The following is a 51,003-nucleotide window of genomic DNA, read 5'->3' as shown; positions in this document are numbered from 1 at the left end:
ACATGGTCTTCAACAGTTTGAAGCTATCTTCATTGGTTGGAAAACCGCTCTAGCTGGACTTGTGTGTACACGGTAGCTCCTTGGAGGGGGCAAAACTGATTTAGAGGTTTGGGAGTTTTATTTGATGGGTCGATCAAACAACCCGAAAAAAAAGCAGCATTCGCACCTGCCGTCAACTACCAAAACTCAAATTTTCAGTGTCAAAGCTTAGTAGCGTCGTGAAGAGCGATCTTTGTCGCCCCAGCCACCGCCACCGCCCGACGAGCGTTTGTTGTCTTCGCGAGGTTTGGCTTTGTTGACTTTCAAGTCGCGGCCCATCCATTCAGCACCGTCTAGAGCTGCGATGGCTGCTGCTTCTTCTGCCTCGCTTGCCATTTCCACAAAAGCAAAACCCCGCATCTTCCCTGTTTCCCGATCCATTGGCACTTGGACGCGGCTTACAGTACCGTACTCGGCAAATACTTGGCTGAGGTCATCTGACGATACCTCATAAGAAAGATTACCCACGTAAATCGACATAAAATCTCCAGAATCCTTAAGGTGCAGAGAGTTAGATTCGGAGAGACGCTTGTAAATAAACACCAACAAACTACGCCACCGAATTTAATTCTTGAAAAATCACTATAACATGAAGCCAGCAGAATCAGCAATAATTGGCTATCATAATTTTCAATTATGGGTGCCGAGCGGGCAATCGGCAACAGAAAATATTCGTGATAACTGACATCTTACACTCTTGGCGTCATCCGCTTGGTTTCTTGCTGCGCGATCGACCTGAGATCTGAGATTTTTCGTCGCTGTTACCGGGTTGATTGGGTCTGATTGAGAACAGTGCCTGAGATTCAGTTATAACTGACATCAGGCATTTTTATGGAACTGGCAGGCACCCTGCCAGTTCCACCAGATATCAATGTTTTTAGTCACAGATTCATCTTCTGATTAGTTAATGTTTACCGACCATTCATATTATTTACTCTCGAAAAACCTCCCTACAAACCTGCTCAGGCTTAGGATCGCGAATTAAATAATTTACACAAGGAAAGTGGGGTGTCCCGCCCGCCGTTTCTGGACGGGTGTCCCGCCCGCCGTTTCTGGACGGGTGTCCCGCCCATCCCACAACTATCACGCATTGTAAGTTATTTAATTCTCATTCCTTATTTTACCGGACAGGATATTATGACTTCGTGGATTTAATTTCATCGGATATAGCAATACTATTTAATTTGTGAATTAGATTTTTTTGTGCACCGCAGAGGGCGCAGAGAACGCAGAGGAAGAGAAAGAGGGAAAGTTTTATGAGTGTTCGCTGTGAGATCACAGCACAGCTTATATCTCACAGCGAGTTTCCCCCTAGCGATTCAGTTGACAGTTGACAGCTTGCCCTGAGCGAAGTCGAAGGGTTGACAGTTGACCGCAAGATAGCGAGCTCTACCTGGAAGGAAGAGGATTGGAGTAATGAATAGTCTTCTTTTAATTTCTCCCTACAAGGCTTGGGGCTTTAAACCAATTCTTTCTGGTAAGATAGATCTCGCTTCGTGATCTCACAGCGATCACTACTTTGAAAGCTATGATTGGGATGCTCTCATTACCACTTTCCTGACATCGCGCCCTTGAGTCTCAATTCTTCTCGACTGACTAGAGCTTCGTAGTAATCGGGTTTGATTTCGAGGGCGACTCCGTAAGAGCTAATAGCATCTTGAGTTCGCTGCAATTTTTGCAAAACGTCGCCCCGCTGCGCCCAAGCTTCCCAGTTGTCTGGCTTGAGTTGAATCACTTGGTCAAAAGCGACGAGTGCTTGGGAATAATTCTGCATTTCCCCTAGGATCAAACCTCGCTGTACCCAGCCTTGATAGTTGTCCGGCCAGACAGTAATTGCTCGATCGTATGATGCTAGAGCTTGTTCGTACTGCTGCAATTTTGACAAAGCGTTGCCGCGTTTCAACCAAGCTTCAAAATTGTCTGGCACGATTTTTAGTACGCGGTTGTAAGCTGCGACGGCTTCTTCGTAACGCTGCAATTTTTCCAGCGCTGCGCCTTGCTGCAACCCTACTTTTGATGTAATTTCTGCTTCCGAAGTCAGAGAGATTACTTTATCAAAACAGGCGATCGCTTCTTCGTATTGCTGTAATTTTTCCAGAGCTTCGCCTCGCAAGTTCCAAGCTTCTAGAAAATTACCTTCAATTTGTAGGGCATTGCTGTAAGCGATAATTGCCTCTTTGTAGCGTTCCAATTCGGCTAGGGCGATGCCTCTACCCAGCCAAGCTTCGGGAAAATTCGGATTAATTTGAATGGCTTGGTCAAAAGCAGCGATCGCCCCTTCAAAATCTCTCGATTCTGACAGTGTTTGACCGCGCCCGATCCATGCTTCGGGATAAAAAGAATTAATTTGAATTGCCCGATCGAAACAAGCAATTGCCGCATCCGCCCAGTGGTGTTTGAGGGCCATTCCTTTATAAAACCAAGCTTCGCAGTCGTTGGGCTGCATTTGCAGTACGCGATCGTATGCTGTCACCGCTTCTGCATATTTGTGCAATTTTGCTGAAGCAATGCCCCGATTGAACCAAGCCAGACTATTTTGTGGTTGCAGTTGAATGGCGCGATCATAAGAAGTGACAGCTTCAGCGTAGCGTTCGGCTTTCATCAAAGCCAAACCTCGGTTCAGCCAAGCTTCCCAATTAGTCGGGACGAGTTTCAGCGCGCGCTCGAAAGCCGCCACGGCTTCAGGGTAGCGCTCCGCTTGAACCAACACGTTGCCTTGCCTGTACCACATGGCGGGCAAATTTGGATGAAGTTGGGTTGCTCTTTTGTAACAGCTTGCTGCTGCATCCCACTGCTGCAATTCCTCTAAAACTCGGCCTCGCTGATACCAAGCTTCGTGCTTTTCTGAATTGACTTGAATTGCGGTGTCGAAAGCCACGATCGCTTCTGAGTGATTTTGCAAACTTAACAGCCCTGTCCCGCGCAGCATCCAAGCCCAGTATTCTTCGGGATTAATTGCTGTAGCTCGATCGGCGCAGGCTACGGTTTCTGCGTAGGAATGCAGTTGCTTGTAAGCTTTGCCCAGATTCAGCCACGCCCTGGCCCAGTCCGGCTTAATTTGAACCGCTTTTCCGTAGCAAAGGACTGCCGCTTCGTACCTTCCCGATGCGTACAATCTATTGCCCCGATCGTAATCTGGAAATGCTGCAAAAATTCTTAAAATCGGCGGCAGCAGTGATGGTTGGGGGTTTGAGGAGTTTTCAGGAGCCGAAGTCGAGAGGTCTGGCATACGCCTTGCACATAAAAAATTTAGTGGGATAACAAGCTTGCGGTCTTATATATTAACTTATGCTTTTCTTAATCTCGCTGCTGTTTTGAAACAAATTTAGCATATCAGGCCTCCTGCCACAAATTATGTTTACTTAACTGCAATGTATAAAATTATGCACCGCTTCCATTTTGCGTATACCGCTATAAAATACGGTCTTGACACAAACAAATATTTCCTAATTCAGGTTTCAAACCAAATTTAATATGCTAATTGTACACAGGCTTTTAGATTTCACGGACTGCTTTACCAATTGTGATTCGGGGTCGATCGACTCGCGCCCGAATTATTGGTACGAAGGCCTTTGTCCTGAGAGTGGCGAGCTGCTGAGACTGCCACGTACTCGAATGTCCGAGGATCTCGCGCGGGGTTTGATGCAGTACCTGACGGCTGACGATTTCTACGATCGCGAGGGCAAGATGTACGGCATATTGCTGGTGGAGATGGCTTCGGGGGAACAGGGGATACTCAAAGCATTTTCCGGGCTGCTGAATGGTTGCAGCATTGTTGAAGGCTGGGTGCCGCCGATTCCGGGACGAGATCGAGTTGCTTTCGATGAAGCCCGCACGTTAACTCAATTGGAGGAGATGAAACAGGAACTTATTGCACTGAAGCAACTGCCGCAGCGACAAGAGTATGAAGCCTTATTTCGGGAGTTTGAATTGCAATTGCAAGTTTTGAGCGATCGCCACCGCAATTGCAAGCAGCAGCGAGACGAAAAACGTCAGTTAGTGTGTCAAACTCTCGCAGCAGAAACACTAGAAATTGCCCTGGAACAACTGAATCAAGAAAGTCGTTTGGAGAAAATTGAACGCAGACAATTGAAACGACAGCGGGATGAAACATTGCAGCCGCTAAAACAATTAATTGAAGCTGCAGATCGGCGGATGCGGGCGCTGAAACAGCGGCGAAAAGAACTTTCCCGTGAACTTCAGACGCAAATGCACGCGGCTTACTCTCTGGTGAATTTTTTGGGAAAATCGCGATCGATCTCCTCATTGATGCCCGCTAATTCTATTCCCACTGGCACCGGCGACTGCTGCGCGCCAAAATTGCTCCACTACGCGGCAGTACACAATCTGAAACCGCTGGCAATGGCCGAGTTTTGGTGGGGGCCGCCATCGGGGGATAAGATGCAGGGAGAATTTTATGGTGCTTGTGGCGATCGGTGTCAGCCGTTGATGGGTTTTTTACTGTCAGGATTGGCTCAAAATCCGACTGTTTCTAATATGGATAAGGGTTTGACGGGCGGGCTAGAAGCCCCCCGCACAAGGAATAATTTTTCTTGTGGAACGGGCATCTTGCCCGTTACCCAAATGCTACCGATTATCTATGAAGACAAATGGTTGATTGCGGTCAATAAACCTTCGGGCTTACTGTCAGTTCCCGGTCGTTATCTGGAAAATCAAGATAGTGTTTTCAGTCGTTTGCGTAACTTGTTACCGGATAGTTTGGATTTGAATGCGGTGCATCGTTTAGATTGGGAAACATCGGGTATTTTGCTATTGGCGCGGGACAACGAAACTAGCAGTCAACTCAGACAGCAATTTGCAAAAAAGCAGGTTCACAAAGTTTATGAAGCGGTGCTTTCGGGTACTGTAAAAATTGAGGCGGGGACGATCGACCTCCCACTTTGGGGCGATCCAGAAAATCGCCCTTACCAGCAAGTCAATTGGGAGTGCGGAAAACCCAGTGTTACTCGCTTTCAGGTAATGGTGAAAGAGGGAAATTGCGATCGCGTCGAGTTTTTGCCGCTAACGGGACGCACGCATCAATTGAGGGTTCATGCAGCGGATGTTCGAGGGTTGGGGATACCGATTTTGGGCGATCGGCTTTACGGATGTCGGGCTGCTGCGAACCGGCTACACTTGCACGCGCGGGAACTTTCATTTGAGCATCCGCACTTAGGAGAAAGGCTATACCTAAAGGCAGAAACACCATTTTGAGCTAAGGGCGGCAACGAGAGATAGTCTAGCAGTAGGAATTACATAGAGAGGCAGCAAATATTTATTTTTGAGTAATACAAAGCAACCTGAATTATGAGCAAATTTACAGGTTAGCAGCCACATTAAAACAATCAGAATGCTTGAGAGTTGCGTATTAGATGAAGAAAGAATTTCGAGAAATATATGAAATTCATATAGCAATCCTTGCAGAAGTCGTAAACTTTTTATTTATTTTATATCGCATTACTCGGAAATCTCTGCTTCAAAACAGGCATTACCGGACAAGGTTTTTGCTCCTGCAAATTCTCCGGTTTGTTCCAAGTAAAAGGCCCTTTCTTCTCCGCCGCCATCCAAAGCAAGCTTTTTGCTCGCGTCATCGCCACATACAGCAGTCGAAACTCTTCTGCTGTTTTCAAATAACCTGCTTGTTCCCAGGCTTCGCCTAGATTTGGTAAAGGATATTTTTCGTGCAAACTTGCTCGAATTTGTGCTCTCGCTACCTCTGCTAAAGTGAAATCTCCTAAAAATCGGGCTTGCGGCAAAACTCGCAAATTTCCGGGGATGGTTTGTTCGTGCAGAAACGGCAAAAATACGCAATCCCAATCCAATCCTTTAGCTTTGTGCATGGTAATAATTGTTAGTTGACCTTTGCTTGTATAGCGTTCTTCTATTTTGTCGTCTGCATCCACAGGTTCAAATCTTTCGGAACTGACAATTTCGCTCAGTACGTCCAAAATATTACGCATTGAATTGTTGCCGGCTGTTTGGATTGCTACTCGTTCTGCTAATTTGTCGGCGGTGGCTAATTCTGTTTGGTCGTATTGCAGCGCTAAGGCTAAGAAGGAAATGATTTGGTAGGGTGGCAGTTCTAAGCTAGCTTGCAGCAAACCGCAGCAAAAATAGCGACATTTGCGAACCGGATCTGCCTGCTGGGGGTCTAGCGGGCCTGGGTAAAGAAATTGTTCGGGGCTAGTCGCAAAAGCATTGTAGTCTTGTTTGGGAATCAGTTGTCGATCGCTCAAAATCTTTAATGCTGCTTTCAGGTAGTCTGGAGAGTGCGGGCGATCGAGGAATTGCAGCAGTGTTAAGATTTCCCAAGGTACTTGAGAATGTCTGTCGCGTTCTCCCACATCCTCAATTTTAATCCCGTATTTCCGCAAATCAAAGCTTAATCCGTGTTTTTGAGGATTTTCCAGCACTTCTTTGATAAATTTACCTTGTTTGTTTTCCCGCACCAAAATAGCCATCGATTTCAGATTTTCTAACGGCAATTTGGCACTATTTTCCCCCTCGCTAGCTTCTCCCCTTGAATCGATATCTTTGCCATCCCTGCCAAATTCAAAATCGGCGGGTAAAAATTCCTCTACTAACTCAATTACCCGCTTGCCAATTAACTCAACTGTATGGTAAATATCGCGGGGAGTATGCAATTCTAAACCTCGACCAATCGGAGCCGGATTTGCATTCTGCTGCGGGTCATTGCTCGGTACTGGCTTAATAGTTTGGTCGCGAAAAGGCTTTTCATTTTTCGCTAATTCCGAACCATTTACCCATTGCAGCATAAAGTTAGCCGCATCGATAATTACTTGGGTACTGCGGCCTGCACCATCCATTGTCGCTAACTTATTCTCCACTTCGCACTCATCGCAAAATTGGTTAAAATAAATCGGATCTGCGGGAGTAAAAGTAGAATTAATCGCTTGATTTGGGTCGCCAACTCTGATAAAATTTTCAAGTGAGTTAGGACTGTCGGTTTCGCTAGCTAATATTTTTAAAAGCTTAGTCTGCAAAGGTGTCGAATCTTGGGCTTCGTCCTCAAAAACGGCAAATACTTGCTTTTGCTCGATCGCCCTCGCCCTCGGATTGTCCAACACCCGCAAAGCTGCTAAAATCATTTCGTCGTAATCGATGAATTCCCGACTCCTCAACAAAGCCTGATATTTTTGATATAAACCCCCAGCTACTGCTAAAATCTCATAACCGTCCCCAGTATCAAAAGCGCTCATTTCTAACAACTGTTCGGGAAATAAACCCGAAGATTTCGCCTCGTGAATCACAGTTTTAGCTACCTGCGGCAAAATTTCCGTCCGCAAAACTGATTGTCGCCGCAGCCTCTCCGTTTCCTCTCCGTCGAATTGCTGTCCTTCCAGCAAAACTTGATATCGGCGGGGATTTTCCGCAATCCACATTTCTACACAGGTGCGAATTAGTCGGTGACTTTGAGTGGGAGTAACTAAGGTTGAATTTTCTAAATTTAAACCTGACAAATCAGGATGGCGCATCGCAATATTCAAAGCTAAACCGTGCAAAGTGTGTACGGCAAAACCGCCTTGATATAAAGACAATTGCTGTAGTCTTTCCCGAATTTTAGCTTTAATATTAGCAGCAGCCGATCGCGTAAATGTCACGACAATTAACTGGCGGCGGTTGTGAAGCTGGTTGCGGGCGATCGCAATTGCCGACGCAGCAGCCATTCCCGTAGACTTCCCGGCCCCTGGAACGGCGGAAACGGCAAGGGGGCCGCCTGTCCAATCCGCCATGTCCTGCTGCCCCGCACGCAAGCTTTCGCGAATTTTAAGGCAAGCTTGTTCTCGCAAAACGACGGCAGAGTCTAACCCAGAGGAAATGTTGCCAGGGTGATCGATCTCGGTTGTCGATCGGCTAAAATCAGAATCAAATTCATCAGTCATTATTGCATCCGCGTTTATCTGCGTTCATCTGCGGTTAAAAATAAAAAAATCTGCAACCTCTACCGTTTCCATTTCGGTATCGGCTAAACTAACGCTATCTATTCGAGCTTAAATTAAAACCAGCATAAAATTCAATACCCAAGCCTTTTTTATAGGAATCATCCAAATGAAAACTCACCTCAAAACCAATTCCCCGCCACACAAGCCAAACCCAAACCCAGCTAACAGCAGCACAACTCGCTTTGCTATTGTGGCATTAGTAACTTTATCCTCCGCTATTGCTTTACCCAGTTGCGGATCTCAACCACCGAGCGCTGACAGCTTCGCTTCACGCAGCAGCAGCCGTGAAAACCAAGTGGCCGCATCGGCTCCACCACCCCCACCCGCACCCGAGTCAGCAGCCCAAAGGGCAAAAACTCCTGGTGCATCAAAAAAAGCAGCAGAAACTCCAGCAACCCGTCCCCAACTGATTAAAAAAGCCCAACTCAGTGTAGTTGTCCAATCTATTGACGCTAGCACTAAATCTGTTACCAACATTGTCGAAAAACAGCAAGGCGATATCTTGGGTTTCCAAAATCAAAAGCCGCCGGATTCCAGTGTCCGCCAAACGGCGTCTGTTGAGATTCGCGTGCCTCAAGAACGGTTAGAAACTACTTTACAGGCTTTGGCAAAACTGGGAAATGTAGAGAACCGTTCTCTGACGGCTGAGGATGTTACGGATCAATTAGTTGACAGCGAGGCTAGGCTGCGGAACCTTCGCAAATCCGAGGAAATGGTGTTAAAAATTATGGAGCGATCGGGTTCTGTCGGCGACGTGCTCAAAGCTGCTCAAGAGTTGAGCAATATTCGGGAGTCGATCGAACGCATTGACGCTCAGTTAAAAAGTTTGCGAAATCAAGTAGCCTATTCGACTATTAGCTTAACTCTAGAAGCAGCAGTATCGGCTCAACAAACTCCCGAACCTTCTCTAGGTTTGCGGGTACAGGAAACTTGGGGGAAAGCGACTCATTCTATGGGCGAATTGACTTTAGGTTTGTTTGCTTTGGGTATTTGGATGTTGGCTTACAGTCCTTATTTGCTGTTAATTGGGGCTGCGGTTTACGGCTTTAATCGATTTAAGAAACAGCCTTCTGTTCCGACAATTCAAGAACCGAAACCGCCTCAGTAGTCAGTAGTCATTAGTCAGTAGTCATTAGTTATTAGTCATTAGTCATTAGTCATTAGTCATTCCACCCACGTAAAATTTATGTATTGTGGAACGGCCGGAGAACCCGTTCTTAAAACCAACAACAACTGACAAGTAACAACTGACAAGTAACAACAGTCAACAGTCAACAGTCAACAGTCAACTGCCAACTGACTAATCATCAATTTGCCATCCATCTTTGGTATAGTCTTCATCCACAATCTTTTTCGGACGCATCACCAGAACAACTCGCCCCAAAAGAGGAATATCTGGGGATTGTTCAAACCAGTATAATTCTAAATTGCCAGCGTTATCTGCGAGGAAATAACTCTCAGCATCCCACTGTCTTTTGGCTCGATCGGCAATAATCAAAACTTCTTCAACTTTGCCTTGCAGCGGTACCGGCAATCGATCGCTCATTTCCAAAACAGCCACCGGATCTTCAGCGTTCAAAATTACCTGCCATCCGGGAATCGCCACCCAAGCTCCGGCTCCAGAAAATTTTACCATTCGGAACGGCTCGATTTCCTCCGGCAAAGGCACTGCCAGCAAATCTGTCGTAGAAAGCGGCAATTTGCCCACAACCGGGACAACGCGCGGCAATTGTTCTTCGGTATCCAGCCGGTAGACGGGCAAGCGGGGCGCTTCCTTTCTCGAAACTACGGTAAAATCAACGAGCAACTGCTCGATTTGCGCCCTAGCGGTTTGGCTGCTAGCTAATTTTAAACCGCGAGCAATTAAGCGCGATCGCTCTTGCAAATCGCTTTTCTGTCTTGCTAATTGCCAGCATTGGTAAGCCATAGCATCGCCAGGAGTGTCTGTGAACCCTTGGGGGAGACTCCCGAAGTGCGAAAACTCCTTGATCGCTTTAGCAACTTCGCGAGCATCGTCAACATCCAAGTTGTGGGTTAGCATCAAAGCCGCCGCCCCGGCCCGCTCTACTTGAGAGAGAATCCGAAACTCGTATAAGATATCACTACCTTTGCCCAAAAAGTGCGATCGAACTTCCTCTGAAGCCCCAGCATTTACCATGCTGGTGTAAACTTGGGCTGCGACGCTTACTTGATTTTGCTGAATTGGCTCAAAACCAGTTTCTTCAAAAATCCTTTGAGAGTTGTAGCCAGCTTTTAGCAGTGTAGTGCAGGCCTGTCCCCACTCTACCCAAGTGCCTTCTTTTCGGCGGAGCGATCGAATTAACTTTTCGGCATCCACAGCATTGGTGGAGGATGCAGATGCAGGAGGGGATGAATCTTGCGGTTTATCAGTCATAATTGAATCAAAAACTAGCGCTAAGTTATGTGTGATTGGATACCGGCAAGGCTCGTGTCGCGGCAGAGCGATAGATTAATAGTAAGTGAGTTATGAGACTATTGTTACAGAATAGTTGCTCGCCTAAATTTACAAAGGGGAGTTTATCGTATTGTTATGGATAATGCCATTTCAGAGCTTGATCAAATTAAACGCCAGCTCATGACCCTACACAGACCGAAAAAGCCCAAAATGCTGGTAGTAGACGACGAACCAGACAATCTGGATTTACTCTACCGCACTTTCCGACGAGATTTTAACGTGCTCAAAGCTGAGAGCGGAATTCGCGCCTTGGAAGTCCTCGGCATCGAAGGCGAGGTCGCCGTCATCATTTCCGACCAGCGGATGCCCGAAATGAAGGGAACGGAGTTTCTGAGCAAAACCGTGCCCCAGTTTCCGAATACTGTCAGAATTATCTTGACTGGTTTTACGGACATTGAAGACTTGGTGGATGCGATTAACTCAGGACAGGTTTACAAGTATATCACTAAGCCTTGGGACCCGAACGAATTGAAAATGGTGGTGCAAAAGGCTGCCGAGACTTATGAAATTCTTAAGCAGCGGACTGAGGAATTGGATCGCGCCCAAAATCAAATACAACTGTTAGCAACAATCATGCAAACGGCTGTGGATTATCCGAGTTTGGAAGCAAGTTTAGACCCAATTGCTACTGCTATAAGTGATAACTTTTTGGCGGACTATTGCATTTTGCAACTGGTGGAAGGAAATGTTTTAATGCCAATCCAAGGCAGTCACACCACAGGTTCAACTGTGGAAAATTGGCTGGCAGATGATCCTCTGGTTCGAGAAGCAATCGCCTCTCAAACTATTCAGGGTGCTGTGAATATTGCGAACGACACAGCCCTAGCGAGCCTCCCGCACTATCAGAAATCCGGCATTCAAGCTCACCTGACCATCCCGGTGATTCACAAAGGTCGATCGATAGCCCTGATTTCCATTCAGTGGAAGCAACCTTGTTCCCTGCGCCCCGACGAACTCACAACAGTTCACCTCGCCGCTCAAGAAGTTGCTTTGGTATTGACGAGTTTTCAGGGTCATTAGTCATCAGTCATGAGTCATCAGTCATTAGTCCTTAGTCATCAGTCGGCTCTAAGTCTTGAGTTTAAAATGATAGCCAACCAATGATTCTCGACAAAAGCTCACCGCTCGCTAACAAATAAAAAAGCCTTAATGACTGGCGACAGCATGACATGAATAGACGGATTAATTATTTTTTCCGGCTGACCAATTACAAATTATCAATCACCAATGACAAATGATCAATGACTAATAACGCCGAACAAATTAAAACTATATTTAATCGAATTGCACCAGTTTACAATCAATTGAACGACTGGTTAAGCTTTGGGCAACACCGGATTTGGAAGCAAATGGCGGTGAAATGGAGCAGTGCAGGCCCGGGAAATACTTGTTTAGACTTGTGCTGCGGTAGCGGGGATCTAGCTTTGCTGCTGGCAAAACAAGCAGGGCCTACCGGTTGCGTATTTGGAGTAGATTTTTCCGCCGAACAATTGGCCGTGGCGGCTTTGCGCGATCGACCTTTTCTTACCCCTGCCAGTCCCATTTCCTGGGTAGAAGCTGACGCCCTAGACTTGCCTTTTGCCGACAATTACTTCGACTGCGCCACAATGGGTTACGGCCTACGTAACGTGACAGACATCCCCCGCAGTCTTCAGGAATTGCACCGCGTGCTCAAACCCGGTGCCAAAGCAGCTATTCTCGACCTCCACCGCCCCAGCAATTCCCTAATGCGGAGCTTTCAGCAGTTTTATCTAGACACTCTCGTAGTGCCGATTGCTCAGCAATTTGGCATGACTCAAGAATATGCTTACATTAATCCTAGTTTAGAAAAATTCCCGATCGGCAAGCAGCAAGTCGCGATCGCCCGCGAAGCCGGATTTGCCACCGCCACCCACTACCCGATTGCCGGAGCTATGATGGGAGTATTGGTATTAGTCAGTTGACTGTTGTCAGTTGTCAGTTGACTGTTGTCAACAGTTAACAGTTAACAGTCAACAATTCCCAATTCCCAATTCCCAATTCCCAATTATTGATGAATCCGTCTGACATTTGGCTGTTGTTTGCCCCACCTGTAGTGGGAGGAATTATTGGCTATTTCACTAACGATATAGCTATCAAAATGCTGTTCCGCCCCTATCGAGCTATTTACATCAAAGGGCGGAAGTTGCCTTTCACTCCAGGCTTGATCCCACGCAACCAAGAGCGTTTAGCAAAGCGAATTTCCGACACAATTATGGGTTCGCTGCTGACGCCACAGGAACTGCAAAACTTAGCGCGCCGCCTCCTGCAAACCGAGCGGATGCAGGAGGTAATTCTCTGGCTGTTGCAGTTGGCGCTGGATCAGGTAAAAGCAGACGCAGAACAAAAAACAGCTAAAATTCTAGCTAACATTCTGCGAGATTTGCTGGGAGAATCTGTGCCGCGAATTCTCAAAGTTTTGGCGCGCCGGGAAGATTTTTTAGAAGCTCAGCTAAATCAAATTTTTGACCAAGTTTTGCTGGAAATTCAGCTAACGGAAGCTCAGGCGGCTCAGCTTGCTGAGTGGTTGTTGCAGGTAGTAATACCCCCGGAAGTGCTGCGGCAGGCTTTAATTGACTTTTTGACCGATCGCAATATTTCGATTATCGATGAAGGGTTTCGAGAAAAAACCAGCGGCACTTATTGGGTTGTCGCCAATTTGTTTGGTTTGCGGAACACTTTAACTCGGCTGCGGACTTTTTGTTTGGATGACAGAGAAGCAACAAATAAGCGGTTAGCAGAGTTAACAGTTTCTTTGGGAATTCGCGGGCGACTTCAGGAATGGCTGCAAAACTTGTCAATGCAAAACTTACCGGTTTCGACTGTGAGACAGTTGCGAAAAACTATGCGCGACAGTGTTCGTAGCTATGTCCAACAGCGGGGTACAGAGGTACTTGAGGGGCTGAGTAAATCTATTGACTGGGAAAATATTTCGCGGTTGATTCTCAATCGATTGCAAACTTCAGCGGTAATGAGCGCTTCCCTGGAAATTGTCAGCAAAGAACTAGCTTTGGTTTTAGATCGTTATTTAGAGCGGGATTTAGAAAATATTGTAGCTCAGGCTATCCCAATTTTGAATATCGACCAGGTGATTGTCGATCGAGTAAAAGGCACTTCTCCCGAAGAATTAGAGCTAGCAATTCAGGGAATTGTCAAAAGCGAGTTGCAGGGAATTGTAAATTTAGGAGGCATTTTGGGTGTTTTTGTCGGCTGTTTGCAGACTGTCATACTTTTGCTGCAGCGATGATTTATCTCCGCAGTTGTGAAATATTTGTTGTAGTATGATATCGATCGCAGAATTTGCACGCACAGTAGACTTGCATTGCATTCATACGCAAGCTCTCTTGAAATTATCTGCGTTTATCTGTGTTTATCTGCCTTTCATCTGCGGTTGCTCGATCGGTTATTTTTTGCCCAATCCTAATTTACTTATTTTCTAAATCTATGCCAGCCCCAAATTCGGACGATCGCACAAACATCCCAAAAAACCCGCGCAACCTCAGCCGCCAACAATACGAGCGTTTAACCGCAGAAATTGCCACTCCCTACCGGCCTCTGCGACAGTTTGTTTACGTAGCTTGTGGCGCTTCGGGCTTGATCGGCGGCGTGGTTTTCCTCGCTAAAATTGCCTCTGGCCGGGAAATTGGCTCTGCTTTGCCTAATTTTGCCCTCCAAGTCGGAGTGGTGGCCCTGATGGTGTTCCTGTTTCGCCTTGAGCAGCGCGCCGACGGCCGAGCCCCGAAGTCGAAGTAACAAAATTTTACATATCAATACAAAAAGATATCTGAGGCAAGGAAAAGTTAAAAATATCAAGAAATCATTACGAAACCCTGGGAAAGCGATCGATCCCTGTCATTATCAGAAAGAATTGGTTTAAAGCCGGAACCCAGATCGGGAGAAATTAAAATCAGACTATTCATTACTCCAATCCTCGGACTTCTTTTGTCAAGTGCTGTCAACTGTCAACTGTCAACTGTCAACTGAATGAAAAAGACCCTCAATATATAAAACAAATTTAAGCCCAGCGCCAGCCTTCACCGATAGAAGAGTTGGCGTTTGGCATTTTGCTAGGAGCGGAAGATTGGTAGATGTGTCACAGTCGAATTAGAAAAGACGTTGGGAGATTTTACTATGATCCAGTCATTTTTCCAAGGGCGGTGGACGTTATTTTTAGGAGCAGGCGCAGGAATTGTATTTTACAGCAGTGCTGCGGCGGCTGCCGAAAAGGTAGTGCTCAAATACAGTGCGATCCGAATGACTTTACCAGTCAGCGAATTAGAAATTTTTGCTGAAACTGGGAAAATGTCGCCCGCTTTAGAAATGCTGCTCGGAAACGCAAAAAAAGACCCGGAAGCGGTTCGCAGAAATCTGACGAGACCGGTAAAAGTCAGTCAAAGGTTTTTGGATCAGACGCTCAACAGTAGTGTTGGGAAAATAATTCTCGATGAAGTGGGTCAGGTAATTCGCACTCCTTCTGGGAATGCAAATCGAGAAGCTTTGCGCGAGGCATTGGTGCTGTCTGCAACTAATGATAACGAGATTACGCTGCTGGAAGCGGTGAAGAATTATCCGGCTCCAGAGGTTAATGTTGAGGGCGATCGTTTAGTTGAAGCTTACGGTAAACTTGTAGCTTTGTCAGAACAATTGGGCGGCGTTTCAGAAAGGCTGCAAGACATTTTGAACAAGATTCGCCTGCCTAGATTGTAGCGGATTTTGTTAACAGGGGTTGATTTGGGCGATCGATTGCACAATTTTTCTGAACCTGCATAAATTACAGCAGAGTCACATTTTATTGTTGCAAAATTTGCCTGATTTTAACACCAGTTAAAAAAATGCAACGGTATACAAGCTCCCAACCCGACGGGAATCAGTCAGTCCCAAATCTCACATCAAAAAATAGTGAATCTCACATGGTATGAATTTACCCTCAAATCTATCCAGGGATAGATGTTCGACAGTTGATAAAAAGTTTACGGGGAGTAACCATATTTTTTTTTAGGAAAGTTTTTTGAGCAAAAAATGCGGGAAAGAGCTTCTGTAGCCGCGATAAACAGAAATACGATCGGCTCGACATTGCAGATTATGTATTTTAAGATAGAGAAACGTTGTCAGAGTCAGGCACTTGCAGAAAAACGACCAGTCATTAGTAAGCTCGTGCTATAACAGATAACATTACGCAACGCATTCCCCAAAACTTTTGACTAAAAAAAGTTAAAAACGGAAAGGGTGAGGGACTGGATTAATTAACAGCACCTCACATCCAAATAAAATCGTACTTGTCAGGGTAGTACACTTTCACTCGCTCGGATCTATTTACTAGCTAATACTAGCAACATGAACAACAATCCTATTCGTTCAAAAGACCGTTTCTTGGTTTTCGGCGCTCCGGCGATCGAAGATGCTGAAATTCAAGAAGTGGTGGCAACCATGAAAACAGGTTGGTTGGGTACGGGCCCGAAAGTCAGGCTTTTTCAAGACGAATTCAATGCTTACAAGGGTTCCCAGTACGCGGTTGCGGTTAATTCCTGTACGGCGGGACTGCACTTGAGCGTCCTCGCTGCTGGCTTGAAACCAGGGGATGAAGTCATTACTACTCCAATGACTTTTTGCGCTACAGTTAATGCGATTATTCACGCCGGAGCAACACCGATACTGGCGGATGTAGACCCGGTGACAATGAATATTGACCCGGCTCAAGTCGAAGCTAAAATAACTCCCAGAACTAAAGCAATTTTGCCGGTTCACTTCGCCGGTCGTCCCTGCGATATGGATGCGCTTTGTTCCATTGCTAGCCATCACAATTTGAAGTTGATTGAAGACTGCGCTCACGCGATCGAAACAGAGTACAAGGGGCGGAAAGCAGGCACCTTTGGCGACTTCGGATGTTTCAGCTTTTATGTCACCAAAAACATCACGACGGGCGAAGGAGGAATGATTCTCGTCAAGCGTCAAGAAGATACCGACAGGCTCAACATTTTAGCCCTGCACGGTATGAGCAAAGATGCTTGGAAGCGCTTCAGCGACTCGGGTTACAAGCACTACGAAGTGGTGGAAGTCGGCTTTAAATACAATATGATGGATCTGCAAGCTGCGATCGGCATTCATCAAATGAAACGAGTCACCCCTTATTGGCAGCGGCGGGAGCAGATTTGGCAGCGCTACAACGAAGCATTTGCGGATCTGTCGATTACTTTGCCCGCGAACCCCGAACCGGATACAATTCATGCTTATCACCTGTACACGATTCTGGTAGATGAAGCCAAAGCAGGAATCAGCCGCGACGAGTTTCTCAACGCTATCAATGCTGAAAATATCGGTGTCGGCGTACATTACATGAGTATGCCGGAACATCCTATCTATCAACAAATGTTTGGATGGCAGACCGAAGACTATCCTAATGCTGCGTACATCGGGCGGCATACAGTTAGCTTGCCGATTTCAGCAAAATTAACAGATGCAGATGTTGAAGATGTAATTGCTGGTGTTAAAAAATGTTTGGCTTTGGGCAAAACTCAGAATTATATTCTGGCAACAGCAGGCTAAATTCCTGAAATAGGATGATTGCTTCGACCCTTCAGAGTTAATCATCCTACTCCTGATTCTTGACTCCTAATCTAAAATCAGGTTGCATCGAAATGATTAGCTTTCTTGGTAATTGGTAATTGGTATCTAAACCTACCTAATACCATTTTTTTAAAGTTATGCAAGACTTATGTAAAAACTCAAAGACATAATTATCAATGTCTGGCGGTATTTTATCTCTATCACATCTTTAAAAAAATGGTATAAAACAACCGAATACCCATATCCCCCCAGCACTTAAAAAAGTCGGGGATAAGACAGCGGGCTCTCCTGGACTTTTGGTAAAAAATGGGGGTTACTGATACCTTTGTCCCAAAAAATGATAGGAAAGTCTTATAGGACAATGACTTTAATATTAATAAGGCTGATTTATCACCTTGAAATCAGGAGAGTAAAACAGCGATATCGCTTTTTACGTTTAATTAGGTTGACCTACTTAATTATCCTGACGCCGTTGAGTAATTTTGAAGATTCATGTTATAGCCCAATACAGTTCAGATCTGAACAATCTACCTTCTAAAAGATGCCTGTATCTCCCGTAAATTCGTGAGATTAAATTCGTCTTAGAGCGTTAACCCAACCGTATTGTGTTATAGCCTTTCTCAACAACATGAGGTACGCCGAAACCCTGTGTTGTCAAGCTTTTCTGATCTAATTACATACCTCCGGAAACCCAAAAACCGCTATATGTTAAAATTGATTGCCTTATTCCCTATACATTCCACTAACCGAGGAATCAGCGACGTATTTTTTTCAGTGTGCAAAGAATGGCAAGGCCCAGAGCTGAAGGCTCGCATGGTTGTCCCGAGTTGCGATCGCTCGTGTCGCGGTCCCAATGTAGTTGAAGCAATTCCGTCATTTCTGACAAGACTATATTACTTCAGCCCTAGTCTTCCCAAAATCACGGCAGAGAAGCGTTTTCTCAAAGATATCAAAGATTTTGATGTAGCCTACTTGTGGCCCGGTATCTCAGTTGATGCTGTAAAGAGCGTTAACAAGCACAGCAAGCCGATTTTTATGGAGGGAGTTAATAGTTGTGAAAGCCAAGCTAAGAGAATCCTTGACGATGCTTACTCTCGCTTGGGATTGGAACCTCAACACGGCATTACCCCAGAAAGTATTCAGGATGAAAAGGAAAAACTCAAGGTAATTGATTTTCTGTTTTGTCCTAGTCCGGTAGTAGCAAAATCGTTTCAAGAAGCCGGAGTTCCTGAAGAGAAACTGCTTTTAACGACTGAAGGTTGGTCGCCTAAGCGTTTCCCCAATTATCAATCCCACAAACCGCCCTCAGAGGAAGTTAACGTCCTTTTCCTGGGTTGGGCCTGCGTCCGCAAAGGAGTTCATTTGCTTTTGAAGGCTTGGGAGCTAGCTGGGATTAAGGGAACGCTGACAATTTTTGGCTCGATGGAGCCTGCGATCGCTCAAACTTGCAGTCATTGGCTGAAACGTCCTGATGTAGTTCAATTTAATCATGCTTTCGACTACAGTTCTGCCTATCGCGAAGCTGACTTTTTTGCCTTTCCCAGTCTTGAGGAAGGTAGCCCACTCGTCATCTATGAGGCAATGGGTCATGGTTTGCCCATTCTTGCTTCGCCGATGGGAGGAGGCGGTATTGTGCGTGATGGCATTGACGGCATAATTCTTCCTCCCTACGATACTGACGCCTGGGTGGAAGGACTTCGCCAACTATCTAATTCTCCTGATTTGCGGGCTAAAATGGGAGCCGCCGCCCGCCAGCGAGCTTTGGAGTTGACTTGGCCACAAGTTGCTGCTAGGCGCGGAGAGCAGATTCTGCAGAAATTGAACACAAAATGAAAACTAAATAAGACTTACGGTGCAAAAGGTTTGTAATCAGGTTGATGTGGACGGTTTGATTTACTGCCACTCTAGCACTGTTAATTTTATTTTTGTTCAGCATTCTTATCAAGAATTTCGGCACAGCCAAGTCAATAGATAGCGGCTGCAGTCGCTTTGTCTGGGGGGTTTCAGGCTAATTTTCTCTTGAATTGTCTGAGAGTGTGTTGCCAGTAGGCTGCCGAAATTAATCCACACTCCGTAAGCAGAAATACTGCCCCCTGCAATTTGATGCCCGAAGTTACGATCGACACTCACTCTCGACACTCACCTGTCGGCACTCACATAGCATATTGGAGGGGATGCCAGCAGAATTGGTCTGTAAAATTCACAAACCGTGACAATATTTGGTTTTAGGGCACTCAGTAAGCCAAGGTTTCTAAAGTTTCCCGCAGATAGGAACGAACCTGCTGATCGATGGTGGCATTTTGCTGCTGACGCTCAAAATTGAGTTCTAGTTGCCAGCGTTGAAATCCTGAACTTGCGCCGATCGCGGATTTGAGACTGCCCCAGATTTCAGAATCTTCGCACAGCTCTATCGGATCTGCGGCTTGAGGTTCTTGTGCGATCGGTAGATAATTCGCCATATTGTTATACCTCTGTTTTAATCCCCTGTAAGGATTGAAAGCTGACCTTGACACTCTCTATTATAGATTCTTCTCTCCAGATAGCCAATATAAAATATCCACAACCTGCAATTAAAAATTAAATATTAAGACTATTAATAATCTCTATCCGAAGAGGGGCCTTACCTATTTTTTTTCACAGCATACATCTGTACAAATTAAAGTAGCTTAAACTACAATTGTCCCCCTCTTAATTTTTTATTTCACTTTTTTTCGCTCGACTGTTCGGGTAGAGATGTAACGCCGTTGGTGTCAGCAGGTTTTGGGTTGACAATACTGCCGACTGACGAATTCCCTATGCCGGATGCTGGCCCAATTGACTCTACGGGTGCAGCCACAGCGGCAGTTGTCTCGGCTGCCAAAGCCGGCAAAAGTCGATCGACTTGCCAAGGCGCGATCGTAAAATCCTGCCGAATTTTTTCTAAAACATGAGGCTTTGTCGCTGCAAATTCTGATTCCGGCGTCAGCAAAACCGCCATGACACTAGCAGACACCTGCAAAAACAAATTGCTAGCTAAAAAACCAGAAGCTGCCAACAACAATCCAGCCCACCGCCAGGAAGGAGGAAAGGGAGCCACCGAAGCTGCCAGAGGAGCCAATCGGTAGAGTTGCCACAAAATTACTGCCAGCAAAACAGCCACAAAAAGAGCGATTCCTTGATTTAACTTAGTTTTAAACCGAGTCATAATCTGCTGCTGCACAGAAGTTAAATTCTGCGGTTTTACCGCCACAACTAAAATACTAAAAATGTAAAAAGGGCGGAACCACTGCATCCACAGCACAGGAACAATACCTGCTACAGCCACTAAAAACACTTCTAACCACACAGGAATCGCGGGAGAACCCACTGCGAGTCCCAGCAAACACAGTCCCAGGAATATCGGCAGTGCAGCCGCCCCAGAAAGGTGAATCCACAAGAAAGGCTCTGACCAAAAAGAACGCACTTTAATTAATTATTAGTTATGAATTAGGAGTTTTGAATCTTGGATTTTGAGATTTTGGGATGCACTCTTGACTCTGAAATCCGATGCGAGGAGTAAATATTTAGCTATCAAACCGAGGACTTACAAGCAGAAATCTGGTTTATTTCGGTAATTCTTATTGGAGTGAGCAAATTTTCAATTTTAAGCAAGGATAAAGACGATTAGGAAGTTCTTAATTCCTTCTTCCTTTTTCCGACTTCCCTTTTCCTTCGGTCAACCCAACGACTGCGCTCGGGGGCAAGCTGTCAACTCTTCCTTATTCTTTCTGTCAACTGTCAACTGTCAACTGTCAACCCTTCGACAAGCTCAGGGCAAGCTGTCAACTGTCAACTGTCAACTGTCAACTCTTCGACTTCGCTCAGGGCAAGCTGTCAACTGTCAACTGAGTTTTGGAGTATTGAGTTGAAGAGAATAGTTTCGAGCGATCGGCAATTTGGTTGCTGCGATCGCTCAAAAATTCTCTTCCCACTCAACACTCACAACTCAAAACTATTGAGAGAGAGTCCGGCGTTTAGTAACCATCCGGTAGGCTTCAATAATATCGCCATCCGCCCAGTCGCTAAACCCGCTCAAGGAAATGCCGCATTCAAAGCCAGCATTGACTTCCTTGGCATCTTCCTTCATCCGTTTGAGGGAGTCGAGGACACCTTCGTAAACGACATTGTTGCCCCGGCGCACCCGCACCTTACAGTTACGGATGACTTTGCCAGAGAGTACCATACATCCAGCCACAGCCCCGCGACCGATCGCAAAGACAGCGCGGACTTCGACTTGACCCAAAGGTTCTTCCACCAATTCGGGTTCCAGCAGGCCTTCCATCGCCCCTTGAATATCATCCAAGAGGTTGTAGATGATGCTGTATTCCCGCACGTCTACGCCCGCTTGGTCAGCCGCGAGGCGAGCGCCGGTGGCGAGAGTAGTATTGAACCCGACAATCACAGCATTACTGGCGGCTGCGAGGTCAATGTCGGTTTCTGTGACTTCCCCAGGAGCAGATAGCAGCAGTCGGAGTTGAACTTCTTTTTGAGGAAGTTGAGTCAGAGCACCGACAATTGCTTCGAGGGAGCCTTGGACATCTGCCTTCAAGATTAAGTTGAGTTCCTTAAGAACACCTTCCTTAGCTTGTTGAGAGAAGCCACTGAGGCTGATCCTACCACCTTGCAATATACGTGAATCTCGTTGGGATGTAGCTCTGGCATCGGCGATCGCCGCAGCTTCTTTTTCGTTCGCGAAGACATCGAATTCGTCTCCTGCACGAGGAACTTCTCGCAGCCCCAGCACTTCCACCGCAAAGGATGGAGTTGCTTGTTTTACGTGTTCGCCGCGATCGTCGATCATAGCCCGCACCTTACCCAAAGCCGAGCCTGCGACCACAATATCGCCCACCCGCAGAGTACCGTTCTGCACCAGCAAAGTTGCCACAGGCCCCCTTGCCTTATCGAGGTGAGCTTCAATCACCGTACCCTTAGCCGCGCGGTTCGGGTTAGCGTTGAGGTCTTCCATTTCCGCGACGGTCAAGATCATTTCCAACAGCATATCGAGATTTTCGCCTCGGATCGCGCTGACAGGAACCATCGTAATATCACCGCCCCAGTCATCGGCAACCAAGCCGTACTCTGTCAACTCTTGTTTGACTCGTTCCGGCTGAGCGCCTTCCTTATCAATTTTATTGATCGCCACAACAATTGGCACTTTAGCCGCTTTCGCGTGACTGATAGCTTCAATCGTTTGTGGACGCACACCGTCATCGGCCGCTACCACCAAGATCGCGATATCTGTCACCCGCGTTCCACGAGCCCGCATTGCCGTAAAGGCTTCGTGACCGGGCGTATCCAAAAATACAACCTGCTGGCTCTTGCCTTCGTGTACCACATCCACGTGATAAGCACCGATGTGCTGGGTAATACCCCCAGCTTCTCCTTGAGCAACCTTGGTTTTGCGGATCGAGTCGAGCAAGGTAGTTTTACCGTGATCGACGTGACCCATAATCGTTACTACTGGTGGACGGCGTTGGAGGTATTCCATATCTGTTGCGTCCAGCATCTCGATCACTTTGAGGGCTGGGGCTACTTTTTCAGGGGTTTCTACCTCTATGCCCATTTCTTCAGCTACGATTCTCACCGCTGCAATATCCAGGGTTTCGGTAATGTTGACCGCAATCCCTTTAGAGAACAGCCGCTTGATAATTTCCGTTTCGGGAACAGCCAAAGTACCTGCGAGTTCCTGAACGGTCATCGGCCTGCTAAGCATCAGTGTTTCAGGACGTTCTACCTTAGCTTCGACTGTTTTGCCACGGCTACCGCGTCCGCCTGAAGAACCAGACGAGCTTTTATCGTGAGAAGGGCCCGGTCTCTTATTTTTGCCACTACTTCCGGGTGCGCCCGGAGTTGGTGTTGATTTTGGTGCTGCTTGTGTCTTCGCCTTAGCCGGGCGGGCTAGGGACAGACTGACCGTGACTGGTGCTGGCATATCCAAGCCATTTTCTAAGTCATCGTCATCCTCATCTATGGGTTTGAGGCGACGTTGTTTGAGTTTGGCAGCCTTTGCAGCCTTGGCAGCATCTGAGTTTTCGTCGTCGTCTTCTTCCCAAATGGCCGAAGTCTTTTTGGCAGGACGAGGGAGGGAGGGCCTTTCGAGGAGAAGAATCCCGGAGTCCGGCGTATTATCTTCTTCATTGTCATCAGTGTCATCCCCTGCGGCTCCCGTGTCGCCACCACGGCTACGCAGCCCGGTAGCTGACGTTGCGGGGGCTAGACTCCGGCGCGGCCCACCACCTGGCTGGGGTCGATCGGCAAGTTGAGTTTTGACTGGGCCACCAGCGCCTTCCCGGCGCGGTCTTTGCGCGTCGCGAGATTCGGTACCTCCCGGTGCAGGTCTGCTGGGGCGGCTCGGTTTAGCCGGCGCTTCCAGAGTTTCTGACTGTTGTGATTGCTCTTGCTCGGTTTTTGCCAGTTTTAGTACCGGCTTGTTTCCCAGATTTTGTGGGCTGCGGCTAGCCGACTCCGACGCCCCTCTGACTGGCGGCGACGTGAGTTTTGCCCCGGGCGGCGCTGCCGGAGCGACTGGCGGTTGCTGGGTGCGTTCTGGAGCCTTTTCCGACGGCGGTTGAGGTGCCGCAGGTGCCTGAGCCTGGGCGGTGGTTTCCGGGGCGATCGCACCTACAGTTTCCGACACTATTTCTGACGGAGCCGCCGAGACAGATACATTTGGCTTCGACAGTACAGGTCGATTGATATTCGGTTTAGCTGGAGGCTGGAGTTGTTGAGCTGCGGGCGACTTGGGAGGAGTTGCCACGGTTGCCGCCGGCTGGTTTTTGTTCTCCTCGTTGCCTGCAGGCTGGGAGGAAGCACCAGCCGGCCGTACTTTTGGACTGCGTATTTCTAAAATTTGCTGCTTTTTTTGTTGGTCGTTAGGGTGAGGGCCAGATTCTCTAGATGGCGCTGCTGCTCTTTCGGGTGGAGCTGGCTTGCCGGGGGAAGAGTGGCTACTGGCTACGTATTTTTCCGCCGTTTTGCGAATGCGCTCTGCTTCGGATTCTGTAATTGTGCTGCTGTGGCTCTTGACTGAAATATTGAGCCGCTCGCATACTGCCAAGATGTCTTTATTATCCAAATTTAGTTCCCGTGATAATTCGTAAATTCTTACTTTGCCGTTGTTCATCCACTCTGCCCTCTTTTGTGCCAACCAGTTTTTACATTGTGATTTTTTGTTCTAATGACGACATCATTCGCTGTGATTGATTCAGTGTCAGGAATCGGGGTTTTGGTACTCACTCAGCAATTTTATCTAAAAGATGCAACTCGCTGAAGTCTGCGGTTGAAGAATTCTCAAGTCTGTTTGGGAACTTGGAACTCCGAAGTCTGAGTTTTGGCAAAACCCACTCTCTCAAGCTTCAAAGTTTGCCTTTCCACCTTGAGGATACCTCTGCTAGTAACCTACCCTTATCTAATCTGACACAAATCTTTCCAGACTGGTGGGCAGATCGGATTGGGGTTTTATAGCTGGCGCTACCGGTAATTACTGGTAGGGCTGCCAAGAGGGTTTATACAGTCGATGCCGAACTATTGTCGGTTTTTCGTCCGGCCTTGCCAGAGTAAGATGTACAGTCAGATGTGGCTAAACGCTGCCAAAGTGTTTGGTACAGTTCGTCAGACACAGGCGCTTTGAGCGATCGCCCAAGTCGATTTTTTTTCTGAGCTGCTTTGAGGCATTCGGCTTTCCGACAAAGGTAAGCAGAACGGCCCATGCCACGATCTAATTGTACCTGATGAGAAGGATAGAGCCTGACTACTCGCCAAAAAGCTTCCTTAGAAGCTATTTTTCGACAACTTGCACAGCACCGGTAGTTCGGTTTCATCAGAAAATGGGGTAGAAACCCCGTCCTTTTAGGACGGCTTTATATTACAATATAATTGGTCACAGACCCACCCGAGACGATGGATCAAACAGCCTATACGAGCGAAGTTCAGCCTTGTGCTGGCGGCGAAGCAAAATCGGTAGACCGGGAAAAGAGGATAGGGCAATGGTAAACATCCCTAGAATCAAAACTACGAAGAATTCCGTTTGGTATTCGACACGTAAAAACCGCAGGGCTTGCGGGGTTAGTGCGCGAGAGCGAACATAAGACCAAATCTCTTTTAGGGTGGAGGTAGTTGCGAAGAAGCAGAAATTCAAATCGTGAGGTTTGGGAATCCCCGTACCTGATAGTCGGGGTGAATGTCAACGGAGTGAGAGGGGGAGTAGGGTCCGAGGGGAGTAGGGGACAAGTCCTCCTTGTCTCCCTTCGAGAGAAAATATTGTGAATGTCACAGTTTTTATACTGCTGCTTCGGTTTCCTCCGTGGCGACTGCCTCCTCTTCCTCAAATTCTGCGGTTTCCTCGTCGCTGTCGTAGTCCGATCCTTCGTCTGCGTCGTAGTCGCCTGCTAGTTCTTCGAGCCTAGTTTCTTCTGCTGCCAATTTGGTGTCTTCGGCGGCGCGATCGTACTTAGCAATATCTTTGATATCGATTTTCCAACCAGTCAGGCGGGCTGCGAGGCGGACGTTCTGACCTTCTTTACCAATGGCAAGACTCAGTTGGTCTTCAGCGACCAAAATGTGAGCGCGCCTGCCTTCTGGGGCAACCAAACGCACTTCATCTACTCTAGCAGGACTCAAAGCATTAGCGATATAAGTTGCGGGATCTGGAGACCAGCGGATCACATCTATTTTTTCGCCGCGCAATTCGTTGACTACTACCTGAATTCGCGATCCCCGCGCTCCGATGCAGGCTCCTACGGGGTCTACGTCGCGATCGAGAGTATCAACTGCTATTTTAGTCCGGGGGCCGACGTGCCGCGAGGGAGGATTTGCCTCTCTGGCTACCGCAACAATTCTGACTACTCCGTCTTCTATTTCTGGCACTTCGTTAGCAAACAGGTAAACCACCAAACCTGCGTCAGCTCTAGAAACAAGTAACTGCGGCCCTCTCGTGGAGCCTTCGCCTACTTTTTTGAGATAAACCTTGAATGTAGCATTTGCCCGGTAATTATCGTTGGGCAACTGTTCGCGCTTCGGGAGTTCGGCATCTACTTCCGGCTGACCAAAGCTGCTGGTGACTGCCAAAATTACCGACTGCCTCTCAAACCTGAGAACTCTGGCTTGAAGAACAGTTTCTTCTAAATCTTTAAACTCTTCTTGAATCATTTTGCGCTGTTGGTCGCGCAATTTTTGAGCGAGAACTTGTTTGGTCTGGATGGCAGCCATGCGACCAAATTCTTTTTGATTTGGTGTTACGTCTACGAGCACGATGCTCCCAGGCTGAGCTTCCGTGGCTACTTCTTGCACTTCCGAAAGTGATATTTCGTGATCGGGGTTGGTGACTTCTTCGACAATAGTTTTGTTCGCTAAAACGCGGAAACCTTCTTGTTCTGCGTCCAGTTCTACATCAAAGTTGTCGAAGTATTCTTCGCTGAAGTGATCTAGTTTTTGGGTGCGGCGGTAGCGCTCGTATCCTTTGAGCAGGGCTTCTCGCAAGGCGGCTTGGACGGCGTGTTTGGGTAAATTTCGCTCTTTGCTAATACCTTCGACCATTTCTTTGAGTCCTGGGAGGGGAACCATTGACATATAAAACACTCCTTTTTTTGTTTTGACAATACGTAACTGGTAATCGGTAATCAGTAATTGGTGATTTTCGAGAAAAAGTGATGACTGATGATTGATCAGTTGCTGGATAGGCTTAGGAAATCTGGGTGCTGTAACAATTTATTTATTGTGCCAATTCAACCCCGCTGCTAAAGATATGATTCTTAAAAATTAACTCGCAGCGAAGCATTTTCAGCTTGCTGCGAGGCAATCTCAACACTCAAATCGGGCGGGCACGCACCATCCACTGCCCCTACAACTCAAAACTCAAAACTCAAAATTGACCTTTACTACTCCTTTCCTTCGTCTAGTTCAACTTTGACAATCTGAGGGCGGGGAATTTTAACCTGTCGCCCTTTTTGATTGAGATAAACAGTTGTTTCGTCCCGGCCCACAAGTAGTCCTTTCCACTCTTTGACTCGCGAGTCCGGTTCGGTGGTTTTGACTGTGATGGGGAAACCTTTAAAAGTAATGAATTCTCGATCGCTGCTGAGCAAGCGGGATATGCCGGGACTGGAAATCTCTAGCACGTAGGCGTCGGGTATGATTTCGGCTGCCTCTAACTCAGCATCGAGGGCTGTGCTCATGCGCTCGCAGTCTGCTAAACCCGTGTCTTGTTGGAGGTTGCGGATGTCTACCCGCAAGACGGGGGGATTTTGGTTGGTGTGAAACACTGCTCCCACTACTTCCAATCCCAGTGTTTCCGCAACGGGGGTAGCTAAGTCAATGATTTGTGGGATTAGGGGATGAGTCATATCGAATATTTAAGTTAACACTCCTGAACTCGGACACGGGCAAGCAAAAATCAGGTGTTGAGATTGCTTTGCTTTGAGGTGGTTTTATTGGGTTGCTGCGACTTTCGTCTTCAACTTTGGGACTTAGCCAGCATCCCTGCTGGGAATCTCAAGCGGGGGAATTATCCCTACTGGATCAGTCTTCAACTGGCAAGTCTGACGCCCAGATCTCTTTTCCTGCGACTAATGCAACAAAAAAAGTGGGCTTGACCCACTCCTAGGTAAAACAATTTCTTCCAAGAAGTTTGAGACCTGCTTCCGATCGAAGTGTGCCTCATTTTTCATTTTAGCTCGATCGCCCGCCCGGTGACAAACCGATCGCCATCGGCGGACTGTCCGAGGGTAGAGGGGGAGAGCTGACAGGGGGGATGAGGACGACTTCATAACCGTTTTGGAGTGGGGTGGGGCGAGGGCAAATTCCTGGTTGATACCGAAGCGGGTGCGATGCCCATAGAACCGTTGGCGGCACTCAGGCGGTCTAGGACTTGCGATACGGAGGTTTCTTTGGGAAATTCTAATTTCAGTTCAGACAAGCCCTCTGCTTCTTGATAGGGGGTGAAGAGCTTGACAGTGATGGTGATTGGTAGATTCGACATGGGCGATCGCATGATTAACCGTATATTGACAAAACAGCCAAACTAAGATTAACCCTAAAAAATTTCCTTTACTAATGCTGAATTGGAAGCTCAATTACAAACTCTACCCCCCATTCGGGCGAGGAAATGCAAGTCAGCTTACCACCATGTTTTCGTTCTACGATCTCGCGGCTAATAGACAAACCTAAACCTGTCCCTTTACCTACTGATTTAGTAGTAAACATCGGCGTGAATAAATGCTGCATTACTTCCTGAGTTATGCCAACCCCATTATCAGCAATCCGAATCACCACTTTGTCCCCATGAAGCATTTCAGTGCAGATCCGAATCTGTGGAGTGTCATTGCTCTGTTTCTTGTCCCCGCACAGCGGACAACTAATCGTAGACTCTTCTAAAGCATCAATTCCATTCGCCAATATATTCATAAACACCTGATTGAGTTGCCCCGGATAACACTCTACTAGCGGCAATTCCCCATACTCTTTAATCACTGCAATTCCTGGGAAACTTCCTTTAGATTTCAGCCGATGCCCTAAAATTAATAACGTACTATCTAGCCCATCGTGAATATTCACTGGCGTTAGTGCCGATGTATCCAAGCGAGAAAAATTACGCAGTGACATAGAAAGATTGTAAAGTCGCTCTGTTCCTACCGCCATTGAATCAAGAATTTTGGGCAAATCTTCAACAATAAAATCTAACTCAATCTCCTCGGACTTATCCTCAAATTCTGATGTCGAAGTAACGTTGTGCTGGCACACCCGAGTCATCTCGATCAAATCGGCAATATATTCCTTGGCAATAGGGATATTATTGGAGATAAAACTAACTGGGTTGTTAATTTCGTGAGCTACCCCAGCTACAAGTTGACCAAGGCAAGCCATCTTTTCACTTTGAACGATTTGCACTTGAGCTTTTTTAAGATTATCCAAAGCTTGAGAAAGTTCAGCCGTTCGTTTTTCCACCCGTTTTTCTAAATCCTGCGCGAGGTGATGTAACGCTGCTTCTGCTGCGAGCCTGTCTTCAATTTCCCGTTTGAGAAGCAGATTTTGGTCGGCGAGAGTTTTAGTCAAAGAACGCAGCTTTAAATGGAGGTTGACGCGAGCTAACACCTCCTTTTGTTCAAAGGGCTTAGTAATGTAATCCACCGCCCCTAGATTAAAGCCTTTGACTTTATCTCCTATGTCAGACAGAGCCGTCATAAAAATTACCGAAATTTCGTTCGTCAACGGACTTTCTTTCAGGCGATGGCAGGTTTCAAACCCGTCAATTCCTGGCATCATTACATCTAACAGAATCAAATCAGGGTGACTATATTCAGCCTGTTCGATGGCAGTTGCGCCATCAGTTGCTACCAATATCTCCCATCCAAAACCCGCTAAAGCTTCAGAAAGCACGTCCAGATTGCTAGGATTATCATCAACGATTAAGATGCTACTTGTTTCCATATTTGCTGCCTTCATTCTTTTTCTATTCTGTGGGATGTAATAAACTCTTTGATTTTTTTGACCTGATAGCCTTGGGCTAACTGGCGCAGCTCAACAGCAAAGGACACAAATTTCTGATCCAATTTCTCTAGGTGCTCACTGCGCTTCACAATTCCTTTCACGTTGCCTCTCATCGCCAGTTCAAGTAGGAGTTCAATTTCTCCGGGAGGGGGCGCTACTACAGAGGTCGATTTAGAAAGTGATTGAGGATCTGAGGAAAAAGGAATAGTGCTGATTTTTTCATTCTTTCGTTCCTCATATATCCATTCAAGTTTTAAATACTTTTGCAATATCTCAAATAGCTCTTCTGCCTGCACTGGCTTACCGAGAAAATCGTTGGCTCCCCCCTCCAAGCTTTTATGTTGATCCGTAGCAAATACACTGGCAGATGAAGCAAGGATTGCCACGTCTTTATAGTGTGACAAATTTCGGATGCGGCGCATCATCTCAAAGCCATCTAACACTGGCATCACCAAGTCAGTGATAATCAAATCGAACTGAAACTCTTCTACTTTTTCTAAACCTTCTTTACCGTTTTTAGCTTCGGTTACTTCAAAGCCGAGGGGTTCCAGGAGATTGACAATGACCGAGAGGTTTTCCCATTTGTCATCCACAACCAAAACTTTCTGCTTTCTACCTTGGTAGCCAACCAGCTTTCTTTGCTTGGCAATCGCGGCTGTATTTGCCCAGTCTGCCGCTTCCCGTAAATCCAAATCTACCCAAAAAACACTGCCGACTCCTGACTGACTTTTTACTTGGATTGTACTACCCATGATTTCGACAATTTTCTGGCTAATTGTTAAACCGAGTCCGGTTCCTTCCGCCTGACGCTTGCTCTCTCCTACCTGTTCAAAAGGCAAAAATATTTTTTTTAATTGTTCGGGTGTCATACCAACGCCAGTATCTTCAATTTGAAACCGAATTTTGTGAATTAGTGAGGCTGGCTTTTGGTCATGGCTTTGTACCTTTTCACCTGTCCCGTTTTCCAGATGTTCTATCTTAAAAGTCACCCCTCCGCCGTCGGTAAACTTAATTGCATTGCTCAGTAAGTTAATTAGTACCTGTCGCAAGCGTTTCTCGTCAGCGTAGATGCCAGCCGGAATTTCAGAACTGGGTTGATAAACAAAAGCCATTCCTTTTTGTTCGGCTCGGATGCGGCAGATTTCCGCGACTCCCTGCAAAAAGGAAGGAAAATGGAAATCTTTCGCGTACAGTTCCAATTTCTGAGCTTCAATTTTAGCGAGGTCTAAGATGTCATTAATCAGGGTTAACAGGTGGGAACCACACTGGTGAATAATACTGATGCCTTGGATATCTTTCGGAGCCATAGTTGTTGAGCGTTCTAGGATTTGAGCGTATCCTAAAATTCCATTGAGTGGCGTTCTCAATTCGTGACTCATATTCGCTAAAAATTCACTTTTAGCTTGGTTGGCACTATCAGCGATTTGTTTGGCTTCGGTGAGTTCAGCGGTGCGTTCTTGTACTCGGATTTCTAGCTCGGAATTGGTCTTTGCTAGCGCATCAAAGGATTCGCGCAACTGTTGTGCCATAAGGTTGAAAGACTGACCCAGAATTTCTAGTTCTTCTACGCCTTTTACCTGCACATTTTTCTCTAAGTCGCCACTGGCGATCGCTCTAGAAGCTGCGCTCAAACGGAGAATCGGGCTGGTAATCCAGCGTGCGGTTAGGATTCCCAAAATGGTGGCCAGTGTTAAGGCTCCCAAACACAATAAAATGGTAGTCTGGGTATTGGCGTTAATTTGATCCATGAAATCGCTTTCTGGAACTACGACGACGATCAGCCAGTCCAACCCTCGGCTATCCTGAAAGGGCATAACTTGGAGGAATTCCCGCTGGCCGGCGATCGTAAAATCCAATTGCTGAGAGCTATTAATTTTAGTGAGGTCGCCAAACTGTTCTTTTAAATGCGCTGTTGTCAGCCGGATTAAATCATCTGTGCTGTCTAAAGCATTCAGGCGATCGAGTTTGCCATTGTTGGTGATAAATGCTTCTTTGAGAGTTGAACTGCCTACTAGGAGTCCAGAACGTTCCATAATGAATGTCTGTCCCGATCGACCGATTTTTATGCTTTGCAGAAAGTCGCTGAGGAAAGAGATCAAAAAATTAGCAACGAATACTCCGCGCAGTTCGCCACTTTCGTCATAAACTGGATGTCCGGCAGGGAGAGAGAGCGTTTTCTGACCTGTAAGCGGAAAAATTTCGCTCCATGTGGGCCGGCCTAAGCGTACACTGTCTTTATACCATGAACGGCGGAGTATATTGTAGTTGCGGGAGACTTTTAAAAGCTTCGTTTGATTGCCTTTGCTATCAGATTCATAAATATGAAGTTCATTCCGATGCTCTTTGTCTGCTATTTTAAAAAATATTTGGCCATTCTCTTGGCGTTCAACGGCAATGAACTCTCCAGTTTTAGTAGCAAAACCCATCTGGGGCAGAGAAGGAAAGGCTTGAAGTTGCTCCCACAAATAGCGCTCCGTACTCTCCAATTCGTCTGGATTTAAGTATCCTAGGCGAAGGGCATTGGCATTCAATTGATTGACCCGAGGAGCTGTATCTAGGTATGTGTTGAGCTGCTGCTGGATGCGGGCCGTAATTTCACTCCGCAATTGGCTAGCAACTTCGTTGACTGCTTTTTGCCCGTTGCGTAAGGATAGCCAGCCTGTCAGCCCGACGGCGGCAAATATTTGCAAAACGAATGGGAATACTAAAATCAGGCGCAGGGACAGTTTTTTTTGAGAACGGTTTGACACAAAAGTGGTTGGAGAGGTGTGTGACATTGATTGGTGTTACTCCTGGGGTAACGAGTTGGCTGAAAAATCTAAGTGGAGAAGAGTGAAATGAGGCTGAGGAAATATATATAGAAAAGCAATCTATAAGAGTTAGTAAAAAGTTTGAGACAGTAACTTGCTTAAACAAGCATGGCTACTTACGTGTTTTCTGTGAGAGGGGTATAATAAGAGCTAACTCAAGATACTGACGCGCCTGATTTTTGCTAGCATTTGTAATTTTTTTTAGCTTTTAGGAAAGCCGTTAGCAATCATATCTAATACATTACTTGGTTTAGAGATATTTGTAGTATTTTTTAACTTTACTTTACAGATTGAGTCTAAAAAGTATCATTTCATCAAACTTGCATATATATTGATATAATATACGTCTAAAAAAATTGAGTCCTGTCGCTAAAAAAAATGACACGCCAGGCCGCTGAGAACCCTAACGGCGGTCTAACTAACTACTGCGCTGAATATTTGATGCACAGCCCTGCAGATGACACTTGTAGACAATGCCGATCGCACATGAAAGTTTACAATTTCAGTAAGTTTCATTTGCAGGAGTTACAGCAGGGTAATTGCTAATTGCTAATTGGGGAAGAAAAAAATCAGTAAAGCGGTGGAGCAGAGGGAATTATGATACAGGATATGTCTGAGAAATATTTTTTTAATTCAGGGAAATTATCTAAGCTTAATCGTGAATTTGGTATTAGAGGTAAACACATGGCTGGCAAGGATTTTAAGGTTCTTCAAATCCGAGAGGCTAGGGTTTGTCATCAGTTGATGTCAAGGAAGGGAAAGGAGAGGTACAGCCGACTAGAAGGATTTGATCGCCATGACAAGTCGCCGTTATGCCCTACGGGATTAACAGTGGGAAAGGATCAAAGATTTTGTTGCGCGGAGGTGAAGGTTCTGTGGGTGGGACAGTCTGCTTACAATTGGTTGTTCGTGGAAGCGGTGTTGTACCGCTACCGAGGGGGCATCGCGTGGGGAGACACGCCCTAACGCGGGGCTATCCGTTGCAGTTCTTTGGCTTGTTCTAAAATTTTCTCGAAGTCTTCTTCGCTCAACCGCTGGATGTAGTTGATTTTGAACTCTTCGAGGAAATCACACAGCAAGATTTGTATTTCTTGCCAGGTTTGCTGCTGTTGCAGTTCGGCTCCCAAAGCTTGCCCGAAATGTTGGACTAGCTGGCTTGAGAGTTTAGTACCTACGGGGTCTTCGCTGGCGATTTTGAAGGCCTCGTAGGCATCTTGGGGGCCGAGGGTGACTAATTTTGAGAGTTCTGCAACTAATTGCTGTGCTAGCTGTTCGGGCAGGTTTCCCATGCCGGGTACTTGCTTCCATCCTTGATAGAGGGGGGATTGTTTGAGGAAGGTTTCAATATTGTACCGGAGGAGGGCTTCTAGGTCTGGCTGGAGTTGGGGCAGGACTTTGTAGACGGTTATTTGGACTAGATGGGTGGCGATCGCTTCTATTTCATTGATATTGTTGATGTCTAGATAGCGCTGTTTTTTAGATTGAAATAGTTGACGCGCCAGTTCGCCTGTAGTAATTGATTGTTGCATCTGGTTGATGAGTTGAATTACTACTACTTCGGTCAATTCTTGGGCGAAGTTGGCGACGAAACCTCGGCTGATTTGGGTGCGTATGGGTTGGAGATCCGGCATTTTGGCTTGGTGGATGCGAATTGTGACGGGTAATATTCGCAACAGACGCCAGAATGGGAGCAGCAGGAAGATGTCGTACCATCGCCAGAGCATGGCTGATCGCCAAGTAACGCTGCGGTGGCGGCGGCTGATCAAGTAGGTACGGGCTAGAAATTCGATCGCGAATATGGCAATGAATGGCAGGTCGATTAGCCAGAAGTTATCGGTGAATTCGCCGTTGTCTCCGATGGCGCGGTAATAGTTGGTGGCGATTAATGGCTTGATTTTGGAGTCAAACCACTGGATTTCTTTTTGCCAGTCTTGTTTGTTTAAATAGTCTTGGCTCCAAAATCTTTGGAATGATTGTTTAGCGGAGTCTTGTGGATTCGGGACGCGATCGCGCATCCGGTCTTTGATTTTTTCTAGGGTGCCACTTTTTGATGCTACTCGAAAGGGATCTTCGTCGATCATTTTCGCGCTCAAATTGTTTATTTCCTGCAATTTGGCTGCTACTTGGGGAGAGGGCAATCCTGTTTGCACTACTTGAATTTTTAGTTCTTCTAAGGTTTCCAGATATTGCTGGGTGTCTCGGTGGGGTTTAATTCCTTTAAATGGGTCGTATACTTGAGTTAAAACTGGCAGTTGCCGGAGGTAGAAATCTCGCCCGGAGACGTAAGTTATGTCAAATAATACTAGGCTTAAATTTCCTAGGGCGACCAGTGCCATGAACCGCTCGAACCAGGGGACTTTTGGTGATTTTATGCGGGAGTTTGGAGTTTGAGAGGGCTGTAGTTTTGGTGTCACTGGCGGTTCCTAATTAAGTAGACCGATCGAAATAGATGTAACTGGTAATAGCTGAAAAAAGAAAACAGGGAAAACTGGCTACTTGTCGGGGATCGCTCGGATTGCGATCGCGGAAGCTAGTCTTTATTTTAACGTGCGTTTGTTGGGGAGTTTTGGATTGTTGATTCCGCCTGGTTAACTAATAAATTATGCTGCTAAAATATTAAAGCCCATCGAAGTTGACGGAAGCTGTGGCTCCCGTTAGTGTGCTTCTCTCTGGCAATAAAATTATATCTCAGGCGGAATCCTCAGTTTTTTTGGCGTTGCAGAGTTCACGGGGCTGGTAATAAATTACTATTTCTGTTTGAGCTGGTGGCTTTTTGACCGCTAAATCAAATGTATTGCACGGAGGGGAGTCTAAGGTTAGATGTGGACTTCGAGTTTGAGGTCAAACCCTCAAGAGAGTTATACTTGCTCAGGGGCAGTCTGGCGAGAGCGACCCCTCTGATCGCGAGGGTGGCTGTCGCCTCCGTAAGGTTCGAGGTTTCGCCTCCACAAAAACCAGCTAGCGATCGGACTCTTGAATAATATAAAACCCTTCCTACTAATTTTGTTCGCATTTTTTTAATATATGACATACTGCCTTAATCTCGATTGCCCAAGAGACAAGCGTCAGAACCCACCAGGCACAAACTATTGTCTTAATTGTGGTTCAAAGCTGCTGCTAAAAGACCTTTATGCAGCAACTGAACCGCTGCGAGATGGGGGATTTGGCAGGACTTTCCGAGCTGTTAATCATGGAAAATTTGAGGAATTGTGCGTGATTAAACAGTTGTCACCCCCTCAAGAATTTCAGCGGAAACCGGGTCATTTTAAAAAATATGTTCGACTGTTTGAACAAGAGGCAAGGCGGTTATACGAACTGAAGCACCCGCAAATTCCTCAGTTAATTTCTTATTTTGAGGAAGATGGGCGCTTGTATTTAGTCCAAGAGTTTATTGATGGCAATAATTTAAAGGATGAGTTAGATAAGTACGGTGCTTATAGCGAAATTAAAACTTGCGAACTGCTGTTAGATTTGTTGCCTTTATTGAAGTTTGTTCACGACCGAAATGTAATTCACCGCGATATTAAGCCTGAGAATGTGATCCGCCGAGCTCGCGATCGTAAGTTAGTGCTGATAGATTTTGGGGTTTCTAAACAGGTAGTAGCTGCGGCTCCGACCAAAACAGGAACTAAGTTGGGAACTCCTGGCTACGCGGCTCTAGAACAACGTCACGGTAGGGCTGTTCCTGCTAGCGACCTTTATAGTTTGGGGGTGACTTGTATTCGCTTGCTGACTTCTGTTATGCCTTATCTGGATATCTACGGCGACATTCACGATGACCTTTACGATCCGCTTGAAGGCCGATGGCTTTGGAGGGAGGCTTTGCCAAAAGGAACACAAATTAGCGAGGATTTAGGTCAGGTTTTGGATAAGTTGATTCAGGAATATGTTAAAGATCGCTACAAATCGGCTGTGGAAGTTTTGGATGCTTTAAAACCTCCTGTTGTTGTTGTCCCCGTGCTGGAAAAGTCGCAGCAGGCAACTGTTGTTAGTCCTTCGGTTCCGACTCAACCTGTGACTGATTCTCCGCTAGTTTCTGTGAATTTAGAGTCGGAAAAAGGTATTGATTATTCTCACTTGGCAAGGCTGCTGGCTGCTAAAAATTGGCGTGGTGCTGATGAGGAAACTTCTGTGAAAATGCTGGAGGTGATGCAGCAAAATTCACGGGGTTATTTGAGTGAGGAAGATATTAGGAAGTTTCCAGCTAAGGATTTGCAGACTATCGATCAACTTTGGGTGCGGCACAGTCACCGCAGATTTGGTTTTTCTGTGCAAAAGGGTTTGTGGCTCAAGTTGGGGGGAAAGCCTGGTGTTTATGATGCTACAGTCTGGGAGAAGTTTGGCGATCGAGTGGGCTGGCGGGTTAACAGCCAGTGGGTATACTATTCGGAGCTGAATTTTACTTCTAAAGCAAAGCCTGGACATTTGCCGGGGGGGACTGTTTTTGGGTGGGAAGGCGGGGTTTTGTGCGGTGTTTTGGGTTTGGGTGGGATCTGGTTTCTGCTGTCGCGACGGGATTTGTAGAAGGAAGGTAGAAGGTAGAAGGCAGAATTTATTAGTCAGGCTGCACCCCAAGCGAAGTCGAAGTGTTAGTCATGAAATAGTTTTGAGTTAGGAATTAAAGAGTTAACAAGTTTTGAGTTTAATCATCTGTTATGTAGAAAATAGCTCTAAAAAAAGCGAAAAATAAGATATAATCCCAAACCCTTTTTTTTGTGCTATGTTCTTAGAGAAAGGCAAGTTTGCAAAGTCAAAAGCCAGTCCTCGGCGGTGGCCAACCATGGGGACTGGCTTTTGCTCCAATTTACCAAGGAGATTTATTTAGTATGTTGCAAGAAAAACGTCTCAAGCCGTGGACTATAGTTCGCTCGCTTCCAAATGTGGAAAAGGTGGTTGTGGGCGAGTTTCGCAGTTGGTCTGATGCAGACGGTCACTTGAAAATTCTCAAGCGGATGGTGCCGGCGGATCGATTGAGTGTTGTGTTCGATCCGGTAGTTCAAGCGTAACGTCGCTGGTAAATTGATCAGCGTGCGATCGCTCTGTGAGCTAAGCGAGATCCTCTTTTTTTAGATACTGTTTTTTTACATAAAAAATGATCCCGCTAAAAAGGATCTCGCAATTTGAATCATTGTCCTTAACTGCGGCGAATTTCAGTAATTTGGTCGGCAACATCCAAAATTCTTTGGGGCATGGATGGCCCGGTAAAAATCATATCCAAATGATGCGGCTTGCTGTCAATCAATTCCACCACTTCAGCTTCGGGAATCAGGCCCAAATTAACCGCTAAACTCAATTCATCGAGAATAACTAGGGCATAACGGCCTTCGCGGACCGCATTTTGAACATACACCCACAATTGTTCGATCGATTGCGTCTCAAGCTCATCTAAATCGGCATTCTCAATGCAGCGGGGCAAATCGCACCGCACCCAATCTAAATTTTGCCCCAGCCGCACCGGATGCTGATGCCCTTGATTTATTCCCCCTTTGAGGAACTGCACCGCTAGCACCGGAGCTCCCTGTCCTGCAATTCTGAGGGCCTGAGCCATGACACTGGTAAAAAAGCAGCGGTGCGGGCCTGTAAAAACTTGCACCAGCCCTTGAACTGTGTAGGGCAAGCTGTGGGTTAAATTGAGTTTAGGGGTTTGTAACTGAGCAACCATAGGGCAATATTTAATCAGCAACTAAGTCTTGAGTGCAGCTCCGACCTTGGGGCGGCTGAAGCCTGCTTGACAATATATAGTGTACTGGGCCGAGTGCACATCCGATCGAACGCTAGATATACAAGTTGTCAAAAGCTCGCGGCAGTGGCATTCGCAGTCGTTTGTTGGATTTTTGAACTCAAGCAAGCACTTAGGGAGAAACCGGTTTTTTTACCAAAATACGGTGGGGAGGGCCCCAGTTAGATAGTTAGAGGGTGAAAAAGCCAGGCGATGAGAGTCTTGGGAAGTCCAGGACTGTGAAGAAAAGGGGTAATCCTGCATAGTAATGATAATTGGGCGTTGCTTAATCACGGTATGAAAAAAATTAGTTGAAAATCCAGAAGCTTTGTGAATAATGGTTTGTATGACTTGCATATTTAGCCTTTCATACCGTAAATCAGCAACGCCGATAATTGGAAGATAAAACGGTTGACCGACCGTTATCAAAACCCTGATATTGCAGGACTACCCAATTAAAATATCCCCAGCCAGCCGACCGAGTGTCAATTGAATCGATGAAATCCGGAGGAGTAGTGGGAGCCACTTGATGAGTTTACTTGCTCTCAAGCAGGCTCGATCGAGTAGTTGACGATCGCACGAATAGAACACTCACTCATCCATACAACGCCCGCGAGCGCGGTTGTCAACTTGTGGGTGAATCTGACTCGTTGAGGCGATCGAAAGCAGGCGCTATCCGGCTGGCGGCTGGTGGTGCGGGTACGCTCGTGGGCACTGGCGTACCCTCCGCGGCGCGGCAGTGCTCGTCGTTCCACTCGCGCTCACTGGTTGCTCAGGCACAGGGTGATCGTCCTTCTCACCGCCTGCCAGTTGCCTAAGTCCTGTCAACAATGTTACTATCGGCATGATTTTTGTAGACAGTCATGATGAGTCTCTTTACTGAGCCGTGGCTAGCCAGGTTCTAGCAGCTTCAATTTGAGATCGCTCAAACACCTTCATCTTGAAAGGATAAATGCCGCTTGCAGCCTCAGCGATGGTTTGCAACCATTTCGCGTCAACTACGATCGCTGCGTGGGTGACATCGTTGATGCGTCGAATCTGCTGCAAATCACTCCAGAGCGCCATCGGGTCTATCCCTTCAAAAGTACGGATTTCTTCTAAGACTCGCAGCTTGTTATGCTTAGCAAAGTCAGCATCGGCCTTTGCAATGAGATGCTCAAAATCTGCTGCGGTGATTTTGCCTTCGACAACAATTTCGACAATGTTGTTATCTTGATTGTTCTTGTACTTCAGCCCTGACTTTTCAGTGGACGTAGGTGACTGCACAGGTGCGGTCAACAGCCATGCACGGGCTTCCTCAATTTGCGATCGCTCGAATGCCTTCACCTTGGCAGACAAAATGTTGCCAGCCGCAGCGGAAATTGTGCGAACCCATTCCGCATCTGCAACCACCGCCACATGAGTGAAATCGTTCACATGGTTCAGCCCAAACTGAGCATCTTTCCAGAGCGCGATTAAATCCATGCCCTCAAAACTACGAATTTCTTCCAGCAGCCTCAGCTTGCTGTGCTTCTCAATATCAGCCTTCATCTGGGCAACAACTCGATCGAAATCTGCTTCAGTAATTTTGCCTTCAACCGTGAGTTCGACAATGTTGTTGTTGGGGTTATTTCTGTACTCAATCATCAGATGTCTCCTTTAGTTAAGTTGTGGTTATGGTGTTTTTACGTAGTTGATTTTAGAGTGTTAAATGGCAACACCTTCTTGGGATAGAATTTTGGCGGTTGCTTTATTCAATTGTCTTTCAAGCTGCTCGTCTGCTAAAACCAGCCCTAACTCAGAGCGAATATCAGCGATGGCACGTGTCCAATTTTCCTCAAACCGATAAGTAAGTAAACAGGTTGCCTGCTTACCCAGTTCCTTACCTCTGCGGGCACTGGCAAAAATCGCCTGAGCCTGCATCGGCCTGAGCATCAAAAAAATCAACTTGATTAGGGGGTAAACCAGATTCAGGGCTTTGGTGTAGTTCTGACCTACAGTAAAGGCAAACACGCCTGCTTCACCGGGATAGCTGGTATCAAACCCCAGCAAAATATGAAAGATATCGTGGGTGACGGTGTATCGCAGTGCGAACGGATGACGCTCGGCTTCTATCCGCAAATCATCGCTGATTTCTAACGGTTGAATCCCGTTTTTGTGCATGTGCTGGGCGTACTCGTAGCCCAATGTGCCTTCAGGAAGTTGACTCAGTTGTGCTAAATCAATCTTGGGATAGTAACCTGAAACGTCCTGTAGTTGCACCAGCAGGTCAGGATTTGTACCCCATCCGTACAGTTCAGATTCGAGCAGCGCAGCGTCTCCGGTTTCTCCTTTTGTGAAGTAGTCTTTGTATGCTTTGATGAAGCGGTTGATGGTTGCCATGATGATGACCTTTTATAGTGTTTATCGGTTGGAAATATTGCTCGGATTTAAGCGGCGATTGTTTGTTGAATTTGACCTTTAGCTGCATTTCCAGTTTGTGTGCCTGCGAATTCGCTCTCTTTCAAAATCAGCCCCTGTTCAGCGCGAATATCAGCGATCGGACGCGCCCAGTCTTCTTCAAACCGATAGCTCAACAAGCATTCTGCCTGTTTGCCGAGAGCTTTGCCTCTGCGAATATTGGCGCGCATTTGCTGACTTTGAGCGCGAAAAATCAGTGGATATATATGCGTCATCACAGGCCCAAATGCGTTGAAAAGCTTGCTGTAGTCTTGAGCGATCGTAAATGCTGCTACACCCATTTCGCCTGCATAACTGGTGTCAAACCCTAGCAACACATGAAAGATGTCATGGGTAACGGTGTAGCGCAGCGCGAACGGACTGCGATCGGCTTCTGCCTGCAAATCGTCGCTGATTTCTAACGGTTGAATCCCGTTTTTCAACATATGTTGGGCATACTCATAGCCCAAGGTGCCTTCAGGAAGCTGGCGAAGTTGCTCGAGATCAATGCTGGGATAGTAGCCTGCAAGGTCTTGCATTTGAGCCACAATAGTGGGATTAGCACTCATCCCAAAAACTTCAAATTTGAGAAAGGCGATGTCTCCAGTCTGTCCGGATGTGTAATAGTCTTTAATTGCTTTGATGAAGCGTTTGATATTAGCCATGATTGTTACCTTCTGAAATGTCTTTGATGCGTTATGCAGTCGCGTTAGCGGCAGATGAAGAATTGCCTTGTACGACTAGAATGAGAAGTGCTTGAGTAAGGTGACTATTCAGCTTATGTGACTGCATAGTCATATCATATCAACCAAAGACCTATCTGTCAAGTGCAGCGTTGTTGCATTCTCTACAGACCTACTGAGTCTGAATTAGCGTTTGCCCGCTTCTATTCGAGTCAAGGGATTTTCAAACCATACAAACCGCTGTGGGAAAGGCATTGAAATACCTTCGCGGTCGAAGGCTTTTTTTAAGCGCAGTCGAAACTCGCGATCGACGATCCATTGCTGTCGTGGCGCTGTGCGAATCCAAAGCCGGATGGTAATACTGTTGTCACCAAAGGCATCAACCCCTAGCACTTGGGGCGACGCTAAGATGAATGATTGCCATGCTGGATCTTGGCTCAAAGGCGGCTTGGCAGAATCTTTTTTAATTTGGGCACGAACAAACGGTTTTATGTCAACTCTGAATCTAAGTTTTCAGTTTTGGGTGTGAACAGAAGATACAGGCAAGGAATAACCACCAACGCAATCAGCGTGGCGGCAAGCAAGCCGAAGATAATGGCACCACACAACGGCATCCAGGTTGGATCGCTTAACGCAAGCGGAATCAATCCAATGATGGTAGTGATGCTAGTTGTAAGAACCGGACGGAGACGATCGGCAGCGCCTCGTGCGGCTGCTTGTTTGACCTTCATCCCGTCTTGCTGATAGCTATTCATCGTATCGACCATGACGATCGCGTCATTCACCACAATCCCAACCAGCGCAATCACGCCGATAAAGGCAGTAAACGAAAACGGAATGCCCACAAGAAAGAAGCCGCCAACGGTGCCAATGAGAGCAAATGGAATTGCCAGTAGAATGATAAACGGCTGTCGAAATGAGCCTAGTTGCAATACCAGCACTGCAAAGACTAAGAAAACAGCAATTCCCAACGCTTGACCGGCTGAACCGAAGGTTTCTGCTTGATCTGCGGTTTCGCCCCCAAAGCTGTAGTTATAGCCCTGTGACCACGATCGCTTCATTTCTTGTAGCTTCGGTTCCAAATCTGCCAGAATCTCACCTACAGTGCGATTTTCGTTCTTCGCCAGCACGGTTGCTGTCCGTTGTCCGCCGCGTCGAGTGACTAAAAGCGGTGCTTCTGCCTGAACTGTATCTACAACCGCCCCGGCTGGAATCACTTTCTTATCCGAGTTGTTGGTAAAGAATCGGACTGCAAGCAGTTCATCGCGGCGGGTCGGACCACCTACTCTGCCGTTTCGAGATGCCCAAGCGGTACTGAGACGGATTTCCAGGTCTTCTTGATTGCCGCCGATCGCATAGTCTCCCACATCGATCGATCGGGTGTAATACTGTGCCTGCGATGCCAGTTCGTCTTCACTCAGGTTGTAGAACGAAAGCGCCTCACGTTTGGGAATCAGCCTGAGATCCTGTTCCAAAGCGCCTAAGTTATCGCGCACGTCGGTTGTACCCGCAACTTGCCTGAGTGCCATCTGCACTTCTTGGGAGACTTGCCGGAGTTCATCTAGATCGCTACCCGTAATCTCGATCTGAATCGGGTCGCCACTTTGCCCCGATTGTTGAGCATTAAGAACCAGCGTTGCACCGGGATATTGGCGAATTGCGATTTGTAGCTCATTACGGAGTGTATCCAGATATTCAAACGAGATTTGCTCGCGCTTGTCTTTCGGCACGAGGATGCCTGAAAATCCGAGCAGGTAGCTGCCTTCACCTGGCTGTAGTTCGCCAGAAGCGACTAAATTACTGCGTTGCCCCACATACTTAATGACGCTCTCAATGTTCTGCTTTTCGCGCAGTATTTTGCCAAAGTCATCGGCAACTCGTTGAGAGACATCCAGCGTGGTTGTGGGTGGCATCTCGATATTGACGCTAAAGTTGCGCTGGTCGCTTTGGGGAAAGAACTCGATCGGAATACGGCTGAACGTTGACATGACGCAGAAGAAGATCACGATCGTACCAATCACCCATGCCCAGGCAACCTTTTTATTTTTAACGGTGTGATTGATGCTCCAGCGCGCCCAGCGATCGGAAGCGACTTCGCTCATGCGATCGACGCGAGATTTCTTTTCAACGCCTTTGACATTGCCCAACAGATAGCGAGAGAGGGGAACATCAATTAGAATCGCGATCGTAAAACTCAATATCAAGCAAATAATTGCTGTATAGGGCAGCAGTTGAATAAACTTGCCTAACGTACCGCTAATGGTTAAGAGAGGGAACAATGCCAAAATTGTAGTTAGCTGTCCCGAAAAAGCAGCAGGCGCATAGGTTTTGACGGTCTTCAAAGCGGCTTGATTAAAGCTCAAACCTTGAGCAAAGATGAACTCGTGCATCCCTTCCATCATCAGGATGAACACATCAACTAGAATGCCCAATGCCAGCACCATGCCGATGAGTACCATGTTGTTGAGCGTTTGTCCGGTTAGCCACAGGACTGCCAGTGTTCCTAAAAACGTCAAGGGAATCGAAAGTCCAGCAATCAAAGCTTCACGCCAGGACAGAGCGACGAATAGAATGGCAAACACTGCTGCCATTGACTGCAACGCATTGGTAAACAAATTGCCCAACTGTTCCCAAATAATGTCTGCTTCGTTAGCGATAATGCTGTACTCTAATCCGCTCACCCAAGCATTGGGATCTTTCTTAATTTGCTCCATTGCAGCGAGAACGCGATCGATTACCTCGATCGAATCCTGTCCCGGCACTTTTTTGATGCCGACGCTAACAACAGGCTGATAGTCTTTGCCCTCTGTGCTGATGAAGGCGCGGGTTTGTTCTTGCTCTAGTTCTCGGTTGACCGTGGCAAGTTCTTCGAGGCGTACCACTCGTCCTTCTAGCCGCGTGATGGGGAGTTCTCGTAAATCTTTGAGTTCCCGAAATCGACCGTAAAAGCGCACTTGCGACCCGATCGCATCACTTTCGATCGCAGCTAAGGGTACATCTCGATTCGCATTGCGAATTTCAGTCGCAACTGTGGTGGGTGAAATGCCCAGATTCGCCAAGCGAAACGGGTCCATCTGAATACTGACTACCTCTTCACGAGCACCGCCCAGATTGACTTCGCTCACTCCTGCCACTCGTTCTAAACGGTCTTGAATCCCTTTAGCAGCTTGAGAAATTACCGTCGGGTCGATGTTGCCGAACAGCGCCAGCGTCAGAATTGGGGCATCATTCACCGAAGACTGCCTGACCACGGGCTGTTCAGCGTTCGCGGGGAGCTTCGATTCTGCTTGAGAAACGGCTTGGCGCAACTCTTGGACTGCCTTGTCCGGATCGGCTTGTGAGTTGAACTCCACACTGATGACAGAGTAGCCCGTATAGGAAGCACTCTGAATTTTGCTGACGTTTTCGACCGAAGTGATTTCGGTTTCTATTTTGCTAGTGACCTGTTGCTCGATCGTTTGAGGATCGGCACCGCCCCAGGTCGTCGTCACGCTGGCAACCGCGATATCGATATCAGGGTTGGACTGCTTCGTCATGGAGAAATAGCCTAACCCGCCACCGACCACCATCAGCAGACTGAGTAGGATGGCAAAAATCGTGTTGAGAATAAAAAATCGAGCCAGACCGGAAGGCTTCTTGGAGGTGGGAGGTTGAGAATCGCTCTGAGGCTGATGACCGTTTGGGTCAGCGCGATCGACCTCTGATAAAGGTTTGAGTTCGCTCATGACTACTTTTGATTCCCTTCAACGACCTGAACTGACGCGCCGTTAACGAGGCGATTTTGTCCCTCAGTGACTACCAAATCTCCGGCTGCAACCCCTTCTTTAATTTCTTGCTCAGCAATTCCGGTAATGCCTAGCTCGACCTGTCGCTGTTCGACCACCCCCTTTTGAGCGACAACAAACACGTAGGGAACCCGATCGCGCCGCACGATCGCATTCAGGGGAACAACAACAGCATCAGCGTTTTCTGCGATCGCAATCCACGTTAAGACCTGTTCGCCGTGCCGTACAGCATTGGTTGTCGTCGGATTCAGCCTAATTTTGGCTTCGATCGCGCGTCCGCCCGGACTAATCGCCGGATTTACTGCAAAGACTTCACCCTTGGCGCGGGCATTCGCCGTTAGCGCTTCGCTACCGCTAGTTTGGGGTGAAGCCGTCGCCAGGGCGGATTTTGAAGCCACGAGAGCCTCTTGCCCCGATCGTACTCGTTCGCCATTCGTCCCCGGCAACTCAACCTGCACTTCGTAGCGGCTCGGATCGATGATCACCATTGGAATCCGCTCTAAGATACCCTGATAGTCGCCGCCCAGTTGAGAACTGACAGATTGCGGCGTAAAATATTCTCCTTCTGAGATGTTGAGGTAGGCAACAATGCCATCGAAAGGAGCCACAATGCTGGCTTTTTCAAGGGCAACTTTGGTTTGCCAAAGGCGGGATCGGGCGGTCTTAATGCTAGATTGCTTTGCCTGCGCCTGTTTTCGTGCCGCGCTCACCTGTGCCTGTGCTGATAAAACCTGTTGCTGTGCCGATTCTATCCCTGCACGCGCCGTTTGAATCTGGGTTTCAGCTTCAGTCAAAGTGTTTCGGCGTTGGTCAAGCTCTATTTGAGGGGCAGCCCCTTCATTGACCAAATAGCTGTAGCGATCGACATTCGTTGCTGCGAGCTTGCGACCGGATTGTGCATTTCGCAGTCGCGCTTGCGCTTCCTGTACCTGAGTGCGGGCTTGCGCGACTTGTGCCTGAACTCCTGCAATGTCTGCGTTCGCCGCCGCTTGCTGTTGCTGTGCTTCGGAAACAGCAGCTTCGGCTTGACGCACATCTGCGACTAAGTTGCGATCGTCCACACGGGCAAGCAGTTCGCCCTTCGTGACGGGATCGCCTTCGCGGAGTCTGCGTCCATCCCGATTCGCAATGTACGTGACATCGCCTTCGGTGTTAAACGTCATGTGCTGATATTTGACGGCTGTGACAGTTCCTTCACTAGAAATCCAAGCGCGAATCGGTACTTGTTTTGCGGCAGCGGTTCGCACCGATAACGCCGCCGTTTCGGTGACGGCGGCAGGTTCATTGCCTCGAAAACGAGTGACTGTAACTCCTCCGATCGCCACGACGAATCCCAGCACTGGCAGCAGCCACCAGTATTTTGCGATCGCCGATTTCTTTTTCTTGGAAGGGAGTTCAGTTGTAGCAGTTCGATCGAGGCTTCCGATCGTGTCTGAAGCGAGTTCAGCAGGTTTCGGCTCGACAGTCACGATCGTGACTTCAGGCCCAGATGAGCTTGGAGGTGATGGAATGGGAGGTTTATCTTGGAAGGTCATGAGGTAGATACCGTAGGGTGAATAAAAAACGGATTATTAAACAATTTGTTAGATTGATATGCCTCGATCATTGCTCGGAGAGAATGCTTTAATACCCCAGCGATCCAAAAGTTATTAAAGCTTGGTGTCGGACGAACGACCCATTCCGTGTTCTAGGACGCCAATCAAGTCATCAAAAACTTGTTCAACGACCTGCATATCCAACTCAGGCACTCCAGCTTCAGTCAGTTGCTCTGAGTTCAAGCTCAGTCGCCCTGGAATGAAGTCCCGCAAGCCGTCTGCCAGCGCACTGATGACGAAGGCAGCAAAATCTGGATCGATACCAGGATCGATATCTCCTCGATCGATTCCTTGCTTTACCAGGCCGTGAACGTACATTAGAGACACGGATTGAGTTCGCTTTAACACTTCATCCCGGAAGGGCACATCGCCATAAACGGCACGATTGATAATTTGACTCAAGGCTGGGTGAGACAAGTCGAACTGAGCGCTTTCTCGAAATAGCCAGCGCAAGTAAGGAAAGAATCCCATCTCCAATCCCGGAGGTTTGGCCTGCTGTAGAAAGTCAATCTTCTGCTGATGGGCGAGATCGACTAGGTATAGATAGAGGTCTTTCTTATCCTCAAAGTATTGATAGAAGCTGCCTTTGGCAATCTTTGCCTGCTTGACGATGTTGGAAATGGAGGCAATTTTATAGTCGTGGCTAGCGAATTGGGCGATCGCCAACTTCACAATGGTTTGACGCTTCGCTTCAGGTAAATTAAAAAAAGTTTGGGTTGGCATTAGCAGCAACAACAAAGGTTTTCTAGATGACTGACCAGTTATATGACCGATTAGTCACATCCTAGAGCAAAACCTTCACGCTGTCAAATCAAGCTGCCTCCGACTGATACCAATTTCATGAAGTGCCGCTACAAATGCGGGTTCTGTTTTATAAAGTTCGATGTCTAAAACAAAAATACTAACTGTAGCACTATTTTATGAAATTAATATCAGATACTTCTCATTTCTTGAAAATTTTGTTGTGATGAGTCTTTCAGTCGGTTTCAACTCACATCTTGCACCATTCTCAAGAACAGGCTGTCCGGCCTGTTCCACAAAAGATGAATTTTCTTGTGGGGTGGGCATCCTGCCCGCCCATAAAAAGCTTGTTGACAATGGTGCATCTCAGTTTCAACCGAATGCAAGCTCTCTCGACGGGGGTTGAAACGAACGGCGGACTTTCGGGTCGGCGCGAGAAGTTTCGCTAAACTACCGATACTAATTTCACAAAGTGCCGCTACAAATGCGGGTTCTGCTTTATAAAGTTCGATGTCTAAAACAAATATACTAACTGCAGCGCTGGTTTATGAAATCGGTATAATTCCTGTCCAATTTACCAAGCAGATATGTTTACTGTGTTGCCAGAAAAATGTCTCAAGCCGTGGACTGTAGTTCGATCGCAGCCAAATGTGGAAAAGGTGATTGTGGGTGAGTTTCGCAGTTGGTCTGATGCAGACGGGCACTTGAAAATTCTCAAGCGGATGGTTCCGGTCGATCGATTGAGTGTTGTGTTCGATCCGGTAGTTCAAGCGTAATGTTGTTGCTAAATTGATCAGCGTGCGATCGCTCGAGTGAGCTAAGCGATCGCCTTTTTTTTTACATAAAAAATGCGATCGCTAAAAAGGCGATCGCAACTTGAATCATAGTCCTTAACTGCGGCGAATTTCAGTAATTTGGTCGGCAACATCCAAAATTCTTTGCGGCATGGATGGCCCGGTAAAAATCATATCCAAATGATGCGGCTTGTTGTCAATCAATGCCACCACTTCGGCTTCTGGAATCAAGCCCTAATTAACCGCTAAACTCAATTCATCGAGAATAACTAAGGAATAACGACCTTCGCGCACCGCATTTTGAACATACTGCCACAATTGTTCGATCGATCGCGTCTCCAGCTCATCTAAATCGGCATTATCAATGCAGCGTGACAAATCGCAGCGCACCCAATCTAAATTTTGCCCCAGCCGCACCGGATGCTGGTGCCCTTGATTAATTCCCCCTTTGAGGAACTGCACTGCTAGCACCGGAGCTCCCTGTCCTGCAATTCTGAGGGCCTGAGCCATGACACTGGTAAAAAAGCAGCGATGCGGGCCTGTAAAGACTTGCACCAGTCCTTGAACTGTGTAGGGCAAGCTGTGGTTTAAATTTAGTTTAGGGGTTTGTAACTGAGCAACCATAGGGCAATATTTAATCAGCAACTAAGTCTTGAGTGCAGCTCCGACCTTGGCGTGGCTGAAGCCTGCTTGACAATATATAGTGTACGGGGCCGAGTGCACATCGGATCGAACACTATATATACAAGTTGTCAAAAGCTCGCGGCAGTGGCATTCGCAGTCGTTTGTTCGATTTTTGAACTCAATTAGCACTTAGGCAGAAACGGGGTTTTTTACCAAAATACGCTGTGGAGCTTGACATTTATACAGTTATAGAGTGAAAAACCAAGGTGATGAGAGTCTTGCTGTGTCCAGGGCTTTTAAGAAAAGGTACGCACATCGCGTAAAATTTGAATGTCGCGGCACTAGGAGCAGAGACTGTGAGAGTGGTGATTCTGGGAGGGCCAGGAGCGGGGAAGGGAACTCAGGCTGAACTACTGTGCAGCAATTTGAGCCTTCCTTTGCTGGCTGTGGGGGACATTCTACGGGAGGCGATCGCAGAAGACACAGATTTAGGCAAGCTGGCGGTGTCTTATGTCGAAAGAGGGGAATTAGTTCCCGACGCAACTATGATTCAATTCTTTCGTCGCCGACTGCTGCTGTGGGATGTCTTTAATGGCTGGGTGTTGGAGGGCTATCCGCGAACGGCTTTTCAAGCTGAGGAGTTGGATTTTTTATTAGAGGATTTGGCGCAGGAGCTAGATTGGGCAGTTTGGCTGAAAGTGCCGATCGAGGTTTTGCTCAGCAGGTCGATCGAGCGCGATCGATCGGATGACCACCCTGAAATTTTACAGCGTCGCCTCGATTTGTTCCACGAACGCACTATTCCTCTTTTAGAGTATTACGAACACCGCAACAAATTGTTAACTATTGATGGCGATCGATCGCCAGAACAAGTCCAGCAGGATATTCTCCAATTGATCGAGGCTAAAGGTCAATACTCATAGCATTTTAGATTTTACATTTTAGATTGAATGACTGCATATTTAACGAATCCAAAAAGACCGGAAGATTAATACCAAATTTTCAATTGTTAATTCCAATTACCCAGTACCCATCACCTAAATATTATGTCTTTCCAGCGTCCTGATGGCAGACAACCAAATCAAATTCGTCCGATTAGTTTCGATCGACAGTTTACCAAATTTGCTAGCGGTTCCGTACTCGCAAAAAGTGGCGATACTCAGGTACTTTGCAGTGTTACAATCAAGCCGGGAGTGCCGAGATTTTTGGAGAATACCGGACAAGGTTGGCTAACAGCGGAATACCGAATGTTGCCTGGTTCTACGCCGCAGCGACAAGAGCGGGAATTTATGAAATTATCGGGACGGACTCAAGAGATTCAGCGCTTGATTGGGCGCAGTTTGCGATCGTGCTTAGATATGCAACTATTGGGCGAACGCACAATACTTGTAGATGCGGATGTTTTGCAAGCGGACGCGGGGACTCGCACCACTTCAATTACTGGCGGGTTTGTGGCTGTGGCTGATGCTTTGAATAAGTTGGTGCAAAAAGGTGATTTAGTGCGATCGCCCATGATTCGTCAAGTGGCGGCCGTGTCTGTCGGACTTTTGGAAGGCGAGCCATTTTTAGATTTGAATTATCTTGAAGATGTGGCGGCTGAAATTGATTGTAATGTGGTAATGAATGGAGATTTGAATATTATTGAAATTCAGGGAACTGCGGAAGCAGGAAGTTTCAGTCGGAGTCAGTTAAATCAAATTTTGGATGTGGCAGAAACTGGGATTCAAGAATTGCTGGAGGCTCAGCGGCAAGCTTTGGTGGAGTAGGGATACGGCATTGCCCATTGGTGTTAAATTAAGACTAAAATCCTGGATAAATCTCGTTTTTACCTGAGTCTCGATCCCCCTAAATCCCCCTTAAGAAGGGGGACTTTGAGAAGATTCCTGTCCCCCCCTTCGTAGGGGCGGTGCCCCCGTGCCCGCCCTTGGCTAGGGGGGATCGGGCTTAACTGAACCGTATTGATTTATATATCCAAAACTAAATTTCATCGCTCTTACCTATTGCCTTTCGCACTTTCTCAACTTGGTTAGGTGCTTCCATTTCTTTGAAGAGTCGAATCGCCTCTTGAAACGCAGTCTGACTCTTCTCGGCATCACCCATCTTTTGGTAAGTTAAGGCAAGCTGATAATGAGCCTCGGCTAGATCGCATTTAGCGCCGATTTTGTCTAGAAGTGCGATCGATTCTGAATGATGGGAAATCGGGAGCATCCCATTAAGGAAGTAAGTATTTATACTTAGTTTAGAAACAGGTAAAATGTTAAAAAATCACACC

General features: G+C 46.9%; 38 protein-coding genes and 2 pseudogenes. 16 read left to right on the top strand and 24 right to left on the bottom strand.

The window, feature by feature from the left end:
* Positions 1 to 207 precede the first annotated feature (207 nt).
* Both QUA58_RS22340 and QUA58_RS22335 read right to left on the bottom strand, forming a co-directional pair.
* Positions 208 to 519, bottom strand: a complete 312-nt coding sequence (locus QUA58_RS22340) for an RNA recognition motif domain-containing protein (RefSeq protein WP_332996623.1) — start codon at positions 517 to 519, stop codon at positions 208 to 210.
* 1,066 nt (positions 520 to 1,585) lie between these two features.
* Positions 1,586 to 3,268, bottom strand: coding sequence for a tetratricopeptide repeat protein (locus QUA58_RS22335; protein WP_333256354.1), 1,683 nt, complete (start codon positions 3,266 to 3,268; stop codon positions 1,586 to 1,588).
* 245 nt (positions 3,269 to 3,513) lie between these two features.
* Between QUA58_RS22335 and QUA58_RS22330 the strand changes: the two genes are divergently transcribed.
* Positions 3,514 to 5,253 carry a pseudouridine synthase gene (locus tag QUA58_RS22330; RefSeq protein WP_333396019.1) on the top strand — a complete coding sequence of 580 codons (1,740 nt, stop codon included), beginning with the start codon at positions 3,514 to 3,516 and terminating at the stop codon, positions 5,251 to 5,253.
* Positions 5,254 to 5,486: 233 nt separating this feature from the next.
* Here the strand turns inward: QUA58_RS22330 and QUA58_RS22325 are convergent, their stop codons facing one another.
* Positions 5,487 to 7,943, bottom strand: a complete 2,457-nt coding sequence (locus QUA58_RS22325) for an ATP-dependent helicase (RefSeq protein WP_333396016.1) — start codon at positions 7,941 to 7,943, stop codon at positions 5,487 to 5,489.
* Between the two features lie 166 nt (positions 7,944 to 8,109).
* Between QUA58_RS22325 and QUA58_RS22320 the strand changes: the two genes are divergently transcribed.
* Positions 8,110 to 9,111, top strand: a complete 1,002-nt coding sequence (locus QUA58_RS22320) for a DUF4349 domain-containing protein (protein WP_333256363.1) — start codon at positions 8,110 to 8,112, stop codon at positions 9,109 to 9,111.
* 192 nt (positions 9,112 to 9,303) lie between these two features.
* On the opposite strand, the gene QUA58_RS22315 is transcribed toward QUA58_RS22320, so the two are convergent.
* A complete protein-coding gene (locus QUA58_RS22315; RefSeq protein WP_333256366.1) occupies positions 9,304 to 10,398 on the bottom strand; it encodes a RuBisCO accumulation factor 1 in 1,095 nt (364 codons plus the stop codon).
* A gap of 156 nt (positions 10,399 to 10,554) precedes the next feature.
* Between QUA58_RS22315 and QUA58_RS22310 the strand changes: the two genes are divergently transcribed.
* The 7 genes from QUA58_RS22310 (at position 10,555) to QUA58_RS22280 (ending at position 18,894) form a co-directional block, all read left to right on the top strand.
* The gene (locus QUA58_RS22310; protein ID WP_333256368.1) at positions 10,555 to 11,499 is read left to right on the top strand and encodes a response regulator; all 945 of its coding nucleotides are present in this window, start codon (positions 10,555 to 10,557) and stop codon (positions 11,497 to 11,499) included.
* A gap of 221 nt (positions 11,500 to 11,720) precedes the next feature.
* Positions 11,721 to 12,422 (top strand): bifunctional demethylmenaquinone methyltransferase/2-methoxy-6-polyprenyl-1,4-benzoquinol methylase UbiE, encoded by a 702-nt coding sequence (gene ubiE, locus QUA58_RS22305; RefSeq protein ID WP_333256371.1) that lies wholly within the window; start codon positions 11,721 to 11,723, stop codon positions 12,420 to 12,422.
* 89 nt (positions 12,423 to 12,511) lie between these two features.
* Positions 12,512 to 13,744, top strand: a complete 1,233-nt coding sequence (locus tag QUA58_RS22300; RefSeq protein ID WP_333256373.1) for a DUF445 family protein — start codon at positions 12,512 to 12,514, stop codon at positions 13,742 to 13,744.
* A 197-nt stretch (positions 13,745 to 13,941) separates the two neighbouring features.
* On the top strand, positions 13,942 to 14,250 hold the full coding sequence (locus tag QUA58_RS22295) for a DUF3493 domain-containing protein (RefSeq protein ID WP_333256375.1): 309 nt from the start codon (positions 13,942 to 13,944) through the stop codon (positions 14,248 to 14,250).
* 378 nt (positions 14,251 to 14,628) lie between these two features.
* Entirely contained in the window at positions 14,629 to 15,204 is a 576-nt protein-coding gene (locus QUA58_RS22290; RefSeq protein ID WP_333396014.1) for an alpha/beta hydrolase, read from the top strand.
* Between the two features lie 627 nt (positions 15,205 to 15,831).
* Positions 15,832 to 17,040 (top strand): DegT/DnrJ/EryC1/StrS family aminotransferase, encoded by a 1,209-nt coding sequence (locus QUA58_RS22285; protein WP_333256380.1) that lies wholly within the window; start codon positions 15,832 to 15,834, stop codon positions 17,038 to 17,040.
* A 726-nt stretch (positions 17,041 to 17,766) separates the two neighbouring features.
* Positions 17,767 to 18,894 (top strand): glycosyltransferase family 4 protein, encoded by a 1,128-nt coding sequence (locus QUA58_RS22280; RefSeq protein WP_333396012.1) that lies wholly within the window; start codon positions 17,767 to 17,769, stop codon positions 18,892 to 18,894.
* A 401-nt stretch (positions 18,895 to 19,295) separates the two neighbouring features.
* On the opposite strand, the gene QUA58_RS22275 is transcribed toward QUA58_RS22280, so the two are convergent.
* The 9 genes from QUA58_RS22275 to QUA58_RS22235 form a co-directional block, all read right to left on the bottom strand.
* Positions 19,296 to 19,520, bottom strand: coding sequence for a hypothetical protein (locus QUA58_RS22275; protein WP_333082445.1), 225 nt, complete (start codon positions 19,518 to 19,520; stop codon positions 19,296 to 19,298).
* 242 nt (positions 19,521 to 19,762) lie between these two features.
* On the bottom strand, positions 19,763 to 20,503 hold the full coding sequence (locus QUA58_RS22270; RefSeq protein ID WP_333255670.1) for a low-complexity tail membrane protein: 741 nt from the start codon (positions 20,501 to 20,503) through the stop codon (positions 19,763 to 19,765).
* Positions 20,504 to 21,031: 528 nt separating this feature from the next.
* On the bottom strand, positions 21,032 to 24,202 hold the full coding sequence (gene infB, locus QUA58_RS22265) for a translation initiation factor IF-2 (protein WP_333255672.1): 3,171 nt from the start codon (positions 24,200 to 24,202) through the stop codon (positions 21,032 to 21,034).
* Positions 24,203 to 24,584: 382 nt separating this feature from the next.
* Entirely contained in the window at positions 24,585 to 24,899 is a 315-nt protein-coding gene (locus QUA58_RS22260) for a YlxR family protein (RefSeq protein WP_333255674.1), read from the bottom strand.
* Positions 24,900 to 25,356: 457 nt separating this feature from the next.
* Positions 25,357 to 26,646 (bottom strand): transcription termination factor NusA, encoded by a 1,290-nt coding sequence (nusA, locus tag QUA58_RS22255; protein ID WP_333255676.1) that lies wholly within the window; start codon positions 26,644 to 26,646, stop codon positions 25,357 to 25,359.
* A 308-nt stretch (positions 26,647 to 26,954) separates the two neighbouring features.
* On the bottom strand, positions 26,955 to 27,419 hold the full coding sequence (rimP, locus tag QUA58_RS22250; RefSeq protein WP_333255678.1) for a ribosome maturation factor RimP: 465 nt from the start codon (positions 27,417 to 27,419) through the stop codon (positions 26,955 to 26,957).
* A 419-nt stretch (positions 27,420 to 27,838) separates the two neighbouring features.
* Positions 27,839 to 28,054, bottom strand: coding sequence for a hypothetical protein (locus QUA58_RS22245; protein WP_333396010.1), 216 nt, complete (start codon positions 28,052 to 28,054; stop codon positions 27,839 to 27,841).
* Positions 28,055 to 28,125: 71 nt separating this feature from the next.
* Entirely contained in the window at positions 28,126 to 29,517 is a 1,392-nt protein-coding gene (locus tag QUA58_RS22240; RefSeq protein ID WP_333396008.1) for a response regulator, read from the bottom strand.
* A complete protein-coding gene (locus tag QUA58_RS22235; protein ID WP_333396006.1) occupies positions 29,514 to 32,339 on the bottom strand; it encodes an ATP-binding protein in 2,826 nt (941 codons plus the stop codon). The genes QUA58_RS22240 and QUA58_RS22235 overlap by 4 nt, the downstream gene beginning before the upstream one ends.
* 874 nt (positions 32,340 to 33,213) lie before the next feature.
* Here QUA58_RS22235 and QUA58_RS22230 point away from each other — a divergent pair.
* Positions 33,214 to 33,335: pseudogene (locus QUA58_RS22230) on the top strand (IS5/IS1182 family transposase); the annotation flags it as partial.
* Here QUA58_RS22230 and QUA58_RS22225 read toward each other — a convergent pair.
* The gene (locus tag QUA58_RS22225) at positions 33,335 to 34,786 is read right to left on the bottom strand and encodes a hypothetical protein (RefSeq protein WP_333255686.1); all 1,452 of its coding nucleotides are present in this window, start codon (positions 34,784 to 34,786) and stop codon (positions 33,335 to 33,337) included. The pseudogene QUA58_RS22230 and the gene QUA58_RS22225 sit on opposite strands and share 1 nt — an antisense overlap.
* Positions 34,787 to 35,396: 610 nt before the next feature.
* Here QUA58_RS22225 and QUA58_RS22220 point away from each other — a divergent pair.
* Both QUA58_RS22220 and QUA58_RS22215 read left to right on the top strand, forming a co-directional pair.
* The gene (locus QUA58_RS22220) at positions 35,397 to 36,896 is read left to right on the top strand and encodes a serine/threonine-protein kinase (RefSeq protein WP_333255688.1); all 1,500 of its coding nucleotides are present in this window, start codon (positions 35,397 to 35,399) and stop codon (positions 36,894 to 36,896) included.
* Between the two features lie 218 nt (positions 36,897 to 37,114).
* Positions 37,115 to 37,378: a hypothetical protein gene (locus tag QUA58_RS22215; RefSeq protein WP_333168163.1), complete on the top strand. Its 264-nt coding sequence runs from the start codon at positions 37,115 to 37,117 to the stop codon at positions 37,376 to 37,378.
* 128 nt (positions 37,379 to 37,506) lie between these two features.
* Here the strand turns inward: QUA58_RS22215 and QUA58_RS22210 are convergent, their stop codons facing one another.
* Positions 37,507 to 38,034, bottom strand: coding sequence for a P-loop NTPase family protein (locus QUA58_RS22210; protein ID WP_333396003.1), 528 nt, complete (start codon positions 38,032 to 38,034; stop codon positions 37,507 to 37,509).
* Between the two features lie 596 nt (positions 38,035 to 38,630).
* Between QUA58_RS22210 and QUA58_RS22205 the strand changes: the two genes are divergently transcribed.
* The gene (locus QUA58_RS22205; RefSeq protein ID WP_333396001.1) at positions 38,631 to 38,909 is read left to right on the top strand and encodes a hypothetical protein; all 279 of its coding nucleotides are present in this window, start codon (positions 38,631 to 38,633) and stop codon (positions 38,907 to 38,909) included.
* Positions 38,910 to 38,967: 58 nt separating this feature from the next.
* On the opposite strand, the gene QUA58_RS22200 is transcribed toward QUA58_RS22205, so the two are convergent.
* The 7 genes from QUA58_RS22200 to QUA58_RS22170 all read right to left on the bottom strand — a co-directional run bounded on the left by QUA58_RS22200 (position 38,968) and on the right by QUA58_RS22170 (position 47,295).
* Positions 38,968 to 39,717, bottom strand: coding sequence for an STAS/SEC14 domain-containing protein (locus QUA58_RS22200; protein ID WP_333395999.1), 750 nt, complete (start codon positions 39,715 to 39,717; stop codon positions 38,968 to 38,970).
* Between the two features lie 60 nt (positions 39,718 to 39,777).
* Positions 39,778 to 40,452 (bottom strand): Coq4 family protein, encoded by a 675-nt coding sequence (locus tag QUA58_RS22195; RefSeq protein WP_333395997.1) that lies wholly within the window; start codon positions 40,450 to 40,452, stop codon positions 39,778 to 39,780.
* 47 nt (positions 40,453 to 40,499) lie between these two features.
* Complete coding sequence (locus tag QUA58_RS22190; protein WP_333395995.1) at positions 40,500 to 41,174, bottom strand: Coq4 family protein; 675 nt, start codon at positions 41,172 to 41,174, stop codon at positions 40,500 to 40,502.
* A 204-nt stretch (positions 41,175 to 41,378) separates the two neighbouring features.
* Positions 41,379 to 41,633, bottom strand: coding sequence for a mechanosensitive ion channel family protein (locus tag QUA58_RS22185; protein ID WP_333395993.1), 255 nt, complete (start codon positions 41,631 to 41,633; stop codon positions 41,379 to 41,381).
* A 47-nt stretch (positions 41,634 to 41,680) separates the two neighbouring features.
* Entirely contained in the window at positions 41,681 to 44,917 is a 3,237-nt protein-coding gene (locus tag QUA58_RS22180; RefSeq protein ID WP_333395991.1) for an efflux RND transporter permease subunit, read from the bottom strand.
* A 2-nt stretch (positions 44,918 to 44,919) separates the two neighbouring features.
* Positions 44,920 to 46,512 (bottom strand): efflux transporter periplasmic adaptor subunit, encoded by a 1,593-nt coding sequence (locus QUA58_RS22175; protein WP_333395990.1) that lies wholly within the window; start codon positions 46,510 to 46,512, stop codon positions 44,920 to 44,922.
* 114 nt (positions 46,513 to 46,626) lie between these two features.
* A complete protein-coding gene (locus QUA58_RS22170; RefSeq protein WP_333395988.1) occupies positions 46,627 to 47,295 on the bottom strand; it encodes a TetR/AcrR family transcriptional regulator in 669 nt (222 codons plus the stop codon).
* A gap of 605 nt (positions 47,296 to 47,900) precedes the next feature.
* Between QUA58_RS22170 and QUA58_RS22165 the strand changes: the two genes are divergently transcribed.
* Positions 47,901 to 48,089 carry a hypothetical protein gene (locus tag QUA58_RS22165; RefSeq protein ID WP_333395986.1) on the top strand — a complete coding sequence of 63 codons (189 nt, stop codon included), beginning with the start codon at positions 47,901 to 47,903 and terminating at the stop codon, positions 48,087 to 48,089.
* 114 nt (positions 48,090 to 48,203) lie between these two features.
* Here QUA58_RS22165 and QUA58_RS22160 read toward each other — a convergent pair.
* A pseudogene (locus tag QUA58_RS22160) lies at positions 48,204 to 48,731 on the bottom strand (P-loop NTPase family protein).
* 356 nt (positions 48,732 to 49,087) lie between these two features.
* Between QUA58_RS22160 and QUA58_RS22155 the strand changes: the two are divergent.
* Positions 49,088 to 49,654: a nucleoside monophosphate kinase gene (locus tag QUA58_RS22155; protein WP_333395984.1), complete on the top strand. Its 567-nt coding sequence runs from the start codon at positions 49,088 to 49,090 to the stop codon at positions 49,652 to 49,654.
* 123 nt (positions 49,655 to 49,777) lie between these two features.
* Positions 49,778 to 50,497 (top strand): ribonuclease PH, encoded by a 720-nt coding sequence (gene rph, locus QUA58_RS22150; protein ID WP_333395981.1) that lies wholly within the window; start codon positions 49,778 to 49,780, stop codon positions 50,495 to 50,497.
* A gap of 211 nt (positions 50,498 to 50,708) precedes the next feature.
* Here rph and QUA58_RS22145 read toward each other — a convergent pair whose 3' ends face one another.
* Positions 50,709 to 50,939: a tetratricopeptide repeat protein gene (locus QUA58_RS22145; RefSeq protein WP_333395980.1), complete on the bottom strand. Its 231-nt coding sequence runs from the start codon at positions 50,937 to 50,939 to the stop codon at positions 50,709 to 50,711.
* Between the last annotated feature and the right edge of the window lie 64 nt (positions 50,940 to 51,003).

It is taken from the genome of Microcoleus sp. N9_A1, from assembly GCF_036701795.1.
GTDB lineage: Bacteria > Cyanobacteriota > Cyanobacteriia > Cyanobacteriales > Microcoleaceae > Microcoleus.
The sequence above is the reverse complement of the archived record's forward strand: the minus strand, read 5'-3'. Positions and strand labels throughout refer to the sequence as shown.

What these genes read in the sequence shown, in the direction of transcription:
- QUA58_RS22340 (WP_332996623.1), bottom strand. Translation starts at nt 519, where the DNA reads ATGTCGATTTACGTGGGTAATCTTTCTTATGAGGTATCGTCAGATGAC.
- QUA58_RS22335 (WP_333256354.1), bottom strand. Translation starts at nt 3,268, where the DNA reads ATGCCAGACCTCTCGACTTCGGCTCCTGAAAACTCCTCAAACCCCCAA.
- QUA58_RS22330 (WP_333396019.1), top strand. Translation starts at nt 3,514, where the DNA reads ATGCTAATTGTACACAGGCTTTTAGATTTCACGGACTGCTTTACCAAT.
- QUA58_RS22325 (WP_333396016.1), bottom strand. Translation starts at nt 7,943, where the DNA reads ATGACTGATGAATTTGATTCTGATTTTAGCCGATCGACAACCGAGATC.
- QUA58_RS22320 (WP_333256363.1), top strand. Translation starts at nt 8,110, where the DNA reads ATGAAAACTCACCTCAAAACCAATTCCCCGCCACACAAGCCAAACCCA.
- QUA58_RS22315 (WP_333256366.1), bottom strand. Translation starts at nt 10,398, where the DNA reads ATGACTGATAAACCGCAAGATTCATCCCCTCCTGCATCTGCATCCTCC.
- QUA58_RS22310 (WP_333256368.1), top strand. Translation starts at nt 10,555, where the DNA reads ATGGATAATGCCATTTCAGAGCTTGATCAAATTAAACGCCAGCTCATG.
- ubiE (WP_333256371.1), top strand. Translation starts at nt 11,721, where the DNA reads ATGACTAATAACGCCGAACAAATTAAAACTATATTTAATCGAATTGCA.
- QUA58_RS22300 (WP_333256373.1), top strand. Translation starts at nt 12,512, where the DNA reads ATGAATCCGTCTGACATTTGGCTGTTGTTTGCCCCACCTGTAGTGGGA.
- QUA58_RS22295 (WP_333256375.1), top strand. Translation starts at nt 13,942, where the DNA reads ATGCCAGCCCCAAATTCGGACGATCGCACAAACATCCCAAAAAACCCG.
- QUA58_RS22290 (WP_333396014.1), top strand. Translation starts at nt 14,629, where the DNA reads ATGATCCAGTCATTTTTCCAAGGGCGGTGGACGTTATTTTTAGGAGCA.
- QUA58_RS22285 (WP_333256380.1), top strand. Translation starts at nt 15,832, where the DNA reads ATGAACAACAATCCTATTCGTTCAAAAGACCGTTTCTTGGTTTTCGGC.
- QUA58_RS22280 (WP_333396012.1), top strand. Translation starts at nt 17,767, where the DNA reads ATGTTAAAATTGATTGCCTTATTCCCTATACATTCCACTAACCGAGGA.
- QUA58_RS22275 (WP_333082445.1), bottom strand. Translation starts at nt 19,520, where the DNA reads ATGGCGAATTATCTACCGATCGCACAAGAACCTCAAGCCGCAGATCCG.
- infB (WP_333255672.1), bottom strand. Translation starts at nt 24,202, where the DNA reads ATGAACAACGGCAAAGTAAGAATTTACGAATTATCACGGGAACTAAAT.
- QUA58_RS22260 (WP_333255674.1), bottom strand. Translation starts at nt 24,899, where the DNA reads ATGAAACCGAACTACCGGTGCTGTGCAAGTTGTCGAAAAATAGCTTCT.
- nusA (WP_333255676.1), bottom strand. Translation starts at nt 26,646, where the DNA reads ATGTCAATGGTTCCCCTCCCAGGACTCAAAGAAATGGTCGAAGGTATT.
- rimP (WP_333255678.1), bottom strand. Translation starts at nt 27,419, where the DNA reads ATGACTCATCCCCTAATCCCACAAATCATTGACTTAGCTACCCCCGTT.
- QUA58_RS22245 (WP_333396010.1), bottom strand. Translation starts at nt 28,054, where the DNA reads ATGTCGAATCTACCAATCACCATCACTGTCAAGCTCTTCACCCCCTAT.
- QUA58_RS22240 (WP_333396008.1), bottom strand. Translation starts at nt 29,517, where the DNA reads ATGAAGGCAGCAAATATGGAAACAAGTAGCATCTTAATCGTTGATGAT.
- QUA58_RS22235 (WP_333396006.1), bottom strand. Translation starts at nt 32,339, where the DNA reads ATGTCACACACCTCTCCAACCACTTTTGTGTCAAACCGTTCTCAAAAA.
- QUA58_RS22220 (WP_333255688.1), top strand. Translation starts at nt 35,397, where the DNA reads ATGACATACTGCCTTAATCTCGATTGCCCAAGAGACAAGCGTCAGAAC.
- QUA58_RS22210 (WP_333396003.1), bottom strand. Translation starts at nt 38,034, where the DNA reads ATGGTTGCTCAGTTACAAACCCCTAAACTCAATTTAACCCACAGCTTG.
- QUA58_RS22200 (WP_333395999.1), bottom strand. Translation starts at nt 39,717, where the DNA reads ATGATTGAGTACAGAAATAACCCCAACAACAACATTGTCGAACTCACG.
- QUA58_RS22195 (WP_333395997.1), bottom strand. Translation starts at nt 40,452, where the DNA reads ATGGCAACCATCAACCGCTTCATCAAAGCATACAAAGACTACTTCACA.
- QUA58_RS22190 (WP_333395995.1), bottom strand. Translation starts at nt 41,174, where the DNA reads ATGGCTAATATCAAACGCTTCATCAAAGCAATTAAAGACTATTACACA.
- QUA58_RS22180 (WP_333395991.1), bottom strand. Translation starts at nt 44,917, where the DNA reads ATGAGCGAACTCAAACCTTTATCAGAGGTCGATCGCGCTGACCCAAAC.
- QUA58_RS22175 (WP_333395990.1), bottom strand. Translation starts at nt 46,512, where the DNA reads ATGACCTTCCAAGATAAACCTCCCATTCCATCACCTCCAAGCTCATCT.
- QUA58_RS22170 (WP_333395988.1), bottom strand. Translation starts at nt 47,295, where the DNA reads ATGCCAACCCAAACTTTTTTTAATTTACCTGAAGCGAAGCGTCAAACC.
- QUA58_RS22165 (WP_333395986.1), top strand. Translation starts at nt 47,901, where the DNA reads ATGTTTACTGTGTTGCCAGAAAAATGTCTCAAGCCGTGGACTGTAGTT.
- rph (WP_333395981.1), top strand. Translation starts at nt 49,778, where the DNA reads ATGTCTTTCCAGCGTCCTGATGGCAGACAACCAAATCAAATTCGTCCG.
- QUA58_RS22145 (WP_333395980.1), bottom strand. Translation starts at nt 50,939, where the DNA reads ATGCTCCCGATTTCCCATCATTCAGAATCGATCGCACTTCTAGACAAA.